The organism is Nostoc sp. DedSLP03, from assembly GCF_034530815.1.
In the GTDB taxonomy this organism is placed as follows: Bacteria; Cyanobacteriota; Cyanobacteriia; order Cyanobacteriales; family Nostocaceae; genus Nostoc.
On the sequence record NZ_JAVRCK010000043.1, the window covers coordinates 1 to 57,671 of the forward strand.

Below are 57,671 nucleotides of genomic sequence, written 5' to 3' on the forward strand. Positions count from 1 at the left end.
TGACTCTATTACATCCCTACCTCACTTTAAAAGATGTTGGTAATGACAAGCCCTTGAAAGGAGGGTTGGGGAGGGGTGATTCAAGGATTTTTGCAAGAGGTCTATTTATTTTTTGAAGGATGCAAATTAAAATATTTTTAGCTTAATTTTGAATGAAAGAATTTTGAATTCCCCGTACCCCTGCTGTTAAGCAAGCTACGCATAGGGGATGCACCAAAAGGGGTTGACAGCTATAATATATGTGCTGCCCTAGTATTTCAACTTAAATTCGTCAAACTTTAATACTTCCGAATCAGGCTTGCGAGTATCAAAACGATAACTACTTATCGTACCTGCCCCCGTATCAAAGATACTAAAAACCGTAATATCATTACTCGCAATATAAGGCATCGGCTTGCCATCTTCACCCAGCAAGGGGGCAATTGTTGGCACTATCGGTTCTAACCCATTGGGATCGCCAAGCTTAACATAATCCTCTTGATATCCAACTGGTACTTCTCGTTTTCTATCACCCCAAGCAGCACCGTAACTATTACCCACATTAGATGTTTCTAGAAAGTGCATTCCACTGGAACTAACAAAGCGGTTCCATAAATGGGAATGCCCATAGAATACCAATTGCACATTAGCCGCTTCTAATAAAGGAATAACATCGCGAATGATATAATCTGCGTCTTTGGGGTACTCATAACGCACTGCTTTAATATTGCCGCCATCCCGTTCAATTATCTGTACTGGTTCTGTATAAGCAGGAACTATATTATCACCCAAAGTATGGGGTGGGTGATGGAACATCACAACTTTGTATTTTGCTTGTTGAAACTCAGGGCTGTTAAGTTCCGACTCTAGCCAATTATATTGCTTGCTGCCTTTAGCAATTGGCTCATAAATTACCTGTCCATAACCCCAATTTTCAGGATTATTTAAATCCTTTTCAGCTTCTCGATATCTACCCTTAAACTTTCCATCTAATTTGGGAGTCCGCCACATATTCGTAATGTAAAGTACCACCAAACGCGTATCGCCAAAACTAACTGCATAATACCTTTTTCCACCCTCTTTACTTTTTGGTAAAGAGAAAATCTCTTCATAGGTATTAGTATTAAAAGAATTATCGATTAAAGATTTATCTGAGTAGATTCTTTGAGCAACGGCACGGGGAATTGTATCATCAAATTCATCATTTAAACTCCCTGCCCTAGCAAACCGCCCCATCACCTCATGATTGCCAATGCAAGTAAACATGGGTGCGTGTTGAATTATTTGTCCGCCAGTGTAGATTGTTTTAACACCATCATGCGTCATTTCATATTTAGCATGACCTTGCAAACCGGGAAACAACGCACCACCAGCATTATCATCAAACCATTCTGAGGCGCGATCGCTAACATTGACCAAATCACCAGCAAACCACACGCCATCAACTCGCCCCACTGTTTCTACCACCTTTTGCAGATTTGCCGCTGTCATCGGTTTTAATTGATGATCTGAGGTCAGTAGAATTTTTAGTGGTGTATCTGATTTGGGAGTAGCGGCAAGGCTGAAAACATCACTGCTAACACTCTCGTCGTCTTCTCGTATACTCGTAATCCGATAGTCTACTCGTACATCAGGAGTTAACCCATTTACCTCAGCCTCATGTCGCCAAATGTCGCGCTGGACGGGTTTTTGATAAACTTGTCCGTCTTGGGTTTGGTTTGCAACTCTTGATTGTTGGTCTTCACGCGTGCGACTGAGTTTGGTAGTACTTGCCCTAGCAGTTTGTTTGAAATTTTCCCCGTAGGTTACTGTGTGATTAACACCAGCAAATTCAGTAAACCAAACTACTTGCACTGAAGTTGCAGTTGGTAGTTGCAAAAATGGATCGGTGAGCAGTTGGGGTGCTGATGTCATAATTGTTTGCCCAAATGAACGCACACCTACCAGAGTAAAGCATATAACAAGCACAAGCATCGCTACTGAGGAAATTTTTCGGCGGCTTTTGCGTCTGAGCATGAGTAACACCAATTTTCTAAAATGAGGCAATACATTAAAACCCCGAAAACCATGCTCTAACTGACTTTTTCTGTTGTCTTGTTCCCAGTTTGGAGGCTGAGAATATATTTAAAGTGGGCTTCTGCCTCTTGTCAAGCTACTGGAGGCGGAGCCTCCAAGAATGAGTTCCCAGCCTCTAGGGTGGGAACCAGTCAGAATATATTTTTCCACTCTTAGGGAAAAGGGTAAAGGTTAAAGGGGAAGGATTTTGAGTTTTTTTACCCTTTTCTCCTTCATCTTTACCCTGACAAATGCCAAGAAGTTTAATATCAGTGTGAGTAATTAAAAGTGGAAATACAAACTTTTTCCCAACTACTAATTTTTGGCTCTTTTCTCGGATTAGTTGGTTGGACTATTAGCAATCAAATTGGCAGAACTCAACTTAAAGTTAAAAGCCATGAAGATTGGTTGCTAGATGGTACAGGGCTAATAATTCAAGGAATTTTGATTCCTTTACTACAAGCTACTTTAGTTTATTGGCTTTATCAACATTTATTACCAACTCAGCAAGGAGATTTAAAATTATCATTAATTACGAGTTTCCCGATCGGTTTTGTTGTAGTTGATTATTTATATTATTGGAATCATCGTTTATTACATACCAAACTATTGTGGAAAGTTCATCAAGTTCATCATACTGTTACTCAGATGGATGTATTAGGAACATCTCGTAACACACTTTGGACAAGTTTGTTAATTATTTATTTATGGATACACACTTTATTTTTGTATCTTTTAGCCGATCCTACAGGTTATGTACTTGGAGTCAGTCTAACTTCTGCCTTAGATTTATGGCGACATAGCCGCTTAATAATTCCTGAAAATAGCTGGTTTTATCAATTTTTATCTTCTTGGTTAATCTTGCCACAGGATCATGCTTGGCATCATTGCTGTGAAATCCACAATTATAACTATGGGGCTAATCTAAAAATTTGGGATAAGTTACATGGGACATATTATGAAAGCAAAAAAATGCCATCTACAATCGGAATTCCTAGCTCATTAAACTTGTTCCAAAAACTTTTATTCCCATTTTTATGACTGTTATAAGTAAAATTCTGTTGTTTTTTCCCGCCTTTGTATTATTGCTAACTGGGGCAGCAATAGTCTATCTCGCCTATTCACCCAACATCTTCAGCATTCTGGGGGTGTTCCTGTCTATTTATGGGCTACCAGTGCTAGTCTACCGCTTGCATGAATGGGTTTATCCTGTGCGGGAAGGTATTAGTTATCTACAAAATAAAGAATATAATTCCTGGTGGGGTAGTCATCAAATCCAAGTAATTTTTATTGCAATTCCAGTGTTGGAAGCAGTGCTGCGGTTGATTCCAGGGGTATTTTCCTGTTGGTTGCGATTATGGGGTGCTAAAGTGGGACGAGATGTATACTGGACACCAAGTTTAGAAATTGCCGATCGCAGCTTATTAGAAATTGGCGATCGCGTCGTTATCGGGCATCGTGTCGGTATCTATTCTCACATCATTAAACCCCGTAAGCAAAATTTAATGTTGTATGTCAAAAAAGTCAAGATTGGCAGCAATGTTTTTGTGGGGGCCGGATCTAATCTTGCTGCTGGTGTAGTCATTGCTGATGGTTCTTATTTACCAGCAGCCAGTAACCTTTATCCTAATCAAAAGGTGCAATAATGCGTCCGATTATTCAGCTTTTTGGGCAAATTCTCGCACCAACGGCGAGACGATTTCATCAAGCTTTAGATAACCCAGAGTTAATGCAGACATCTGTACAAAAGGAAATTTGCGATCGCCTAATCAAAAGTGAGTATGGTAAAACTTTGGAAATTCATTCTGTAGACGATTGGCAGCGTGTACCAATTGTAGATTATGATACACTCGAACCTTACTTAAATCAAAAACAACAGCAAATTTCCCTGACACCAGAACCCATTTTGTTCTACGAAAAAACCTCTGGTAGTAGTGGAGCAGTAAAATGGATTCCTTATACTCAATCTTTGCGGCGATCGTTTAATCAAATGTTCTGTGTATGGGCACACGATCTGATTGTACATGGGCCGAAATTTTCCACAGGTAAACTTTATGCTTGTATCTCGCCGCAATTAAATGTAGCTGATAGCCAAACTTTACAAGATGATTTAGATTACTTAGATGGCTGGTTGCGTTGGTTTTTGCGTCCTTGGTTGGTGATGCCAAAAAAACTTAATCGGCTACATGATGCGAACTTATTTAAACATCAACTGGCTTTAGCATTATTAGAGGCTGAAAAACTAGAAATTATCTCTATTTGGAGTCCTAGTTTTCTACAAGTACATTTAAAATATATTCAAGAAAATCAAGATTTATTACGAGGAGAATTACACAACCGAATTTCACATCATCGGTTGCAACTCCTTAGCGAAAGTAATATTCCCTGGATGCAACTCTGGCCAAATTTGAAGCTGATTTCTTGTTGGGATAGCGCCAATGCAGCAGATCAAGCGCAAGGATTAAGATTAAAATTTCCAGGCGTATTAGTTCAAGGAAAAGGACTGCTAGCAACCGAAGCCCCAATAACGATTCCCTTGATTGTCGCTGGGGGATGTGTGCCGATTCTCGATGAAGTATTTTTCGAGTTCGAGGACGATACTGGTTCGCTATATGGTTTACATGAACTCAACATTGGCAAGGAATACACGATTATTTTATCTCAAAAAGGGGGTTTGTATCGTTATCGAATTGGCGATCGCATCCGGGTAACTCATTACTATCGCCACACTCCCTGTTTAAAGTTTCTCGGACGACATCAAGCCGTTAGCGATTTGGTGGGCGAAAAGTTGCAAGAAACCTTTGTAAATAATGCTCTAACTCTCTTGAACTTGCAAGAAACTAATTTTAAAAGTTTGATGCCAATTACCGATCCTCCGCACTATATTTTATTATTAGATTCGGCAACACAAACCCCAGAAATTATCGCTCAAAAACTGGAGCTGGCTCTATCAGAATCATATCATTACCAGAGAGCGAGAGCCATCGGTCAACTCGCACCACCACAAGTTTTAATCTCTAGTCAAATTCCTGAAATATTAGTTTCCCATCGTATCCGCACTGGAAGTATTTGGGGAGGTATTAAACATCCAATTCTAGCAACATCACCCATTAGCACTGAACTTTTACAAGAATTGCAGGTGAAAATTGTCAAAAAATAGCTCAATACACTTCGGTGAAACGTCAACACGAAAAACTGATTATTGTAGAGACGGCGATTCATCGCGTCTCTCACCTTAATTTTTAATTTTTAATTCCGCCTTGCAGTACTAGCCTTTTAAAATTTGATTAAATATTTAACGTGATTCTAATTTAGCAACTCGCTCCTCTAATTTATTAACTTGTTGCTTCAATTCAATCACCAAAGTTGCAAGCCGATCGAACATCGGATCTTGCTGTGATAAGTTCCTTCTAGAACCAGTTGACTGTCGTGGGGTAAGTGTTGTTCTTGAAGATGGAGACTGGCGAGTTCTACCTAGCTGAGACTCTAGCTGATTTAACCGCGACTCAACACGATTCAAATCCGCTTCCAGATTGTAGATGCGGGACTCTACTTGCTGCGATGAGGCAGTTTGAGAAAAAAAACTGCCCCAGATAATTGTTGCTAAAATCCCGGCGATTACTAGCACCTTGATTTTTTTCATACCAATAGCTGACTTGCGATCGCAGCCTATCTAAACAAACTTTGTTGAGATAATTTACAGACTAAAAGTCTGTGGATATTCATCTCTTATCTGGTTGTAAGTTAGAAAATAAACTCTGCCAATCGATGGAGTTGACAGTATTTTCTCCCTGCTTAACCTCAAATGTGACGTTAGACGCTTTTCCTATTTTTAACGCTTGTACGCAAAGTTCTGCTACATCCTCACGACTGATTTTGCCTCTAATATTATCACCTTGCTCAAATATTAATTCCTTACCTCCTGGGTCTTCAGTTAAGGCACAAGGTCTAATAATTGTATAAGGAATTCCGCTTTCTCTTAAACTATCTTCTCCCTTCAACTTCCAAGTTAAAATTCCTCCCAATTGGTCATTTAATTTCACTGCTGGCGGTTCTTCATCTAAATTAATGCCAGGGCGACCGGGACGAGTGACACCTGCTGAACTGACGAGGATAAATTGTGGTAAAGTTGCCCCCCCATAAGCTTTAATTGATTCCATCTGGAAAGTAAAACTACCTGGGGAAAATTTCGGATTTAAAGCGCTATCATGTTCAAATTTGCTCAACATCAGTTGAAATGAGCAAATTCTACTTTGCTCAATTGGCGGCGCATCTTTGACAGTTTTTGCCCGAAAGACCGGAATCAAATCTGCAAAGGGAATATCAACATCTATCCAGGTATTAGCTACGGTGTCAAAAGAATAGCTGTAGCCAACACCATCCCATGTTGTATCTGTCCGCAGAAAGATTTTATAACGTTGACCATCACCTTTAACACGCAATTTCACGCCTTCATAACTAGATAAATTGAAAGGTGGATTAAAATTTTTCGTTCTGACAGAAGCAAATCCGCCAGAGTTAGCGGTGGAAACATTACCCGCAAATAAAGCTGTATTTTCTAATAATTGGATATTACTGGCACTCACGCCACCCATAACGACATCATCCAACGCTCCCCAGTTATCCTTTAATTCTGCTGATGGCTTGATGAAATCAAATATTAGTTGTTCGTTTGCTTGAGGTAAATATTTTGCTGTCGCTTCAACTAAGTTTTTGACTCCTTGATATTCTACATTTTCGGGAGTGTCGCCAACAATTTCTGGTTGGTAAAATTTAACACCTTGATAATATTTAGCTCTATCTGCTGTGTCTCCCTCAACTGGTTGTACGCGTACTGCTGTGCAACAAATTACAGTTTGGATATCAGAAAGAACTAAAGGAGTTAAAGTTTCTGGTTGCGTAATATCTGCAACTACTAAATCGATATCATGACCAAGAATTGACCGCGCTTTGTCGATATCTCGAACTAGAGCGCGAACTTTATAACCTTGTTGGAGCGATCGCTGCACGACTCGTTTACCGACACCACCTGTTGCACCTGCTACTAATATTACACCCACATTTCTTCCTCCATTGGGTTTATATTGATTATCCTTAGGACGACCTTGGATTAATTGCTGTACCCAGTTAAGGAAAGGAATCACCTCAAAGTAAGTCAGGGTTTCGATAAACCTGCCTAAGTCCCATTGAGAACGATTTTTGTCAGTCATATTTGCGTCCTCATAACTTTATTCACTCTAACAATTTTGGGGGGAGTGACGAGTAATGTAATTCCCTTACTTGAAAAGCGCTGTAATTTATTTCGAGCGCAAAAGTATCAAAAACAGGGTGTAGGCTGTAGGGGAAAGACGAAATGGTAAGCTGAAATTGTAGTTATCTCCGCCAACAGGCATCAATTACTATCGTTACCAGAGCAGTAAAGCAGACAGAATATAGCTTTTGGGCAATAATGCAAAAACTCCTTTTTAATGACAAAGATAGATTTAGAGCGCAGGCCCTATTCCTTGGTAAAGGTATTAACTTACAGACGCTAGATAATTACGTTTCCTTGGCGAGTATGCCATTAATAATTAGAGTCGGTGAAGAAGGCTACGCAGTATTGCTAGCCTATGGTGCAGTTGTCCTGTTTAACCTTGATCCTGGAGAAAAGGTAGCTTTTTTGACCAAACTATCTTCTCAAATTAGCGGCCCTTTTGCCGACCCGGAAACAGAAGAGGTGGAAGTTCATCTCAGCATTAATGAGAGTGAACGAGCCAAGGAAGGAAAAATTTTACTGCATGAATTAAGTATAGAACGCTTGCAGATAGTGGCTGATATTCTCGCCAAGAGTGTTGTGTTGTCTCACTATGAAACCAGCCTAGCGACTGTATTCGATCAAATTGAACCGTTTGCAGCTAGTCTCCAGCGTGAAAACAGAAGTAGACAACAAAGCCGGGAATTACTGCGTCAACTAGGAACTACCCTATTAGTTCAACATAAGATTGTAGGTCAAGTAGAAATTATCGATAAGCCGGAGTTGCTCTGGGAATCTCCCCAGCTAGAAAACTTATATCTGCGCTTGGAGGATGAATATGAAATTCGCGAGCGTCACCATGCTCTGGAACGTAAACTAGAGCTAATTGCCCAAACCGCTCAAACGGTGCTGGAGTTCATGCAGCATAGCAGTAGTCAGCGAGTAGAGTGGTATGTGGTGATTCTGATTGTGGTAGAGATTCTGCTGTCACTTTATGACATCCTTTTCAAAAGCTAATCTGAAATTTGGGGTTGTGAGATGGCGAGGGAGCGATCGCAACTACTCAAAATTCAGTGCGAGAAATCGCTCCTCAGAGCATTATTACTAATACCATTTTGAAAAATGATTGCGATAGATGGATTCACACCAAGTCAGACGCACCAAGGCAATTTCCAATCCAAAATCTAAAATCCAAAATCTAAAATGGTATAACTTGCTGGCAAACTGGAATACGGATTTGAAACTCCGCTCCTTCGCCCGGTTCTGAAGTGCAAGAGAGTGAACCACCATGTTTTTCGGTAACGATTTGGTAGCTAATCGACAAGCCCATACCTGTTCCTTTACCCACAGGTTTTGTGGTGAAGAAAGGATCGAACAGGCGACGGCGAATAGGCTCTGGTATACTCATCCCATTGTCTGCAATCCGAATTTCGACTTGATCGGCATTAATTTGCTCAGTGTGAATAGTAATGGTTGGAGTTGTAATTTGTCTTTGATTGTCCGTTAATGACTCTTCCAAAGCATCGATCGCATTACTCAACACATTCATAAATACTTGATTTAGCTGCCCTGCATAGCATTCCACTTGGGGCAAATTACCGTAATGTTTAATAAGCTCAATACCGGGACGATCTGACTTGGCTTTGAGGCGATGTTGGAGAATCATTATGGTACTGTCAATGCCCTCATGAATATTAACAGCTTTAATTTCGGCTTCGTCCATGCGTGAGAAAGTTCGCAGAGAAGCGACAATTTGCCGAATCCGGTCTGCCCCAACCCACATAGAAGACAGTAGCTTCGGCAGGTCTTCTAGCACGAATTCTAGATCGATCGCCTCTGCTTCTGACTGAATCTCTGGATGGGGAGATGGGTAATGCTGCTGATAAAGTTCCAGCAGTCTTAGCACCTCTTGGGTGTAACTGTTGGCATGGGTCAGATTGCCAAAGATAAAATTGACTGGATTGTTGATTTCGTGAGCAACCCCAGCTACCAGTTGCCCCAAGCTCGACATTTTCTCAGTTTGCACAAGATGAGCCTGGGTTTGTTGTAGTTTATACAGAGATTTTTCGATTTGTTCGGCTTTTTCTCGCTCTCGCGTTTCGGATGCTTGCAAAGCTTCATTTTTAGTTTCGAGTTCTTGTGATTTAGCCTCCAGTTGTTCTGAGTAAGCTTGCAGGTTAGTGTAAAGACGGGCGTTGTCGATCGCAATCGAAATTTGTGCGATCAACAGACTCAGCACATTCACCCGTTCTGGAGTAAAAGCACCAGAAATAAGATTATTTTCCAGGTAAATAATCCCAGTAAACTTGCCAGAGTGAATTAGCGGCAAACACAAAATTGACTTGGATTGGTAAGTGGTGATATAAGCATCAGTCACAAAACGGGAATCTTTAACAGCATTGTCTAAAACCAGATTATTTCTAGTTCTTTCCACATAGTTGCATAAGGCAACCGGGAGTAAGGGTGAATTAGTTTTATCCTCTGTGTTAACAACAACGCTAACCTCCTTACCTATAACTATTCCCGTCGCTTCTAACATCCATTGATTCTCGTGCTTGGCAATAAAATAACCTTGTTGAGCGCCAGCATTTTCGACGACAATCTTCATCAATTTTTCGAGCAGCTGAGTTAGCACCATTTCTTCTGACAGCACTTGTGCAGCTTTCATCACTGTCATGAAGTCAAGAATGTGAGCGCCTCCACTAGTCGTAGAGCTTGTTTGAATTGTGTGTAGGTAATTCGTTTCGATTTTTTCTGTGTTTGACCGCAAAATTAATTGCGGATAGCGTGTTTCTAAATCTTTGACTTTAGCAACAGCACCCCAATGGCTGTAGGCGTAGTAAGCATTTGTCATGTATATTTGGGCAATAGTTTCTTTACCCCATGACAGATAAAATTTGGCGGCGAGTTCGTGAGCGATCGCTTCTTCGTTGATATACTCGTTTTCTTTAGCAAGTGCGATCGCCTTGTCGTACATCTCGATCGCTTCGATTTTTTCGCCTAAAACTCGATGCCGTTCTGCCTCTACCAAATAGAATTTGTGTAAATGATTCATTGGGGCATAATCCGCCCATTTTTGGATTTTTTCTTGATTAGCTTGTACTCTGTCAAGAATGCCCTGTTGCTCTGACTGTGGAGTATCAGAATACACTGCTAACCATATCAAAGAATCGTAAAAATGGAATACCGGAACAAAGGGCATTCCTACCACTACATCTAAATACTTCTGGGCTATAGCGAGATTCTCAATCGCTTCTGAGTAATTTTCAAACCAATAACAAAGCAAAAATTTGTTCAAATATATGTAGCCAACTCCCCCGTTGTCGTTTGCTTGCTGGTGCAGTGGCAACTTGATCTGTTCATCGCAGGCTTCACCCTTGAGCAGGCAGGGATTTTCACTTTTTCCCAGTAGATTTAAGGTAGCCTGCCAATAAATTTCTATATAATTAAGCGCTGTTTTTTGCTTAATTTTATGAATAGCATCTCTGTTTCTTGCTATTTCTCTTTCAAGAACAGTTAGTTCTTTACCGCTAAAGTAAGCTAAACAGGAGTACTGGAATAGACTATAGCCTGCATATTCTAAATCTCCTGTCTCCATTCCGCTAGAGTAACCTGACAGCAAAGGCTCTAAGGCTTCTCTCAGATGCTCTTTCCAATGTCGGATAAATAGATTTACGATGAAAACTGTCTTGGCTTTGATTTCTTGAGCATTTAACTTTGACACTAGATTTAAAGCCAACTGACCAAATTTATAACCTGAATCAATATCTCCCACAATGGCACACAGAAGAAAACCATAATTGGCATAAGCAAAGGGAGAAACGGCAGCATTACCATATTCGACGGATAATTGTACTTGTTTGCACACCGTCAAGGGCAACAGTGCCGGAGCAACAATATATGCAGGAGCAAAGATACTTGACAAAAGTCTAATGGCTGCTAATTTATAGCGATCGCTCATTTGAGGCAGGTCAATTAAATCCTCAATTCGCCTTCCACTCAAAATTGCCGTAGTGTCCGCCAGACCTTGCCCAATATCTGACGCGTTCGGTTCTTGGGGAAACTCTACCCCTAACTGTTTTAAAACTTGTAGCGCTGTGTTAATCGCTTCTAGTAACCTGTTCTGCGCCATATAAGCTTGAAGAAGGACTTCATACACTTTAATTTTGTCCAGTAGCGTCACAGCACGGTTTTGGACGATCTCAAACAATCTCTGCATTTCTGCAAAATCACCGCTCAAAAAAGCTGCCTCTGCCGCTTCTAAGTGCAGTGTTAATGTCAGTTCATATTCACACTTCCAGCTTTCTTCTGCTAACAATCCCAAACCGACTTGCAAATATTTGATGGCGGAATCGTGCGCGGTGGCTGCTTTTGCTCTTTGACCTGCGATCAGATTTAGTTCTGCAAGTTGATATTTTTCTGTTTCAGATATCAGTAAATCAGTACCGTAATTGAGTTGATTAACTAAAGCAAATATATTTTCTTTGCGTTCTTCTGGCGTCGTATTTTGTAGTAGTAATTGACCAATTTTCAGATGCGTTGCTTGCTTGCGATCGTCGGGAATTAAAGAATACGCCGCTTGCTGTACGCGGTCATGTAAAAACTTGTAATCAACCTTGACATCAGTTAAATTAATTCCGTCAGAATCTTCGTGACTAAAGACTAAGGGAATTTTGTAATCCTGATTTAACGGCAGAATTAACCCAGATTGCAGGGCTGACCACAATTGCGCCGCAGTGGTTAAAGAAGATACTTCGTTGACGATCGCTAATACATCCAAGTTAAAAGTATTACCAATACAAGCAGCCAGTTTCAGAACTTGTTGCGTTTCTAATGACAGTTTGCGAATATTTCTCGCTGTCAGTTCAACAACATTCAGGTCAGTAATGCCGATTGCTTGAATATGTTGAATATTCCATTGCCATACTCCTGAATGGAAGTCGTATGTTAGTAAGTCTTCTTGATATAGGGTTTTCAGCAGTTGTGTTAAGAAGAAGGGGTTCCCCCCGGTTTTGTGGAATAGTAATTCTGCTAGTGGCTGACTGTGTTCTATGTGATTCAATGTATCGCCAATTAACGCTTCCACATCCGTTAACTGCAATGATGACAAGACGATGTTATTCACCACCGCACCAGAAGATTGAATTTTGGACAAACTCATCATCAATGGATGGGTGGGCGACACTTCGTTATCACGGTATGCCCCGATTAGCAATAAATATTTGCGTTCAGTATCGGTCATCAATAGCTCAATTAAGTTCAGTGATGCCGAATCTGCCCACTGCAAGTCATCCAGAAAGACAACTAAGGGATGGTCTTGGTTCGTAAATACCCCAATGAATTGCCCAAAAACGCGATTGAAACGATTTTGAGATTCTGTCGCTCCCAATTGTGTTACAGGTGGTTGAGTACCAATAATCAGTTCGATTTCGGGAATCACATCAATAATGACTTGCCCATTTTCTCCCAACGCAGTTAACAGTTTCTCTTTCCATCCTTGGATTTGGGCAGCGCTTTCGGTGAGTAATTGCTGACTCAAAGATTGAAACGCCTGAATCAATGACGTGTATGGAATATTGCGTTTGAATTGATCGAACTTGCCTGCAATGAAATAACCCCTTGCCCCGACAATCGGTTTATGAACTTCATTGACGACACTCGTCTTGCCAATGCCCGAATAACCAGAGACGAGCATCAGTTCGCTGCTACCTCTTGCCACACGCTCAAATGCAGTCATTAATGTTGCTACTTCTGCTTCGCGTCCGTAGAGTTGTTGTCCAATCAAAAAATGCCCAGATTTATCTTGTCTCCCTGGTACGAAGTTTTCAATCTTGCCAATCACTTGAAGTTGAAACAAGCATTCCTCTAAATCCGCTTTCAGTCCCCAAGCGCTTTGATACCGCTCCTCTGCTGTTTTCGCTAACAGTTTCAAAATAATTGCACTAATCGCCTCTGGTACATCTTCCAGAACACGACACACGGTTTCGCTACAGGGTGCGACTGGCATTTTGGCGATGTGACAATGGATCAACTCCATCGGGTCACTAGCATAAAACGGCAGCGTACCAGTTAGCATTTCATACAAGGTGACACCCAACGAATAAAAGTCGGTGCGATAGTCGCACACCCGGTTCATTCTGCCTGTTTGCTCAGGCGACATATAGGCAAGTGTACCTTCAAGCAAATTAGGATTGCTCAAAGTAGGATTTTCTCGATCAAGACGCGAGGAAATACTGAAGTCAATCAGTTTGACTTCCCCAGATTCGGGATTAATTAAAATATTGTGCGGCTTAATATCTTTATGTATAATTTTTTGGGCGTGTAGCTCTCCTAAAGTGTGCGCCAAATTAATTGCCACCTTGAGAAAAGTAATCAAGGTAGTTTTTTGAGTCGCAATTATTTCTTTGAGCAAGCAACCTGGAATATCTTCTAATACCAAAGCCAAACCATGCTGATAATTCTTTAACTCGTAGGCTTTAACAATGCCAGGAATTCGCAGTGACTCAATGATTTGATATTCGTGGCGCAGTCGAGCAATATCTTCCAGTGGTGGATGTTCGCACAGAAGAGTTTTGATCGCTACAGAGACATTATCGGTTTCTCGCCGTCCACGATAAATGACGGTTTTACTACCGGAGTGAAGGGTTTCAAGGAGTTGATAACCAGATAAAGTAGCTGTCATTGTTTTCTCTTGCAATATAAGCATTCTTAATATGCCCATGCAAGTTTAGCTTTGTAACATCTGAGATAAAAATAAGTATATTTTTACGAGATGTTACATAAATAATTTGGCATAAAAATGTATATAGCAATCCTATTTGATTCCTGATTACTCGTAAAGATCGGGGACTAGGGACTAGGAACTGGGTGAAAAGCCTTTTTTTGTCTAAGTTTTATCGTCTGTTGATGTCCTAACCACTTTGATTGTTGCTCTAATTACACAACTTTAGCTTTTTACAAGTTAATTGAATATAGGACTCATATTTGATTTTTGAAAAAACTCAGTACACTTTTATTCCTTCTTCCCAGTCCCCAGTCCCCGGTTTTCACGAGTAATTCTCCGAATCAAATCGGATTACTATATATGATTAGTATTTGATTTTTGAAAAAACTCAGCACAACTTAAAGAGACTTCTTTCCCATTCCCTATATAGTATTTTTCTAGAAGTTTAAAATATCTAATGATTCTTCTATTTCTAAATCTAATATTATTTCTCGTGTATCTTTGAGTGCTTCTAGCTTACCTTCTTGACGATAGATATCTGCCGCTTTTTGAAAATCTTCAATTGCTCTCTGTTTATCTGCAATTTCTAAACAAATATTCCCACGATTATAATAAGCATCAGCATAACTAGGATTAATCTGGATTGCCTGAGTATAATCTTCAATTGCGCTCTCAAAATCTCCTAAATCTGAACGAGCATTCCCACGGTTGTAATAAGCATCAGCATAATTAGGATTAATCTGGATTGCTTGAGTATAATCTTCAATTGCGCCCTGAAAATCTCCTAAATCTGAACGAGCATTCCCACGTTTTTTATAAGCTATAGCATCTTGAGGATTAATCTTGATTGCTTGAGGAAATCCTGGTTGAGAGCCTAATAAATAACGAGTAATCCCACGGTTTTTATAAGCATCAGCATAATGAGGATTAATTTTAATAGCTTGGGTATAATCTTCAATTGCTCCTTGATTATCTCCAACGTGAGAACGAGCTTCAGCCCGATTTTTATAGGTTACGGCAATATTAGGATTAATTCTAATAGCTTGAGTATAATCATTAATTGCTTCCTCTAATCGCCCCAGTTGATAGAGAGCTAAACCTCGTTGATTGTAAGATTTAGCATCATGAATATTTATCTGGATTGCTTGAGAATAATCTGCGATCGCAGCTTCATAATCTCCTATTTGATAGTGAGCTAAACCTCGTTTATAATATAAACTAATATTATTATTAAGTTCTAAGGCTTGAGTATAATTAATAATAGCATTTGTATATTCTCCTTTTCTGACATATTCATCACCCTTTTTTATATAAAGTAGATTTAAATCTTCATCATTATATTCAGGTTTAAAAGGAGATTTGAACACCTGATGAATAGTTGGCTTAAATGAAATTTCTTGTTTCGGAAGATATTTATAAATAGGTGGTTGTTGCCGAGAAGAATTATTTATAGAAGATTGTAGCTGTTCTAGATAACACCATAAACCACCACCATATAGTAATTGTTCTATTCCAAAAGAAATTTTACCAGTCTTCAACTTAATCATCCTAGTTGGGAGAAAGCCAGCCAAAAAAAGGTGATACTCAGATTGTGCTTCACTGACATCTTCTTGAATTAAAATGCACACTACAACTGCATTTTTTTCAACTTCTTCAGAACTAATTGACCATCTAACTCTGTCAATGCGACCATGACGAGATTTAACCTCGATACCAATAGATGGGTCAGAAGTCAAGGTAAAATCTATATTACCATCGCCGCCAAATCGCTTTTCATAATCGACTTCGGTAATAAAATCAGCTAAACGTTCTTTGACAACTTCCTCACCCAACTTACCTTTGAGATAGCTAAGAAAAACATCACGCACTGGTAAAACACGCTTATATTTCTCAGCCATTAACCAGCAAAATTCTCGTAGTGCCTTTAATCTCTCTCCAGAAATTATAGTTAATTCACTATATTGACCTTCTGCTTCACAATGAAGCAGACAACCAGATGCTAACCTTTTAATAAAATCAGATTGTAGCGATCGCAGTAGTGTAATCCAGTCCATTGATATTTCTGCGAATCTTTTGATGAGATTATTCTATTAAAATATCCATTCGGCGTAAAGCTTTTGATTAGCTTGGGTGATATTCCCTCAAAAACTGTTTATTATTTTGTAATACTTCTTAAGTTAACTTAATTTATTAAAATTAGCAGAGGGTGAGATGGGGTTAAAGCACGTGTATGAAGACATAGCACCCTCTCTCAAACATTGCTGCTTTTTATAGTCAAGTATAAGTGGTGAATTATTGATAGATTTGCCGAAGTTCTTCTAGATTATTCACAGTTTTGATACTGGTGAGAATAGCGCTTAATATCTCTATGTTCTGTATTTGGACAATCTCTGTTAACATTGTTAACCCTTCGCTACCAAATTTTAGTTATAAACGGATTTCAAGACTTTCAATGAGTCCTTCTCTTCTTCCTTCTTCAATAGCCCTTCTTTCTACGCTGCTAATATACGACATTTTATTTTATTCTTCACAAAAACGCGGACATATCTGATTATGCCAGAGTTTTGAGGAGTTGGAAGAGTGCGATCGTGCTGTAGTCTAATAGGCAAAAAATCTTTTGATTTGAGCCTTGATTGAGATGAGCAAGTAAAATTTCAGTGTCCCAGTTAGCGGTATTGATTTTTGATTTTACTGTGCATCATATTGGAAATAAAGTTTCATTCATTTTGGAGGCATATGAAGATGTCGACAGACTTATTTTATTCCTTGAGGGAGGGTATAAACAGAGGATCTAAAATTTCTTCTCAATTGAGGAAACATTTAACAAAAATTCAAATACAAGAAAAACTAGACTTGTCAGAAATTATCCAAGATATCGAAAATGCAGGCGCCAGCTTCAATAGGGCTTTAACAAAACTGGAAATGTATAAGTAAAGCATCCGTTACAGTGATATCTACGCTCATTCTTGTATGCAGTAGCGTTGCTTGATTCACAATATGGACACTTTGGTTTTCCATTCCAGCGAATTTGCTCAAGTAGGGCAAGACATTCTTCGTGATTCCGTGACATGGTTATTCTCAGAGTTCTGAGAATAACCATGTCAAAAATTACTCTTTAATTTTCTAGCAATATGTATCAATTGTTAAGGAAAAACCGAGGTAATATTGCGATCGCAATTTTTATTTTTTCGTATGAAATACCCTACTCTTTACTTGCAGATTATGATAGGGTTCTAAGAACAACTAGTAAGGGCTGCACCACATTGTTCTTCCCTCGTCAACCAACCCTTAACACCTTGATATTCCACCTGCGCCCAATCTCTCTGACAGCCTAACAATTTTACAGCCGTATTAGCAGGAATTCTTCTTAGTTTTTGGCTTTTTTGACTGCTACTAGCATAGAAATCTACGCCGTTAGTACCGTAGCCTCGCGTTGTTAAGCCTAACTTTAGCACAAATACCCATCCAGTTCCTTGAAAACCATTGCTAACATTAGTAATCTGCACCCAATTTCCAGCAGCACTAATAACATGAACTGTTTCGCTAATGGGTATTTGTCCTATAATTACGTTATTTGTACTTGCACCACTCCGCACATTTAACCCTTGCGAATCTGTATCGGTGACGTAGGCAAAAATATCGCACTTTTGAGAATTACTTGATTTCGCTAAACTTATTTCACTAGCTATACTAGTATTGAGTATCACACTAATACAACTGAATGCCAATCCGATCGCTAACTTTGATGCTGAATTTTTCACTTTTTTTGTCATCATTTCTTCAACTTTTTGGCATCAGTACCAAAGGCTAGAGTCTTATTGATATCTCCGAATCTACATAAACAAATTATGGTTAACTTTGTAACGTAGTTCTATTAAAGAGATTTTAGTACTGTAATAACACCTTTAATTTTACAAAATTTAGTCTTGCGATGATCTACGACGGGCTACGCCTACACGGATAAATGCAACACAACAACATCATTGAGTATTAAGATGTCAATATATAGTGTAGTTAACGCCAACAAGAAGTTCAAATTTCGACAAATATTCATTAAGTTATATGAATAAAAAAATACATTCTATATCAAATAGTATAGTTCAAGAAATTAATAATCTCGACAATGTGAGTATTTTAGAATTAGACAAAGAAGAAATTATTAGTTTATTTAAGTTTCATGGAATCTTACTTTTTAGAGGATTTGATGTTGATGTTGATATTTTCAAAGAATTTACCAATCTCTTTAGTATCGATTTTATAAATTATGCCGGTGGTGCATTCAGTAGAAGAGTAATTAATGGGGATGAGACTCTTTTAAGCGTCAATGATTTTAAATCTGAGATTAAGCTGCACGGCGAAATGTATTATCAGCAAAATATTCCACTTATGCTGTGGTTTTTCTGTGCTAATCCACCATTAGAAGATGGTGAAACTACGGTGTGTGATGGTAGAGAATTTTTTCATGAAATTAGTAGTTCAACTAAAGAGTTATTCAACAAAAAGAAGTTAAAATTTAACGTTTGGATATCTCAATATGACTGGCAGAAAAAATACCAAACAGATGATTTGAATCAGCTAGAAGAAATGTGTCGGAAAAATAATACACATTTGACAGTAAATGAGGATAAATCGATTCTACTTGAATACATTTCTCCAGCTATTATCCCTAGCAGATGTGGAAAATATCAGGTATTTATTAATAGTCTATTGCCTACAAAGCAGTTAAACCCAAAGATTCTTAATTTTGAAGATAATTCTGAAATTCCTGAAGAGGTAGTATATGAACTTAATGAAATTGCTGAAAAAATAACTACGGAAATTTCGTGGCAAAAAGGCGATATTTTAATGATTGATAATACAAGAATACTTCATGGAAGAAGGTCTTTTGCTGACGATCAAAGAGATATTTATATCAGGCTGTGTTCTCCAGCTTTTTCATTTTGATATTTGATTACACCAGGTTTCATTTGTTTAAATGATATCTGTCATAAGATATAGCTTTGCTGTGCTATTACTGCATTATCTATCACACAATACGTTTTAGTTAATGCTTATTGGTGTAGATGATTTGTCTTTCAAGACGCGATAAATCGCGTCTCTACATAAGGGTTTTGTTGCTCTATCTAAACTGTATTGATTTATAACAGGTTACTTCATATCATAGCCAAACAAATTTGGGTCTACTTCTCCTAACTGCAACTCTGCTAAACCATACTCCGCCCATCGTCTCTCTACCATCGCCGCTACATCTGGGTCAGATTCCAAAGGCGAACCCCATTCATGATTTATTTCCGGCGGAATCTTGGTAGTTGCATCAATTCCCATCCGTCCACCTAAGCCAATCTTCTCACTGGCAAAATCTAACGTATCAAAAGGTGTATTCGGCAAAATAAAGACATCCCGTACTGGGTCAACTTTGGAACTAATTGCCCAGACAACTTGACGGGGATCGCGAATATTTATGTCTTTATCTACCACAATTACAAATTTGGTGTATGTAAATTGAGGTAAAGCACTCCAAAACGCTAAAGCCGCCCGTCGCGCTTGTCCCGGATATGCTTTATCAATGGAAATAATCGCCGCTTTGTAACTCAAAGCTTCCATTGGTAGAAAGAAATCGACAATTTCTGATACTTGTTGCCGCAGTATGGGCGTATAAATGCGATTTAGTGCGATCGCCATCATCGCTTCTTCTTTGGGTGGACGACCGCTAAATGTTGTTAAGTAAATCGGATTTTTCCGGTGCGTCATACACTCGAAGCGAATTAACGGCGAATCTTCCACGCCGCCGTAATAACCCATGTGGTCGCCAAAAGGCCCATCTGGTAAAACTTCGCCTGGTGTAATCGTTCCTTCCAAGACAAATTCGGAATCTGCGGGAACTTCCAAATCTACAGTTTTACATTTTGCCAACTGCACGCCGGAACCGCCATAAAGTCCTGCAAACAGCCATTCTGATAAATCTACAGGTATAGGTGTAGCTGCTGCCATGATAATTAGAGGATCTACACCAAGTGCGATCGCAACTTCTAATTTTTTCCCACGTTCGGCCGCTTTTCGCAAATGCCTCGCCCCACCCCGCACCGATAACCAGTGAACCGTCATCGTATTTTGAGATTGTAGTTGTAAGCGATACACACCTACATTTGGAGTACCAGTCTCACAATCCTTGGTAATTACTAATCCCAGCGTGATAATCTTGCCAGCATCACCAATATAAGGACGTATCAAAGGCAACTTATTTAAATCTAAATCATTACCTTGAATCACAACTTGCTGACAAGCGGGGAAAAAGTCTCGTCCTGGTTTTGCCTTCACCACATCAAACAGCACTTTTCCAAAATCTATCGCCTGGGAAATCTTTTTCGGTGGTTTTGGCTGTTGCAGCATACTCAATTTTTTACCCAGAGTTTCCAACTCCTCTGGATGCTGCATATTCATCGCCCAGCAAATCCTTTCCACAGTTCCCATCAAATTCACCGCCACCGGAAAGGAAGCGCCTTTGACGTTTTCAAACAACAACCCTGGGCCACCTTTTTGCAGCATTCGGTTGGAAATCTCGGCAATTTCCAAGTCTGGGTCAACTAAAGCTGAAATTCGCCGTAATTGTCCTTTTTCTTCCAAAATTTTGATGAATCCCCGCAAGTCTCTTGCCATTGTTCTATAAAGCTGATTATTTAAGAAGTGTGAAGCGCTTTCTTATATTATGGGGTATTGGGAGAGAGGACTTGGGGAGAAGAAGAATTGGGGACAACACATCTCAGGAAAGCTAATGAGTAAAGTAGTAAACCTACTGTTCTAAAAGTTGTGTAAAATTACTCCCCCAGAGTAATGTTACTAACCCTTCATATAAATGAAGGGTTTTGAAACCTAAACTTTCAGTTACCCTGAAATTGATATATATAAAAGAGCAATTTTCAAATGACCATTTACTTTTATAAGGTTTGGCAGCCTTATGGCTGTTTTTCTAATTTTTCTCTCCACGGAATCCACATTGATGGTGCTTACTGGCCGACGGTTGAGCATTATTATCAAGCACAAAAGTTTGTAGGCAGCACAGATGCGGCAATTATACCTCTTATCCATGCTGCCGCGACCCCAGAAGAAGCTGCGACTTTGGGAAGATGTAGCACTCGCCAACTCCGTCGAGACTGGGATTTGGTTAAAACTCAAATTATGCGAGAAGCTGTACTCAAAAAGTTTCTCACTCATGCTGATATCAGAGAAGTTCTCTTGAAGACAGGTAATGAGATGTTGGTTGAAAACTCCCCAACCGATTCTTTTTGGGGCTGTGGTGCTAATAAAAGCGGTCAAAACCATCTCGGTAAAACTCTGATGAGTGTGCGTGAAGAAATTCGGAATTTACTATCTTTAACGGTAATTTACGAATAATTTAATCAAAATAGTTACATCCAACATCAAGTCAAGCAATTAAACGGGGAATAGTCAAATTCCCCAGCTAAAAACATTTTAAAAAATTACTAATAATTTAGTTATAGCTCTGAAGAAATTTTAATTAATTGAATTAATGGCCAAAAATATTAAAAAAATCTTTTTAATTTCAAGAAATTATTCCAGTTCTAAATTAAGTAAAATTACTGGAATAGTTTAATGATTAAGAATATAAAATTAATAAATGTCAATGATTAAAATTTTCTTAACTTTAGACTTGAGATGATAGCTGAAAAGTATTTAATGATACAGCAATTTTATATATCCACAAAAGACCTCTTAGCAAAAGTGCTTTTTGCACTCTCATGGGAAAAGGGACTCATGTTAAAGGGGAAGGGAAAATACAAAACCTTTACCCTTTTCTCGACAAATGCCAAGAAGTCTAAGGGCTACAGGGAACAAGCAAAATATCTGTTACTTTTCAAACATCTTCAAATCCATTTCCAAAAATATTTGTAATACATGTATGCCCTTAGCAATGCATTCTTAGCAAGAATTTTTTGAAAGAGGATGAAAATCAAAGCGTTGTAAGTTGAAAATTAAGATCGGAGACAATTATAAAAAATTATACTTAATAAATTAAATACAGGTAATGACACGTAGACATCAACCAAACGAGTTGCAGCAAAACTTCGAGCGAGAAAGCTTACTGCACCGAATGACAAAACAGATTAGGCGATCGCTCGACCTTCAAGAGATATTAACAACAACTGTTAGCGAAGTGCGTTTATTTTTGGGTGCAGATCGGGTGAAAATGTATCGCTTTGATGCTGATGGTAGTGGTGAAGTGATTGCAGAATCTATTCATAAACAACGTCTGCCATCTTTATTGGGTCAACGCTTCCCAGCTGATGATATTCCAGAAGCCGCCAGAGAGATGTTTTTGTTAGCGGGGCAACGTTCGATTGTCGATGTGGCAAATGAGAAGATCGGGCTATCGCCTCTACAATCAAAAGAAACTGGCAAACGTCTAGAAACTAATATCTACTATCGGCAAGTAGACCAGTGTCATATTCAATACCTAAAAGCAATGGGCGTGCAGTCTTCGTTGGTAGTACCAATTTTAGATTGCGACCCACAAGAACTATCGACAAAGCCTAAATTGTGGGGATTGTTGGTAGCTCACCACAGTGAACCGCAAAAGATTTTGAAGCGGGAACTAAAAGTATTGCAGCAAGTTGCTGACCAGGTAGCGATCGCGATCGCTCAAAGTAATCTACTCACTGAAGCCCACGCCAAGCAAAAGCGAGAAGCTACTATTAATCGAGTCACCACATTATTGCATAAACTGCCGACAATCCAATTACAAGGAGCACTAGAAGAAGTTATTACTGCTTTCTGTGGAGTCGGTGGCAGGCTTTACATTGCAGAGAACCGAGAACTATACACCTGGGGCGACCAACCGACACTCCCCTACGAGTTAGATAACACTATTATCGAACAGCATCCCATCTGGCAAAACTGGATGGCTGAGTTTCAACAAGGTAATATTTGGGCAACTACTGACCTCTATAAAGAACCACGTTTGCGAGTTTTGGCTTTAGCATTCCGTTCTACTCAAATTCGCGGACTCATGGTGATTCCGCTACATTACCGCGAAAAATTCATTGGTGTCTTAAGTATTTTTCGCTCAGAATTGGAAACGGAAATCTTGTGGGCGGGACGATGCGAACATAATCGGCGACAACTTTTACCCCAGCTTTCCTTTGAGGTTTGGCGAGAGCAAAAAAAAGGGCAATCACCTGAGTGGAAGCTGGAAGACATCTTTTTGGCACAAGCTTTATACGATCATTTCTCAATGGCTATTCAGCAGCAGCAAATGTATAAACAGGTACAATCCCTGAATGCAAACTTAGAACTGCGGGTGCAAGAGCAAACTGCTGAACTCGAAAAATCATTAATGTTTACCAAAGTCATCAAGCAAGTTACAGAGCATATTCGCCGCACATTGGACTTGCAAGCAACTCTGCAATCCATAGTTCGGGAAGTCCGTCCTCTGCTCAATTCAGACCGAATGCTGATTTTCTACCTGAAGACTCAATCAGTGATTGTGGAAGAGATTAATGGTAATTGGCAGTCAGTTTTAGGAGTGAATCCACCATCAGAATGCTTTCCTGATGATTATACCCGTCTATACTGTCAGGGTAGAGTACGGGCAATTAACAACCTTTCAACAGCTTCTTTAAGTGATTGTCATCGAGAGTTTTTGGAGAGTCTGCAAGTGCAAGCAAACTTAATAGTTCCAATTAATATGGGTACGGAACTATGGGGCTTATTAATTGCCCATGAGTGTGAAGCTCCCAGAAATTGGCAGGATACAGAAATTGATTTATTGCAGCAGGTGGCAGATCAGGCTGCGATCGCAATTCAACAAGCACAACTCTACCAACAAACCTCACTAGCCGAAACTGAAGCTAGAAATCAAGCTGCTCAGTTAGAGCAGACCCTACATGAACTCCAAGAAACACAGACAAGATTGATTCAAACCGAAAAAATGTCTAGTTTAGGACAGTTGGTGGCGGGTGTCGCCCACGAAATCAACAACCCCGTTAACTTTATTTACGGTAATCTGTGCCACGCCAGTGATTACACTGAACAGCTGCTAGAAATTTTACGTCTCTACCAGCTATATTATCCTCATCCCCATAGTGAAATTCAAGCCGCGATCGAAGCGATCGATTTTGACTTTTTGGTAGAAGACCTACCAAAAATCATGACCTCAATGCAAGTAGGAACCGAGCGCATTCGCTCAATAGTGTTGTCGTTACGCAATTTTTCTCGCTTGGATGAGTCTGAAAACAAGCGCGTTGACCTGCATGAAGGCATTGACAACACCTTATTAATTTTGCAACATCGACTGAAAGGAAATGCTGAATTTCCACGCATTGAGATAATTAAAGATTATGGCAACATCCCACGGGTGGAATGCTATGCCGGTCAAATGAATCAAGTATTCATGAATATTTTCAGTAATGCCATAGATGCTCTGGAAGTAGGGCGTCGGGAGTGGCGCGATTGGGGTGACAAGGAGAATAATTCATGCCCAATTCCAACTATCCAGATTTCCACTAAAGTCTCAGCAGACAACTCTCGTCTGTTAATTCGGATTACTGACAACGGGCCCGGAATGAATGAAGACGTAAAAAAGCGAATTTTTGACCCGTTTTACACTACCAAGCCCGTGGGCAAAGGTACAGGATTGGGACTAGCAATCAGCTATCAGATTATTGTCGAAAAACATGGGGGAATAATGGAGTGCATTTCAGAACCTGGCAAAGGTACAGAATTCTGGATTGAGATTCCCATCAAGCCTCCAGCCAAAATAGTTAACTAGCAATAGGAAGTGGGGGATAAGGACGTAGGGAAGAATCACTATTGTTTATTAACCAATGCTCAATTGTTAGTTTCAAAACTTAAAAATTGACTGAATAATTTTTAAATTCATCCACAAGATAGATGATAATTTTTTTAACATAAACCTCATCTACGTTGAAACCTAGAGTTTTTTAAAACATATATTTTTGTAGGTTGGGTGGAGTGAAACGCAACCCAACATTACCACCAAATTTTATGTTGGGTTACGCGATCGCTGCACCCAACCTACAAAACTACGGTTCTCAAGGTAGACGAGGTTTATAAGCTAAATAAATAGCTATCAGCGATCCAGGATGTGCAATATATTTAATTCGATTAAAATCATTTAAAAGTAAAGTTTAGTTGCAAAATAAATTCTTCCCAGCTACAAGTGATAATCTAATAGTTGAAGCTAAGAAAAAAGCTTCCCGTGGCAGATATAACAGCTGCGTTTGAAATGTTAGTAAGAGGTATAAGACGCTGTTTAACTTACATCTGTCTCGTCAAAATACAGCAACACCCAACGCGAAAACTGCTGTTTCCTCAAATCTAGAAGATTAGGGGGCACTGTAACTGATTTTCATTACTTGTTTACAAAGGCAATGGAAGTTAGTACATCCCTAACTACGATCGATAAAGAGAGGAGATAGTTTAGGGAGTAGAGGCTTGGGTGTTGTTGTATTTAAAGATAAGTCTGAAATAGGGACTCTTCTGGGTGTAAGATTATACGAAGTTGAATAGTGAGAAACAGTTAAAATAGCGCCTTATGTCAATAATTGCGCTCAGAGCGTGGTATCTACAGGATTATGAGCCGATTCCAGAATTGGAAAAACGTCCGCCAGACATTCGCTTAAGCAAAAAAAGCCTGCTGAAATCAGCATTGCGAGCAGACTTTTTGGAAGACAGTGACGAAGTGAAAAAATCAACTTGGTTTGGGCGCTATTTAGAAGGGGAAAATATTGAATTTTATATTGAAGGTAGCGGTGGCTATTGCGTCTCTAACATTGACTTAATTAGTCATGAAATTTATTTCACTAAACAGGCGGTGTTGGCTCAGTTAGAACCAACAATTTTTTTATCCTATCAAACTGAGTATGGCGCAGCGACGAATATTCTCAAAGAAGAACTGCGAAAAAGTTTAGACAATTTAAATTTGCGATCGCGTCTTCCCCTAACATTAATAGAATCCTCTCGTCCTAGCGGTGCTACTTTCCGAATTAACCGCACAATCATGCGGAAAATCCGTAAGAGTTTGTTATTTATCGCTGACACCACGCCCATTGCTAGTATTGATGGTAAGGAAACGCCCCAATTAATTCCCAGTCCGAATGTCTGTATTGAGATTGGCTATGCCATCCAAAGTAAGCGATCTGAACAGATTTTACTAGCGCAAATGCAACGCCCAGATTTGGAAGGTGAATTTCCCTTCGACTTACCGACACAGCAAATTTTACAATTTCAAGACACTACAGAACTGGACAAAATCTTGACAGAGACAATTAAAAACCAGCTAGCACGATTCAAATTATTTTTTTGAGTAAGATAATACAAAATAATATTACTTACTAAAAATTGAATTATAGCGCTCCTAAAACATTTGTGAGAGTCGGCTCATTGACGCTCTGAACTGCAAACTCTATTTTTAGACTTGCTATTCAGAGCTTTTTTGTCTAACCATATCTAAAAATTTCTTACCGAAATGGCTAATATATATCTTTTCGCTATTCATGTCTGAATATCTTGGTTTGCCCTGTAAGGTATTTACATCACACAATCCTCTTTCTACTAAATTATATAAACTATCTTTTACCATTTCTTCCGTAGGATTTTCTATTTGTCTTTGTTGTAAGCCTATTAGAATTTCAGAGTTAGTTAATCGATTTCCTCTTTTACGATAATCATACATAAATTCCAAAACATTGGCGTCTATACCATCTAAAAGCCTTAATGCGTCTATGTATCTAGGATGAATTTGATGTCCCAATATTGCTGATTCCAATAAATTCATCCATTTCTGTCTAATTACTTCGTTCTTATCTCCTATAAGTACACCTTCTAATATAGGTTGTAATGTTTGCGGTTCAATCTCTTCTATTTTATCTATCAATTCTTCAGGTTTGATATCTTTTAAAGTTGGTTTTTTTATAAGCCTTTTTACTGCATCAATCAAGTTCTCACCTTTCTTTTTTGTAAAATTGCCTATCGTTATTATTTCTTTTTCAAAGAGGGCTTTAACTAAAATTGTTATCGCCGCTTTATCTGCACCACTTAAAATTTCAGTAATGATTGATGTTATCTCCATGCTTTCCTTTTATCTTTGACGTTGAAAGAATAATATTACTGTTGCATACTTACTCTAAGTAAATCTTCCGGCTTTTTACGTAATTTTTACTTTTAAATATAAATATTTAAGTAAATCTCCTTAGCAAGCATGATGTTACATTAACAAATTAATACTATTAGTAGTACAAATGTACAACAAAAAATAAATGATTGAACTAGATTTCAACAATTGAAGCTCAAATTTTTCTTAAAATAAAAGCTTCCTGATAAGTAGGAAGCTTTTTATATTTAGAATTTTTTGGAATTATTTCTTTTTATCCTTATCTAGTTTTTCTTGGATAGCTTGGCGACAAAATTCTGGTGGATCATCCTTAGTGGACAATTCTTCTTTCATTGTCTTAGTGACACGCAAATTAACTTGCTCAGTCAATGGTTCATCACCTTTTCTTTTTCCTGGTTCTAAATTTTCAGGAGTTCCTCTAGGGTTAGGCATTGTTGATAAATGTAAATATAGGTTGAATCGATTGCTAGCAATCGATTAGAGTTTTAAATCGGTGAGCATATTGTCTGGAAAACTTGTAGCTCACCGATACCACTTTTACAAGAGGTAACTCTATTTTATGTTTACGCGTTCCGAGTTAGAAATCAAAACCATCAAAGAACTCAGTGAGCTATGCTTACGCTACGGCATCAAACCAACTGGGAATAAAGGGTACAAGACCTCATGGATTACATCCTTGATGGTATTCCCTCGAATGGCGTTATCCCAGTTTGAGGCAGGTAAAGGGTTAAAACCTCCTACCTTTGTTTTCATGCAAGCAGTGAGCAACGCTATAGATGAGATGAATGCTCCTACAGATGAGCAAGCTGCACTCATCAAAATCACGATGGAAGGGAGAATCATGAATTACCCAGATAGGTATACTCAAGAAAAACTGCTAGCTTTGCATAAAGCAAAAATGTATCTAGAGTTAGCACTTGGATTATTGAGTAAATAAATTAATTCTTTAATCAGTACGGCAAGACCCTTTAAAGGGTCTTTTTTTGTGAATATCTTAATAAGTATTATTTAATACAAATTAATTATACTTAAATGCTGAAAGTAGGGTATTTGAGCATTAGAAGAGGATTTTTGAGAAAACAAAGGCTGAAAGTATTGTTATTGCTTTAATTAGAATAAACGAACAGGTTTACTTTGTAACTTGGAACTAATTGAGCTTACCCGATCGACCACAGAAATCATGTATTTGTAATCTGGTACTTGTCCATTGGGTACATACCCCACTTCTTGAGCTAAATCTGAAGACGATTCACTCATCACTTTGCGGATAAACTCTTGACGGTTACGTTCTACATTCGGCCCAATCAAAACCACACCTAATGGTACATAGTGAGGGTCTTTAAATAGTATGCGGAATTCAGTTGGCGCCAACTGCGAACTGTAGAGACCTAATTCCGCCTCTGAGACGGCACAGGCGATCGCTTTTCCTTGAGCGACCAATTCCAGTGCTGCTTTGGGTGTGGGCGCAAACAATATCTCAGCTAGTGTTGTACCATAAAGATTGTAAAGAGGAAAATAATATCCTGTTGCTGAACCTAACTGTCCTAAAGCTATTGTTTTGCCTTGCAATTGTTTCAAGTCAGCGATCGGATTATCTTTACGAACAACGAAGATTGAACGTAAATTACTAATACCTATTAAAGGAAATAGGGGAACATATTGGTGACGTGCGATCGCAATAGCCGCTAAACCCGGTGGAGCAAATACCAATGACCAAGCACGAGCATCAAGGCGCTCAACCGCTCTATTTTCATTAAAAACAGGCTCTAACTGAATATATGAGTTTGTTTTTTCACCTAAGTAATTATTAAATTTAGCATATTGATTAATTATCTGTTCGCCTCCACCATAGTTGATTACACCAATAGTTAACGTGCCCTCAACCCCATCTCCATTTTGTGGTTTGCAGGCAGCAAATGTAAAACCTAGTAGATGAAACAGAAATAAACGACGGGGAAATCGCACAAACATCACTAATTATGGTTAAGGAAATGATTTGGCTTTCAGGACTAATTTAGATAAATTTTACTGCTGCCTAAAAAGGTTATATTGCAGTAAAAAATTAATATTTATTTAGATATTGTTGAGATGCTTTCTAACAGGTATAAATAAATATTAGACAAACTCACAGGCCACCTTCGTTGCTTAGGTTATGTTAAACAACATTACGTTAAAAAACTTAAAAATAGGTGCTAAATTTAACTTGCTTTTAATATTAGTTTTCATCATTAGTATTTTAGGAAGTGGCGTTGCCTTATCCAGTGTACTTCAAAGGAAAGCGCAAAATGAAGTAAGTTCTCAAGCGGAGATTCTCATCCAAATGGTGAATGCAGTTAGAAATTATACACAAAATCGGATTGCTCCCCTATTAGAACCTAGATTAGATACTAACCCAACATTCACGCCTGAAGTAGTACCAACTTTTTCCTCTAAAGAGGTTTTTGAAAATTTTCGTAAAAAGCCTAAATTTAAAAACTTTTTTCATAAGGATGCAACACTTAATCCAACCAATTTAGCGGATAAAGCTGATAGTTTTGAAACTCAACTTGTGGAGCGTTTTCGCAACGAACCTAATACTTTAGAAATTACAGGCTTTCGTAAATTGTCAGAAGGCGAAGTATTTTACATTGCACAACCACTAAAAATTACACAAGCGAAATGTTTGCGATGCCATTCTACACCAGATCAGGCTCCTAAAAGTCAGTTGTTAAATTATGGCTCGGAAAATGGTTTTGGCTGGCAACTCAATCAGATTGTTTCTGCTCAAATTATCTCTGTTCCTTCTCAAGATATTTTTGCCAATGCCACACGGACTTGGATATTGATAATGGTACTTTTAATTGCGATCTTCGCGCTCGTAGTTTTCTTAATTAACTTCTTAATTACAAAATATGTAATTCAGCGCATCAGAAGAATAGAGAAAATAGCTCAAAAAGTTAGTATTGGTGATATGAGCGCTGATTTTGAAGAAAGCTCTAATGATGAGATTGGCGGGTTAGCAGAAGCATTTAATCGGATGAAAGCTAGCTTGAAAATAGCTTTGGAAATGCTAAATAATTAAGGCTAATAATCCGTAATTCACAGAGATAAAAACCCAATTTCGAGAAAATCAAGAAAGTAAGCGTTGCTCAAATTGCAAAGCTTTTTGAGGTTCAGGGATTTGTGATGCTAAAATTTTCACAAATTCTGCACGAGAGATTTGTCCAGCAGATTTCATAGCTTTTTGCACTAGAAACTTAGCTATCGGGCCAATTAAATCAGCCAACTCACGTTCGCACTCTGCCAGAAATTTTTCACTAATGACTTGAGATTCTTGGTTTGCTAAATTATTTGAGTTATTACCAGATTGGTCGGCTTTTACAGTAAGTTCTTGTAATAGAGTAGGTTTCTCTGGTAGAAATGTTGTTTTCTTCTTAAAATCAATTTGTTGATTTTCTCGAAGATGAAGGGCTAATTGACTAATTAATTCTTCAAAATTGGACGCTGATGCTGCAACTTGTCGTAGTAATCTTGAGGCGATGGGGCCAACAAATTCTAAAAGAATTGTTTCTAAGCGGTTGTAACTTTCCCCAGACAGAATAGAAGCAGTCGGATACCCAATTGAGTTTTGTTGAGTAAGCGAAGTTTGAGGTGGTTGTGTAAAATCTGGTAGTTGAAGCGATCGCGCTTCTACCTGGTAATCTTGACGATAATATTCTTGCTCTTTGGGTGTCAAAGATGGTAGTTGAAGCGATCGCGCTTCTTTTGTAATATCGAGATCCTTAAGCACGTGTAAAACTTCAGCCGCAGACTGATAGCGCTGTTTAAAATGATGTAGCACCATTTTAGATAGCACAGATGCCAATTCAGAACTGACGTTAGCTTGATGCTGCCAAGAAATTTCTCCTGTATCTGGATCTTCTTCAAAGTTTATCGGATGTAAACCTGTCAGCGATTGTATACCAATAATGCCCAAGGAATAAATATCACTGTTGAGGCGGGGCTTACCTTGTCCCTGTTCTGTAGACATATATCCGGGAGTACCAATAATAATAGTAGCTCCCGTGTGCCCTGCAATTGTGAGCAGTTGAGTTTGGACTTGTTTAACAGCGCCAAAGTCAATCAGCACTAACTTACCGTCTTGTTGCCGCCTAATTATATTGTCCGGTTTGATATCTCGATGAATAACGTTGTGGCTGTGAATAAATTGTAGAATACCCAAAACCTGTTGGAGTAGTTGAATGACTCGATCTTCTGGCCAACGTTGATTGGGGAATAGTTCCGCTTTCAGGGTATGTCCTTCAATGAATTCTTGCACCAAGAAGAACTCTTGGTTTTCTTCAAAATAGGCTAAAAGCCGAGGAATCTGGTCATGGTAGCCCAGTTTTTCTAGTGTTTCTGCCTCACTAGTAAATAGCCGTCTGGCAGTTTTGAGAAATTCAGGACTACGAGTTACGGGCTTAAGGTGTTTGACAACGCATTTTGGGAAACCAGGCCGATGGGTATCTTGGGCTATGTAGGTTTGACCGAATCCACCTCCACCTAATATCTGGAGGATTTGGTAACGTCCGTCTAATAATTGTCCTAACATTGTGTTACAAGCCTTAATTCCTCAAATTAATCTTGACACAAGTACCAGCTTTGGTAAGGTTTGTTCAGACAGAAAGTAGGTAGTGCCAAAATTTCAAGCAAGGTTTTTTGTTTTTTAAGGATTGCATTACAAGTTTATGACTAACTAAACTCCAGATCGGCTTGCAGGCATATTATTGTTGAAGCTTTAATAATTCCTTAGAAATCGCTAGTGCCATGTAAACTTACACTTTTTAAGGAACTGCTTAAACGATTAGGCGTCTAGAGTGAAGAGTCATTGGGCATTAGGGATGGGCCATTGGGAAAGAGGAGGCAGAAGTTCTAAAATGTTTGAATTTTGAATACTTCGACTACGCTCAGTACAAGTTTTGAATTTTGAATTTTGAATTGATTTCTCCCAACCTCCCGTATGCTTACCCTTTTCATTCGGGGGTTACGTGGTTAACAATGGGTTGAATGTTTTTTAAATGATTCAACTTTATGGCTAGAACCGCAAATGAATATGCCGTATACCTCCTACTGGAAAGCGGCCACCGAGAAGAAGTACGTTTTCCTACTATTCAAGAGTTTCAGAAATGGTATAGCGGTGAACTTGTGCCAAAATCTGCTTCTAATGACTTTATTAGCGTACCGATCAAAAATATTCAAGGGGAATATATGGTAGTACGCCCTTCTCGGATTGTGGCAATCCGGGTAGAACCTATTTTTAGTTCTAGTGTTGAAAGATTCAACTAAATGATGAGAAAAACCCTTGCTTTGCTTTCCTTGAGTCTAGGAATTGCCCTCGTAAACCCTCTCTGGTCGGCTGTCGCTCAGGTTCCTAACTTACTGCCTTTGCCACTACCGACGACTCCCGATCTTCCACCTATACCAATACCGATCGCTCCTGAGATCGCGCCGCCGCTAAAACCAATCACTATTGGAAGCGATTGTACACTCCGGCCGACTTGCTTGGGTTGGGATGAGCAAATTTGGGGTCAAAGAGGTAAGATAGGCGATCGCAAAGCGTTATTAGCTTCCATTGATAACAGTTTGCTTTATCTAACAAAGGGTGATGCGATCGCAGCATATCAAAACTATCCGATCAAGGAAATCACTCTCGATCGCGTCCGCCGGAGTTTGCTGCGTTTCCGCCAACTGGTTGTCAGTTCTAAGTCAGCAGCCCAACTACAAGCTGCTGTCAGTCGTGAATTTGTCTTCTACCAGTCCGTGGGCAACGATGGCAAGGGTACTGTTAAGTTCACTGCTTATTACGAACCTGTTTACACCGCTAGCCGTGTCAGAACTGCAATCTATAAGTATCCTCTTTATCGGCTACCACCTGATTTCAGCCAATGGCCGAAACCCCACCCAAAACGAATTGATTTGGAAGGGAAAGATGGTTTAAAAGGGAATAAGAGCAAATTACACGGTTTAGAATTGCTTTGGTTTCGCGATCGCCTAGATGCATACATGGTACATATCCAAGGTTCTGCCCAAATTAAATTAACTAATGGCAAGACAACATCAATTGGCTATGCCGGCGGCACTGATTACCCTTGGACTAGTATCGGCAAAGAATTAGCCAAAGATGGCAAACTTCCCCTGGAAGGATTAACAATGCCACGTTTGATTGCTTATTTCCGACAAAAGCCCCAGGAATTGAACAATTATCTACCGCGCTGGGAACGATTTATTTTCTTCCAAGAAACAAGCGGTAGAGGTGCTACTGGTAGTATTCATGTGCCAGTGACAGCAGAACGTTCCATTGCTACAGATAAGTCTCTCATGCCACCGGGAGCGTTAGCTCTGATTTACAACTCATTTCCCTATCCTGCCAGTGGTGGCAAACTCCAGAGGCGTACTGTCAGCCGCTTTGTGCTTGACCAGGATACAGGAAGCGCCATCAAAGGGCCGGGCCGGGTGGATTATTTCATGGGGTCCGGTAAACTAGCGGGCGATCGCGCTGGTATCACAGGCGGTAATGGTTCATTATATTATTTGCTGCTCAAAGAATAAAATTAGAAGTTAGAAGTTAGAAGTTAGGAGTTAGGAGTTATTAATTTAAAACTCATCACTCCTAACTTTTCACTTTCCTTAATACGGCGGATAAGCAAAATCATCTTCATCAGCATAAACGTAAGAGTTGGAAACTCCTGCCATTGCCAATTTAGGGGTTTCTGATTTTACAGGTTCCTTGCCAAAATCTTTGTATTCTTCAAAAGTCTTACAAATCATTGCAGACTCCAGAGCATCGGAAGCAATTAAATATTGCGTTAAAGTCCCTACAGTGGGATGTTTATAGTCCACAGTTGAAGCTACCAAAACTGTATTTGGTTCAATTCCTCTTTCTTCACACTCAATGATGGGACAAAAAATCCCGTGAGCGTGGAACAAAGGCCCTTTTGGTGTCAAAGGTTGCTTGCGGTAGATAGCATAAGCTTTTTCTAGTTCAGCAACGAATCCACCTACTACTCTGCCTTGTTGATATTCGCAGTAGGTTTTGCTGAAACTCGCTCCGGCTGCACCATTGAGAGTTAGTTGTAGTGGTGATTCATGTAAAAACTTTTTATTCTCACCCACTAGAAAAATTAGATAGCGAGTAAAGGTTTTAAATTTAAGTTTGTCGGCTAAAAAAGCATCATAATTATCTTTGAGCGTACCCAGTTTTAGACCACTTTCCCGGTCTTTAACAGACAATGGCCCCCGGCGCACTATGACCAAGCGTGGAGTAGCGCTAATAAAGACTGTTTCTACTCCAGAGCTAAATTCATGCTCAACTTGCTGCCAATTATCATCTGGTACAAAGCCGACAGCATTGGCATTATCCAGCTTAATCGCCAAACCGTGAGATTGTATACCATCTGTGCCATACCGAGGATTAATCATCTGACACCAGGGAAGGACTTGCGAAGGCGGTGCATTGAATTTCTCGTCTTCAAAGTCAAAATTAGCAGATGCTTTCATCGTTTTAGGCTATCAAAGTGTTTTATTGAACAAGGCGATCGGCAGGGCGCACAGGAAAAAAAAAGCCAGTTATATGCTGTGGTTCCCAAAGTTTAAGAACATTAAACTGACCTAGTATTTTTTCTAGAGTAAGACAGAATCAATCTATGTTGCAATCCCTGTTTAGTTTTTTATAGCAAGGGACTGGGGATGGTGGGGCCCCCTCTGGGGATAAGGGGTAATGGGGACTGGGGATTGGATGAAAAGCCTTTTTGTGTCTAAGTTTTATCGTCTGTTGATGTCCTAACCACCAAGGCTTGTGCTATAACAACAAATTCTTTCTTTGGCATCTCTCTATCTAAATGCGATCTACTTTTGTTCCTCTCGTGGGGATTCAAATCAGCAGATTACTGTAAACTTAAAGCCGCGAGAGTCTTCAAATCAGGCACTTCCAAATCAGGTTGAGTGACTGCTGGTAAACTCGCACTAACCCCTTGTTCTGCTCGACGATTTACCCAGACTGTTGATAATCCTAGAGATTTGGCTGTGACGATATCATGATATACACTAGCAGCAACGTGTAATATCTGCTCTAGCGGCAAATCAATTCTCTCAATAGCCAGTCTGAAGTTGTTGAAGGCAGGTTTGTAGCTTTTTGCCTGTTCTGCTGTGATTACCTCGTTAAATTCTACCTCCAAGTGCTTTGCTGAGAAAGCAAAGAGATCGTCATCTACATTTGAGATAATTACCAGCTTAAACTTTTGCTTTAAAGTTCTAAGTGCCTCAACTGTATCGGGAAAAGGCAGCCAATGCTGAATCGAATCGGCAAGTGAATTTAGTTCGTCAGCAGTTGGCTCAAAGCCAAATCGTTCACCAAATTTCTGGACTACTCTTTGCAAAACTTCTCGATATTTGATATATTCTCCAATTTCGAGTTCTGCTTCAAATTCAGCAAAAATATCAAGAATCTGCTCGTCATCCAAATTAGTGTTATGTGCCAGCATAAGTGGTCTTAGCACCCCTAAGATGCCATTTTCCCAATCAATTAGGGTTCCGTAACAATCGAAAGTTAAAGCCTTATACTGATTTAATTCAATCACTTTTTTATACTCCAGAGCTTGATTAATAGCCTTCAGTTCTCACAAACTAAAAAGACGGGTGAAGTCATCCGTGTTGGCGCAGCCCGCACAACTCTTAGAGACGCTTTGCGTAGCTTGCTTCTTTGGAGGGATACGACAAAACTCAGTGACTACCACAGGCATCGCCACATCCACTGTTCTTGAAGTCTCCGAACATTTTTATTTTTTTTATATCAGGGTAACGCGGAACTTATAGGTTGCTCAAAGATTGACAAAGTAAACCGCCAAGGTCGTTTGACAGTTATACCTGCGTTAGAAAGTATTGTTCAGCAAAGTTGTATTGGCATTATCCAAACAAATTTATATTACATTGATAAAACAAGATTAGTAAGTTGTAGGTATGGGATAATAGTTATTCCAAAAAGGAAATTATTCCTAAGTATAATTTGTATGGATGTGAAATTTCAGGATACACAAGCAAATACCACTAAACAATTAAACTCAAGTAAACAGCCATCTAATAGCAAGCCATCCGAAACTTTTTCGGTAGCGGAGGCAGTGGTAAAAATCCTGGAAGATATGGGGGTGCAGTATGCCTTTGGTGTTTCGGGAGGTGCGATCGCGCCAGTGTGGGCTGCATTACATCAAAGTTCTATCCAGGTGTTGCACTTTCGCCATGAAGCTGGAGCCGCTTTTGCAGCCATTGAGGCGTATTTTGCTAGCGATCGCCCTGTCGTAGTGTTTACTACAACTGGTCCAGGGATTACGAATGCATTAACTGGCTTGTTTGCTGCACGTTGGGAAGGTGCTAAAGTTATTTTTCTGTCGCCTTCCACATCGGCATCGCAGCGTGGAAGGTGGGCATTCCAAGAAACCAGCACTTACACCATGCCTAGTGAGGGACTGTTCACATCAGAACCACTGTTTCATTATGCGACGACTCTCGAATGCAGCGATGAACTGTCAAAAGTTCATCGACGGTTGGCACTTGGTATAGCCCGACCAGATGGTTTTATAGCACACTTAAATATCTCCACTAATATCCAAACTAGTTCAGTTAAGAAATCATTGCCACAAGTGGCTTTCTCTTTTGCTCCCGCAGCCGTAAATGAGGAAACTATTGCAGAATGTACGCGGTTGCTTTCAGAAGGACCATTTGCCATTTGGATCGGCTTTGGTGCGCGGGGTGCAGCAGCAGAAATTCGTCAGCTTGCAGAAGCAACGGGAGCGGCGGTAATGTGTTCGCCTCGGGGCAAAGGCATTTTTCCCGAAAACCATCCTCAATTTGTTGGTGTTACAGGTTTTGCCGGAGATACGTCAGTTTTAACGTATATGCAAGAACAACGACCTTTACGAGTGTTGGTGCTAGGAACGCGCCTCAGTGAGTGGACTTCGTTCTGGAATTTTGCGATGATTCCAAAACGAGGGTTTGTGCATGTCGATATCGACCCAGAGGTTCCAGGAACTGCATATCCATCTGCCGAAACCTTTGCCATCCAGTCCGATGTGGGAATGTTTGTAAAGGCACTGCTAAAGAACTTTTCACAACACCCAAATCAGTTAACAGAAATGTTGCTGCCTTGTTCCAAGCCTGTAATACTTAATCCACGTGCAGAGGGCCCAGTGCGACCGGAAGTACTCATGGATGCAATTCAACAGCAAATAGTTGAAGGGAGCAATGCGGTTGTCATGGCTGAAGGAGGAAACTCGCTCGCTTGGGCAATTAACCGACTGCGATTTACCAAACCAGGTCGTTTTCGAGTTAGTACCAGGTTTGCATCTATGGGTCATTTCGTCACAGGCGTCGTGGGTGCTTCACTGGCACGCAATGGTAAGACCGTCGCCATAGTTGGAGATGGTGCCATGCTAATGAACAATGAGATAAGCACGGCTGTAAGATACCAAGTTGCTGCTGTTTGGATTGTACTAAATGATGGGCGCTATAGTATGTGCGACCAGGGGATGACTTTGCTAGGGTTCAAAGATGTAGATGTAAAGATTCCGGAGGCGGATTTTGTCAAGATAGCTTGTGGAATGGGGGCTGAGGGCATCCGCGTTGAAACGGAACCTGAAATCCAAGCAGCTTTGGAGAAAGCGATCGCCTCGACCTGTCCGTATGTTGTTGACGTAGTAATTGACCCAACCCGACTTGCACCAATTAAGAGTCATATTCACAATCTGATTGCACAAGGTGCTACGAATTACTAAGAGGAGATTTTCATAGTGCATCATTCAGTAGGTATTCGCGCGATCGCAGTTAGTTTTCCCAGCATCAGACGTACAAAAGATTATTACAGAGAGAAATACCCAGATATAGTTGCTCAAGTCGAGGAAAAAAGCTTGGGAAGGCTGTTTTCGCTTGCTGGTTCTACCCCCAGCAACGAGTTTGATTTGGAGATGTTGCCATATCTGTCAGATCCTTTTCGTGGTACTGTCGAACAGCGGGTACTTGCTCCAGGTGAATCATCGCTGATGCTAGAAGAGCGTGCAGCTCGTGATGCTCTCAAAGTGGCGAAGCTTAATCCTGAAGAAGTCGATCTTATGCTCGTAGCCTCGATTTGGCCCGAACAAATCGGATTTGGTAATGCCGCCTTCCTTGCCCAAAAACTGGGACTGCAAGGTGCTGCATGGAATCTTGATGGAGCTTGTGGTGTTACCCCAGTTGCATTGCAAACTGCCTGTGCTCTGGTACAAGCAGGTGAGTACCGCAATATACTAGTAGTAATTTCCTGCACTTACTCTCGCTTTGTCGATGAGGAAGATACTGTTTCCTGGTTTCTCGGTGATGGTGCTGGAGCCTTCGTTGTCGGTTCAGTCAAACCTAACCAAGGAATACTCAGTACAAAAACTGTGAATACAAGTTGTTTCTGTGACTTATTAACCTTAAATGTTAGAGAAAACAAGCAAGGCAATCCACGAATTCGGATGCAGTTGAACAAGGACGCAAAAAATGCGCTCAGTGAAGAATCGACTCAGCTTTTACGTACCTGTTGCGAAGGTGCTATCTCGACAGCCGATTTAACTCTCGATCAAATTGACTTTTTTCTTTTCAATACAGCCACAGCTTGGTTTTCAAGCTTCTGTGTACGTGTACTTGGTATTGACCCAGAGCGCACCCTTAATCTCTACCCTCTGTACGCTAATATTGGGCCAGTACTTACTATAGCCAATCTTTATCACGCTGCACAGATGGGTAAAATTCGTGAAAATGATTTGGTTCTCGTTTATGGCTTTGGTGCAGCAGGAGTCGCCTCTGCAAGTGTAATGCGTTGGGGTAATGTGGCGCTAGGTCTTGTCCCAAATCTCAACGAATCTGAATCAGCACTGAAAAGTTCTTTAAATCGTAGCTTCGTTTCTTGTTAAAGTTATTTATCAAGATTTAAAGCATATCCAGTAGTCGATCGTGCAAAAACAAATTTTGGCGGCGGGTTTTTACCTGTTATCCTTGATATTTCCGCTCAAAGTCTTGGCAAAGGATTATGACGAGATTTATGTTTTTGGAGATAGCTTTTCCGATACGGGTAATGTATTTAATGCAACTAACGGAATCGTTCCCCCAAATCCACCTTACTTTAATGAACGTTTTTCCAATGGTTCGGTTTGGGTGGAATATCTCGCCTCCGATTTAGGGTTAACTTTCAATCCGAAGACCAACTTTGCCTTCGGTGGCGCAACTACAGGATTGAAGAATATAGGAATCAGCACTCTACCAGGATTACAACAACAAATCAACAGCTTTACAAAAGCAAATCCGTCTGCCGATCCAAACTCCCTCTATATCTTGTGGGCGGGTGTTAATGATTATTTAGATTACTTTTTCCAAAGCACTCCCAACCCTACTCAGAGTGTTACAAATTTATCAACGGCTGTAAAATCGCTTGCTGCTGTTGGAGCTAAAGATATCATGGTGTTGAATCTGCCAGATTTAGGAAAGTTTCCAGTTACAAGTGGCAATAGTCAAATTTCTAGCTTACTTAGCACTTTTACCAGTAAACATAATTCCAACTTGACTACAAACCTCAAACTTTTGAGTCAGGAACTAAACCCTAATGTCAACATTATTCCTCTTGATGTTAATTCTCTTTTTAATCGGATTATTGCAAAGCCGGAGGAATTCAATCTTACAAATGGAACTGACTCGTGCATCGGAGATTCACCAGTGGTATCTATTGAAATTACCACACAGCCAGTTATGTGTATCCCAGACAAGTTTTTGTTCTGGGATGAAGTCCATCCAACGACTGCGGCTCATCAGCTAATCGGAAAATTAGCGTTTTCGCCCCTTGAGCCAATACCTGTCCCTGAACCTTCTGCTGTGTTAGGAGTTTTAGTTTTTAGTGTAGGTGCAGTATCGCTACAGAAACGCAAATAGCTATCAGTTGGTGCAAAACAAAGCAATCAAAAGGGAAGGAACACACCTATGACAGGTCAATTATATGGGAAAGTCGCACTGGTTACAGGGGCCTCATCAGGTATTGGTCGAGCAACAGCGATCGCATTTGCCAGTGCTGGAGCAAAAGTTGTGGTTGCTAGTCGTCGGCTCGTCGAAAGTGAGGAGACTGTGCGCCTGATAAAAGAAATTGGAGGTGAAGCTATTTTTGTTAAGACCGACGTTTCAAATGCTGCTGAAGTCGAGGCACTGGTCGATAAAACTGTAAAAACTTATGGTCGTCTAGACTGCGCTTGCAATAATGCTGGGATTGGAGGCAATCCTGGCTTAATCACTGATGATATGTCAGAAGAAGACTGGGATCGTCTGGTTAATGTAAATCTTAAAGGAACGTGGCTCTGCCTCAAGTACGAAATCAGGGCGATGCTCAAACAGAACAGCGGGGCGATCGTAAATGTGGCTTCTGCTGCTGGTGTTGTAGGTATTGCGGGCATTGCAAACTATAGTGCTACCAAAGGTGGTGTCATCGCTTTAACCCGCGCGTTGGCTATGGACTATGCTAAGGAAGGCATCCGGATCAATGTCGTGAGTCCCGGTGTCATCGAGACTGATATGCTGAGTGCTTTGTCTAGAGATGCACTTGCTCAACTTAAGGCAATGCATCCTATAGGACGCATTGGAAAGCCGGAGGAAGTGGCAGAAACAGTAGTGTGGTTATGTTCGGCAGCAACTTCCTTCATCACGGGGCACAACATGATAATTGATGGAGGATATACTGCACAGTAAAGCAAGGCAGATGCAGGCAAGGTTCATAAGTTGCGATCGATATTACTTGCTTTTTGAATATCGCTTTTGCCAAAAACAAGCGCAAAATGTAAGAGCAGGGCTTACAACTGTAATACTAGTCTTTATATTCAACTGCTCCTAAAGCTTTTAGAGTGGCAATAGTTGCAAAAGTTACACCTGTAATGCCCGTGATATTAGTGCCCTCGTAAGGTCTAGAGCTAAAAAGAGTTTTCAGACATTCACCTTTTAAAATATCCCAAAGCTTAATCGTCCCATCTTCACTGCTACTAGCTAAAGTATTGCCTTTAGAACTAAAAGCAACTGACCAGGTTAACTTAGTGTGTGCTGATAAAGTTTTCTCGCAGTTGCTTGTGCTGACATCCCACAGTTTCACCGTTTGGTCTCCGCTACCACTTGCTAATGTGCAACCATCCATACTAAAGGCAGCCGAATATACGGAATTGGTATGCCCGTACAAAGTTTTAAGACACATTCCGGTGCTGACATTCCATAGTTTCACTGTTTGGTCACTGCTGCTACTTGCCAATGTCGTAGCATCAGGACTGAAGGCAACTGACCAGATCCAGTCAGTATGACCTTGCAGAATCTGAAGGCATTGGCTAGTGCTGACATCCCAAAGCCTTATTGTTTGGTCATGGCAACCACTAGCTAGCGTATGATTGTCTGGACTAAAAACGACAGACCATACTCGCTGGGTGTGCCCTTGTAAAGTTTTTAAGCATTGACCAGTGCTGACATCCCACAGCTTCACTGTTTGGTCATCACTGCCAGTTGCCAGCATTTTACCATCGTGACTAAAAGCAACAGATAAGATCCGATTACTATGTCCTTGCAACGTTTTGAGACACTGACCGATGCTAATATCCCATAGTTTCACTGTTTGATCTTCGCTGCCACTAGCAAGGATGCTACCATCTGGACTAAGGGAAACTGATGTAACCCGATTACTATGCCCCTGCAACGTTTTAAGACATTTACCTGTGCTGGTATCCCATAACCTGATCGTTTGATCGCCACTACCACTAACAAGCATCGTGCCTTGAGGATTAAAGGTAACTGACCATATTCCATTACAGTAACCCTGTAAAATCTTAAGGCATTGACCTGTACTGACATCCCACAGCCTTACCGTTTGGTCATCACTGCCACTTACCAGCATCGTAGCATCAGGACTAAAGGCAACTGACCAGATCCGAGTGCCATGCCCCTTGAAAGTCTTGAGGCATTGGCTTGTACTGACATCCCATAGCTTTATCGTTTGGTCATCACTGCCACTTGCCAACATCATACTATCTGAATTGAAGGCAACCGAATTTACTAAGTCAGTATGACCTTGCAAGGTATGAAGGCATTGGCTTGTAGCAACATCCCACAGCTTTACTGTATGGTCATGACAACCACTAGCCAATATTTGACCGTCTGGGCTGAAGGCAACTGACTGTACTCTATGGGTGTGTCCCAGTAAAGTGGCTAGGCATTGACCAGTGATGACATCCCATAACCTTACCGTGTGGTCGTCACTTCCAGTAGCAAGCATTGTATCATCAGCACTAAAGGTAACTGCCCACACCCGACTACCATGTTCTACTAGAGTCTTAAGGCATTGCCCGGTACTGATATCCCACAACCTCACCGTTGTGTCCTCACTGCTACTCGCTAGTATATTACCATCTGAGCTGAAGGAAACAGACCATATTCCACCGCTATGACCTTCTAAGGTTGCAAGGCATTGCCCACTGCTAGTATCCCACAGCTTCACTGTTTGATCGTCACTGCCACTAGCGAGAACACAACCATCGGGACTAAAGGTAACTGGCCAAATCCAACCCTTGTGCCCCTTGCAGGTAAGCAGTTGTTTTCCATCCACAACCTGATACAGGCGAATCTCATTATTAGTATCTCCTGTCGCTAAAAATTTTCCATCAGGGCTGAATGCCACTGAGTGAATCCCCCCTATGGTTTCAGCAAAAACACATTTACTTAGATTGGCATGAGCAAAATTTACATTGTGTAAATTTACGTTACGTAGGTCTGCTTGCCAAACAGTCAGATAAGAAAAATCATAGCCACTTAGATCCGTCTCTAAATAACAAAGCAGATTGAGAATATTGCCAGCCTTATACCCTGGTTCTAGCGGAGATTCTTCTCGCAGTGTTGCAAGAATTTGAGTTAACTGACTTTCAATATTTTTTTTGCTTCTTAAGTCGTAAAGCAACCCATCTATGACTGGTTTAAGGATAAGGCGAACCTGAATATCTTTAACATAGTCTTTACCAGTCGCCTTTATCAAAGCATGACGCCTAAACAAATCAATATTCTGAGTAACAATTTCTTCACAGACTTGTTCTATCAATCTACTAGTCATATACTCCATGACTACAGGCTGAAGTGTAAATAGTGCTTTACTTTTTTCAATCAGCGTAGGCGTTGGCATTGGCGTACCCTTACGGGGAAGCAAGCTACGCGCAGGGTCTTGTAGAGAAGTCTTCTCAATTAGCGATCGCCTTAGCAGAGATTCCACAGCCTCCATTAATTTTGCTTGCGGTACTTGTAATGTAATATCATTTCGCAATTCTGGAAGTGCCATTGGCTCACGATTAATCGCTAGCCAATACATTATTTCCTTTTCTAAATCTGACAAGCGCTCAAACTGCTGCTCTAAAATATCGCGAATGTCTCCAAAAACAGCCGTGTCTTGTTGTAAAAATCCAGTCACATTACCATCAAAAACATCTTGAATGGTTGTGGCAACTATCTTTAAGGCTAATGGATTGCCTGCGTAACGTTCAATCATTACTTTCCATTCATCTTCTGCTGCCGATAGTCCCTTGAGTTTTAAAATTTCTTGCCCTTCCGTCACCTTCAATCCATTCAGTGGCAATGAGCGAACAGGTAGTGCTTGTCCTTCCAACAATGCTATTTCTCTGGGTTTTTCACGACTAGTCAGCACTAAGCAGCTTTGGTGACTTGCTTCTCCTACTCGTCTTAAAAGCTCACCATATTCCTCATATCCTTCTCGATAAAGTCCAGCGCGGCTACCACTGCGGAGAATTGATTCTGCATTATCGAGGATCGCTAAACAGCGATAATTTTGTAAATAATAGAGTAGTCGCGATACTCGATCGCTAAAACTTTCTGGTAAGTTACTTTCTGTTTCCTGTTCGTCAGATAAAAATTGAATTAAGTTACCTAGAATAATTTTAACAGGTGGTGCTTCTCGTAGCGATCGCCAAATCACATACTCAAAGTTGTCCTGAATTTTTTGAGCAAACTTTACAGACAGTGCTGTTTTTCCAATACCTCCTATTCCCAAGAGTGCAACCAATTGGCACTGCTCATTGAGAATCCATTGCTCTAATGTAATAAGTTCTTCTACACGCCCATAAAAAGCGGAGTTAAAGATAGCCTCCCCCCAATCTAAACGAGTATTTGAGCTTGAATAGTCACTTTTATCTATTTTTAAGTTAAAAACTGAAAAAAGCTTCTCAATAGTCTGTTTGTCAACTCCTCCTTCCCGATTCAATACTTTCGAGATGGTAGCCGAATATAAACCAGAACGTACACTCATTTCTTCAAGAGTATACCGATTTCCAAAATTTTCTTTTGCTTCTGACTGATGCTTTGCTTCTTTAATTTTCTGTAAACCCTTGGTAGTAAGTGCAACGCCACGCTTACGTCTCCAATTTTGTAAAGTCATGTATTAACTCACTGTTCGTTTAATCACTTTTTATTAAAAGGAATTATCTACTAGGTTGTTATAGATATAGGGTAATAGCCATAACAAACGAATAATTTCATGTTGCAGAAGATTTCAAATAGGCATATTACCAAAATGTTTAGTAACAAAAAATACCTTTGCCATCCACTCATCTCGGTAATTAAACGCTGCTTGTTCAACAGACTATCTGGACTGTAGGACGTTGCTAACATCATCTTTTTAGCCGAAAGCTTCTTACATTTGGTGATGGCAGATTTGTTACGTATGGTATTAGTAATTTAATACCTCACATTCTCAGTAATATTTTTGGGAGTAAAGCTTAAGTTCAATCTCAAAATCTCGATTTTCACTGGTAAATACAGCTCAAAATTGGCAATCTTGATAAGGAAAGTTTCTATATATCTAGCTTATCAATCAATGAATAAAACTGCTGCACTTAAATTTCCCCGTTTGACCACCTCCAGTCAAAAAAGAGCGCTTAAGCGAATCACTATCAATTTGACATCAGATGAAGCTCAAAACCTTGAAAAGTATTGTGAACAGACAGGCAAACTAGCAATAGACGTGATTCGAGAACTCATTCAAGCTTTGCCTTGAGCTGCCCAACGTTGACGCTAAGTCTGAAAAGCGGTATTCCAGAAGAGTTATAGCTAAAGTATAAGTGCAGATTTAGACAAAGGTTTCCAATTTTACTCTGATGTGAGTAATTGCAAGAGCAGTAATCATAGATTAGATCCTCGCGGCTGTATATTTGCTACCTCAATGCTATTGTTTGTGGCGAAAATTTTAAACAATATGGGTTAGAGATTATTTTCTGACGAAGATGACGACACAATATAGTCAGCGAACCAAAAAAAATATTCTCTCACTCCTCATTGTGCAACTCAATAATAGCGCTCGTGTTATCTTCTTTTTGGCACGCTGCGCTCGCAATAATGAGCGTAGCGTGCCAGAAATTAAATTTTTACGTTCTTCTCAATCATCACAAAAAATTACTACCTCTTACTTTAAGACCTCCAATTAAACCAAATTTTAATAGTTATATCTTGAAAATCAACGGGTGAAATAGTTCGCAAATCTACTTTTATTTTGTCAGTGGCAAGGCTCGAATAAGTTCTCTGATTACATCCGTTGCTGGTCTGCCTGTCTGTTCGCAATATTTTTCAAGGTTTTTGGCTTCATTTAATGCCAGGTTTATAGTGATTCGTTTGACCGCCCATTTTTTGTTCATACTGAGATAGATAAATCGCGTAATCATAACTTCAAATCTTGATTTTACCTTCCAACTGGAAAGTAACCTAAATTTTGGATATACTGAGATACCCTTTTAATCGGACACGTTGTAAATAAATATTGCAGGTATGCTTTATTGATTTACTAACTTGTCTATAAATGATAAAGGAAGAATCAATCTTTGGTACTCTATCATTTAATTTTTTATATCTTTTAGCTTAGGCTGTAGTCTAATGCATACCCCGTTCGCTGTGCGTAGCAAGCTATGCGCAGCAGTAACGACAAAACAAGGGTGACACATAAAGTTGCCAGTGGCTACAACTTGAGCGAACGAATGGTCTAGAGCAAAGAAATCCAAACGCACTTGGCAAATAAAGATAAATTATCAAATTATCTTTATCTTTTTAATGTTTATTTATCATTGAAAGTGTAAATTCAAAGTGATATTGTGACTCGATTTATAGAAAATATTTATGGCATCTAATTAATTCTAGATGTTCCAAATTTTACAAATAAGTTAAACAAGATAAACCTACTTAATTAACCTCAATAACTCAATTGATATTGGCATAATATCTATTTAGATTGTTCTAAATCGAGTCATCATTCAAGCTTAATTGCAATAAATTTAGAATTAACAATATTGCAGAAATCCTTAACCTAAATTTGTACCAAGCTTAACTCAACCTTTGCTTACGCTGTATGCCTTAGTAAGAAGATTGTGTAGTAACTATGGTAAAGTACTGTATTTACATCGGGTTTTAGAGGTATTAATACCATTAACCCAGAGCTAGAAGTCAAATTGGAGGTTCTTACAAGTTGCTGTTGACTGCATTAAGGATCGGAGATTCATGAAACTGCAACTGATCCAATTACACATACTCTGAGCCAAATTAACTGGAGGGTAGACTCATGAGACACACAGGCGCTACTTGCATAACGCAAAACAGGTGTCTACGCCTACAGCATGACATTTGCATATTTTCTGTGGAGTTTTCTTATTAAACTTGAGGAGTACAAATGCTTGAGGCTATCGCTGTTGCTTGGTTGTTACTGTTTGTTGGCGATTTTCTATCTACATTCTTTTATCACGTACCCGAGCACGTTTTTGGTAGCCTTCATTTAAAAACGCACCACTCCTGGAAGAAAGACTTCCGCCACTACGCTATTTTGACTTTTAATCCCCAGGTTCTTTTAGATGGTATCTTGGGAGCTTTGCCTTATGTACTTATAGCAGTAGTCCTGTGGTCTTTTTCTCCTATTGGCGTGATTTCTGGATTACTGCTTGGTCAATTACATGTATGGTGGAGACATATAAGTGTACTAGGTTGGCAAACTTCAAAGCCTGTAAATATTTTATGCCAAATTCTATTTATTACTACTCCTGAAAGACACTGGTTACATCATCACAAAACTAATTTGGGTTTCGGTGATATTTTTACTTTCTTTGAACAACCTGCGCAAATGTGGTTACGCTGGCTACGGCTACTCAGACTTCGTTTTCGCTACTCTCGGATCTAACTAAAACTAGCACCTACCTAAATACTTTTTAAAATCACCAAAAGAAGCTGCGATCGCAGCTTCTTTTGGTACACTAAAGGCGATTATTCTACTCTGATAAATACGCTAACTTTTATACTCAAAAAAGCTGATTCCCAATTTATCAGGAGTAGTAACAAGAGACATGAATTTACTACCATAGATTTTAATCTATGGTTTTATCTAATTGATAAATTTTTATTTATAGTTTTTTGAGAACCTATCAAACATTAAGCGAGTTATAAGAACAGAAAAATGCCTCTGGTAAAGAATTTAAAGGTATTTGTTACCGTTCGACTTTGCTGTTATATCGCTAAGGTTTTTGGGAAAACTAGCCTTAATTACTAAACTGTTATATCCCTAGATTTTTATGAAAATTCCTCTCTTCTTGGGAGATGGTAGCTCTAGCTTGCTTATGCAAAGGAGTATGGATAGCGACGTTGAAGGTGGCAGGAGGTTGCAATACACTGTATTTTTCTCGATGAGAAACTACGCCAACGAACCAACACTGATTGTGAGAAATTTGCAACCTGCTCTAGATGAGGTGTTTCATGCCCGCACTTAGCCTTAGAAAGATGCTCAACAAAAAAGAGTTGCCATCTCTTATTCATAACTTAGTCTATCAGTTCAACATCGCAGTTGATGTTGAACTAGTAGACGGCACGAAACTAATTAGTATTGGAGAGCAAACTGTAGAAAACCGTTATCCAATCGAGGTTTCAGGAGAAATCATCGGTTGGGTTGTTGGAGAAGAACAGGCAACTATACTTGCAAATTTGCTTTCATTTCTGGCAAAAGAGGAAGCTGAGAAGAAAGTACTCGCCAAAGAATTGTTAGAGCGATATCAGGAAATTGATTTGTTTGACGATATCTCGACTCAACTGACAACAAGTTTAGATACGCGACAGATTGGCCAACTTGTGCTTCAAGAATTGAGTCAATTAATTGAATCATCTGCGGGAATGATTCTGCTCCTGAATCGAGATGCAACTGCGTTTGAAATCATTGCCGAATTTGGAGTGTTTTTTGACCATAGTCAGCCAGAACCCGGTAAGGGAATTATCGGCAACATTGTGCAATCCAACCGGGCCGAACTCGTCAATGATGTGCAAGCCGATCCGCGATTAGAGGGACAAAAACACGTTAGTGCAATGATTTGTGTACCGTTACGAGCCAAAGAGCGGGTATTGGGAGCGATCGCCATTGGAACCGTCAAAACTGACTCATACAAGGCTGAACACCTGAAACTGGTGAGTATCTTTGCCTCTCAAACAGCGATCGCTATTGACAAAGCTGTGCTTTACGAGCAAAGCACTCAAGTAGCTCTCCAGGCAAAAGCCCAAACACAGAAGCTTCAGCAAGCTCTCCATGAGTTGCAATTAGCCCAAACTCAGTTAATCCAAAGCGAAAAAATGTCCAGTCTCGGACAACTGATTGCTGGAGTTGCCCACGAAATCAACAACCCAGTTAATTTTATTTGCGGCAATTTAAAGTATGTTGCCGAATACACTAAAGACTTGTTACACCTGTTGGAAAAGTATCAGGAATTTCTACCTGTTGCTCCTCCAGAACTGGAATCAGAGTTAGACAATATAGACCTGGAATTTATCATCCAGGATTTTCCCAAACTGCTAGATTCGATGAAACTGGGCACAGGTCGCATCGTCGAAATTGTCCAATCCCTGAAAAACTTCTCCCGCCATGATGAAGCTGAAATGAAAGCCGTGAACATCCACGATGGCATCGATGGAACCTTAATGATTCTCCACCATCGCCTGAAAGCAGATGTTCATCGTCCGGCAATTGAAATTGTTAAAGACTATGCAACACTTCCTCTGATTGAATGCTATCCCGGACAGTTGAATCAGGTATTTATGAACATCTTGGCAAATGCCATTGATGCTTTGGAAGAAAGTATGGAAAATTGGAAACTCAAAAATAATCCTCAATCTCCAACTCCCAATCTCCAAATCACTATTCGTACCATAGCCATTGACCACCAGTGGGTTGTAATTCGCATTGCCGACAACGGCCCAGGCATGAAGGAGGAGGTAATTCGCCGCATTTACGATCCCTTCTTCACCACAAAAGATGTTGGGAAGGGAACAGGGTTAGGCATGGCAATCAGCTACCAAATTATTGTAGACAAACATGGGGGAATGCTTAAGTGTCGTTCTCAACCGAGTGAAGGCACAGAATTCTGGATTCAGATTCCAATAAATTGTGCATTGGCAGACGCTATTGAAGAACAAAATAGCACCTCTGCCTTGCCAACTCCCACAACGGAATCATCCCCTACTCCCGATACCGACGGCTTCATTCCATCAACAGCTCCAATGCTCAAACCGACGGATCTGCTGATCCGCCATACTCAACTGATCCAGCGACTTTCACAGCACAGTCCAGATGTGGAAAGTGCATCACCCGATCAACTTTATCAGATGTTTCAACGCCACCCAATTTCGTTAAGGCTTTACGCCACTTTGTTGTCTTGGTTCTGTTGTTCTAACCCTACCCAAATACGCCACTAAAGAAACCTCAATCATGTTTAACCAACTTGATGAATACAATAGTCAGCTATTTGAACAATGTCCTGTTGCGCTAGCACTATGCCGAAAAGATGGGACGTTAATTAGCATCAATTTTGCCTATGCTGCCATTTTGGGGCGTACTGTTCCAGAAACTCTGAATCTCACCTACTGGCAGATTACCCCAGAAAAATATGCTGCTACAGAGCAATCTTGCCTAGAAGATTTGGAACGAACTGGTCGCTATGGGCCTTATGAGAAGGAGTACATCCACAAAGACGGGCATCTGGTTCCGGTGAGGATTTCTGGACAGATGATTGAGAAAGATGGAGAGCAACTGATCTGGTGTAGTGTAGAGAATATTAGCGACCTTCGACGCATTCAGCAGGAACGCCAAGATACCGAACAAATACTGAAACAGAGTGAAGCCCGATACCGTTCTTTAGTAACAGCTAATACACAAATTGTCTGGGTAAGCACACCAGAGGGAATTTGCTTTGAACTGGCAAGCTGGATAGCCTATACAGGCCAAAGTCTAGCTGAAGCGGAAAATGGGGGCTGGATTGATGCCGTTCATCCCGACGATCGCGCTTATACCGGAGAAGTCTGGAGTGCTGCCGTAGCAAACCTGAGTATGTATCAAATTGAATACCGAATTCGTGGCAAGGATGGCAACTATCGCTACTTTTGGGTCTGGGGTGCGCCCGTTATAGAAGAAGATGGCAGCGTCCGGGAGTGGATTGGCACCTGCACCGATATTCACGATCGCAAGCTGGCAGAAGCCGAAAATCAGTATCTGGAAAAACGTTATCGCTCTCTGGTGACAGCTACTTCCCAAATGGTTTGGATTACCACTCCTGAAGGAATGCAAAAGGCAGATATGTCGAACTGGAGAGCCTATACAGGTCAAAGTGTAGCCGAAGCCGATGGTTGGGGCTGGATTGATGCCGTTCATCCAGATGACCGCCTCCACACTGCCGAAGTTTGGAGTGCCGCTGTGAACAATCGCAGCCTATATGAAGTTGAATATCGGGTTCGTGCCAAAGATGGCACTTATCGCTACTTTTGGGTCTGTGGTGTTCCTCTCTTAGAGGAAGACGGTAGTATCCGGGAGTGGGTAGGTACTTGTACTGATATTCACGCTCGCAAGCTAGCAGAACAAACTCTGCAACAGAGCGAAGAACGGTTTCGCTCTTTGGTGACTGCCAGTTCGCAAATTGTCTGGGTGACTACCCCTGAAGGAGAGGCGGTGAGCAGTGAAATGTCTACTTGGTTAGCGTACACAGGTCAGAGTGCAGATGAAATCCAGGGTTTGGGCTGGCTCGATCCGATTTACCCCGATGACCGTAGCTGCACCGCCCTAGCCTGGAGTGCTGCTGTGGCAAATCAGAGTCTCTTTCAAACCGAATATCGGCTGCGTGGTAAGGATGGCACACACCGCTACTTCTTTGTCTGTGGCACCCCCATCCTAGAAGCTGATGGTAGCGTCCGAGAATGGATTGGCACCTGCACCGATATCCACGATCGCAAACAGGCAGAAGCCGAAAATCAGCGTCTTCAAGAACGATATCGCTCTTTAGTAACTGCTACTTCACAGATTGTCTGGGGAGCTACCCCAGAAGGACTGGGAATCAGCAAGGAAATGCTCACCTGGATTGAGTATACGGGGCAGAGCGAAGCTGAAGTTGAAGGTTGGGGCTGGTTCGATCCGATTCACGCAGATGACCGTGCCAGCACCACAGAAGCTTGGAATGCTGCTGTGGCAAACCGAGGTATCTATCAAACCGAATATCGGCTGCGTGGCAAGGATGGCACATACCGCTACTTCTCTGTCTGTGGTGCCCCCGTACTAGAAGCTGATGGCAGCATTCGGGAATGGATTGGCGCTTGCAGCGATATTCACGATCGCAAGCTGGCAGAAGCTGAAAATCAACGTTTATTGGATATGTTGAATCATTCCAGCGATGCCATCATTGTCCGCGACATGAGCGACAAAATCTCTCACTGGAATCATGGTGCCGAAAGGCTCTACGGTTGGACGCGTGAGGAAGTGAAAGACCAATGCATTCAGGCTTTTATCAAAAAAACCTTTCCAAAACCAAAGGAAGAAATTATCGCGGAGTTATTAGAGCAAGGGAATTGGGAAGGAGAAGTAGAACATCTCACCCATAATAGCAAACTGATTACCGTCCAGAGCCGATGGACTTTGCAACGGGACATCTCTGGTCAACCTTGCGCGGTGCTGGAAATTAATACCGACATCACTGCCCGCAAACAAGCAGAAATCGCTCTCAGGCAACTGAATCAAGAACTGGAAGCTAGAGTTATAGAACGGACGGCAGCTCTGCAAAATACCCTAGCAGAAGCACAGGGGTTAAATGCCATTTTAGATAATTTAGCAGATGGTTTGTTGGTGACAGATATCAGCGGACAAATCACGCACTTCAATCCTGCTTTTTTAGCTATGTATGAATTGACAGCTAACGCCGTCAACGGTGATTACCGAGAATTACCCATATCTGGTTTAGCAGAACTGGTTGCACGAACTCAATCCCATCCCGGTGAGGTGTTCTCTGCCGAAGTTGCATTGACCAAAGAACGCATTGGTCAGGCAGTGGCAACCGCCATTTTCAAAAAGACGGCAAATTCAGAACCCGATGCCTGCTTCGGTTCAGCACTGCTAATTCGGGATGTGACGGCAGAAAAGGAAATCGACCAGATGAAGACCGATTTCATCTCAACAGTTTCCCATGAGCTGCGGACGCCACTGACTTCTGTCCTTGGTTTTGCGTCTATCATTCAAGAAAAGCTGGAAACCGATGTGTTCCCAATGATTTCTACCGAAGACCGCAAGCTTCAGAAAACGATTAAGCGGGTGGCTGACAATCTCAACATTATTGTGTCGGAAGCAGAACGACTCACGTCTTTGATTAACGATGTCCTGGACATTGCCAAGATGGAAGCAGGTAAGGTGGAATGGCAGATGCAGCCGATCGATCCCAGCGAATTACTGGATTGGGCAACCAATTCTACTGCCGGGTTGTTTGAAACCAACGGCTTGCAGTTGGTCAGCGAAATTGAACCTGGGCTGCCTCAGATAGTAGGCGATCGCAATCGTCTACTGCAAGTTTTAATCAATCTGATTTCTAACGCCGTTAAATTTACCGAATCTGGTTGTGTCACCTGCCGCGTTAAGCAAGGAGACGACGGTGTTTGCATTAGCGTCATCGACACAGGCATTGGGATTGCACCTGAAGACCAGCCAAAAGTGTTCGAGAAATTCCGCCAAGTTGGTGACACCCTCACCGACAAACCCAAAGGGACTGGGTTAGGACTGCCCATTTGTAAACAAATTGTCGATCATCACGGCGGTAGAATCTGGGTTGACAGTGAACCAGGTAAAGGCAGTATATTCTCGTTCATCATTCCCACCTACGCTTGCGATCGACAAACCACTGCTAATCTGAATTTGGATATGCTTGTCAAACAACTCAAAGAACACGTCATCACTAAAACCGCTGTGTTCAACCAAAACCGTAAAACCATTTTGGTTGTAGATGATGACGCTAACATTCGAGAACTGCTGCGTCAACAATTGGAAAACGAAGGTTACAATGTTCGAGAAGCAAAAGACGGCGTGGATGCAATTCATCAAATCAAAACAGCCCGTCCCGATCTGATTCTTTTAGACGTGATGATGCCCCAAATCAACGGCTTCGATGTGGCAGCCGTTCTCAAAAACGATCCTCAAACCGCAGACATTCCAATTATCATTCTGTCAATTATTGAAAACAAAGAACGGGGCTACCACATTGGCATCGATCGCTATCTCACCAAGCCCATTGATACAGGAAAACTCCTCAACGAAATTGGCTCACTGCTTTATCAAGGCACTTCTAGTAAAAAGGTATTGGTTGTAGATAAAAATGCATCAGCCTTAAAAACTTTATCCGATGTATTACAAGCTCAGGGATACAGCGTCATTGAAGCCTCCAATCCGCAAGAATGCATCAATAAAGCCCTGTCAGCCAAACCTGATATGATCATCATCGATTCTATCTTCTCTCAAGAAGCCGATTTGGTGAAAACCCTACGCTTTGAGAAGGAGTTAGAAAATGTATTTTTTATTATGCTGTCAGAACAGTAATCGCTAGGGAGTACGGTTTGGAGACTGAGGACTGGAAGGAATTATTCTAATCCTCAATCTTTAATTTCCAATGCCCAATACTTCGGCTCCGCTCAGTACAAGTGCCTAATACCCAATACCCAATACCCAATCTTTATGACCCAGAAAATTCTAATTGTTGACGATGAACCCAATATCTTGATTTTGATGGAACAAGCCCTAGAAGCATTAGAAGACGAGGGTGTTGAACTTTTAACTGCTAGAAATGGCGAAGAAGCTCTCGAAACTATTAAAACTGAAAAACCAAATCTAGTTTTTCTTGATGTGATGATGCCGAAAATGAATGGTCTGCAAGTCTGCCATATTGTAAAACACGACCTGCAAATGGCTGATATCTACATTATAATTTTGACAGCAAAAGGACAGGAATTTGATAAACAAAAAGGAATTGAGGTTGGTGCAGACTTATATCTAACTAAACCATTCCGCCCCAAAGAAGTACTTGAAAAATCAATGCAGGTGTTGGGATTTTGAGGAAATTTATGAATGATTTTCATCTGCGATCGCAGTACTTGGTAGTGCTAATTCATCCGCAATGGGCACACCTTGCTTTTGTAATTAGGCTATTATGACTTTTAATCACTAGGTTTTTTTAGGTGGAACTCAATACTTTTTAAAATTATTCAAAGTAGCTGCGATCGCATCTACTTTTGGTATATTAATCCTATCTAACTTATGAAAAATAATTTTTTATAACGTAAACACCGAGTGGTTTGCCGTAGGCGATCGCTTCAGACACTGAGAGAATCAAGAGAGATTTTCAAGAATTATTTAAGATTGCTATACGTTATTTATATGATGAAATTGGCTTTACGCTAATTCATGGCGATCTTAACCCTGGTAATGTCCTGTCTCCCCTAAATGGAAATGGCAAAACCTATCTCATCGATCGCCAACCGTTTGATTGGTCTTTAACTATCTGGCTAGGAGTAAGCGATCTTGCGTATATGATGGTGCATTGGTGGGAGACTGATTTATGTAGGCAATGGGAAATTCCGATTTTGCGTGAATATCATGCAAATCTCATCAGCAATGGTGTTTTTGGCTATGATTGGGAGCAACTGGTCAACGATTATAAACTTACCGCAGTTCAAAGTCTTTATGTTGCTACAGAGTGGTGCGTTTTAGCAGAAGACCGCCAACGGATGAAATGGCTATGGTTTTGGCAATTGCAAAAATCCATAACAGCTTTCTTGGACTTGGAATGCTCTGAATTATGGACAGGGAAAGTGGACTAGTTAGCATTTTCGCTTTCCCAACCTCAAGTCTCTATACAGTTTTTCAAAACTCGATCTTGCCGAAGAGAAGCTTTCATCCTTACCCTTGCCTCTTGCTTGTTCAATCAAAAGGTAATTCTGGGAAAGCATAATTTGTGAGAGCGGGAGGCTTTTGCCAGAAGGAACTAGAATTAGGAAACACCTAGCTGGGTTCTTCTGACTTTTGAAATTAGGAGTGCATGTGTGCCAAAATCCCCTAAATATTTGCTGATTGGATCGACCGAGAATTACAGCGGTAAATCTGCAACTGTTCTGGGTTTGTCTCATCAGCTACAGCAAAAAGGTCTGGATATTAGCTACGGTAAACCACTCGGTACGTCTTTCAATTCGTCTAGTGGAACCGTAATTGAGGAAGATGTCCAGTTCATCGCTCTTAGCCTCAATTTGCCGGAAAACCGCGTTGCACCTACAATGCTGGCTTTGGATGAACCAAATGTGCAAAAGCGCTTGCGGGGGGAAGACAAAACCGATTATCAAGAGTCCCTAATACAGCAATATTTACATAAATCTCAAGGAGATTTGGTGTTATTGGAGGGGCCTGGTAATTTGTCCGAAGGCAATTTGTTTGACTTGTCTTTGCTGCAAATGGCTGAAGTATTGGATGCTGGTGTGCTGTTAGTAAGCCGCTATAAATCCTTGCTTTCGGTTGAGGCGCTATTGGCTGCAAAACAGCTTCTGGGCGATCGCTTGATTGGAGTTGCGATCAATGATATCCCTGTCACCCAACTAGAAGCGGTTGAAACCCTCATACTACCATTTTTGGAACAGCAGGGTATTCCAGTGCTAGCAATGCTGCCGAATAGCGATTTGCTTCGCAGTGTCAGTGTTGGCGAACTAGTCAAGCAGTTAAAGGCTGACGTTCTCTGTCGCAACGATCGCATGGATTTGTTGGTGGAAAGTTTAGCAATTGGAGCGATGAATGTCAATTCAGCTGTAAAATATTTCCGCAAACGCCGGAATATGGCAGTGGTGACAGGAGGCGATCGCGTGGAAATTCAGCAAGCGGCTTTAGAAACTTCTACCCAATGTTTAATTCTCACCGGGCAACTACCACCCCCACCGTTCATTCTCAGTCGCGCTGAAGAACTAGAAATACCCATTTTGTCTGTTGACTTAGATACCCTCACTACTGTAGGAATTGTTGATCGCACTTTTGGTCAAGTCCGCGTCCACGAGCCGATTAAAGTTCAGTATATTCGCCAGTTGATGTCCCAGCATTTTGACATTGACCGCTTGTTATCCAAACTAGGTTTAACTCCCGCAGCGGCATTGTCTTAGATTCATCAACTCAAACTATTAAGAGCATCAATGCTCAGTTATCAGTTAGGAGGCTGTATCGCTGGTGAGGGTACAGCTGGTTCGCCGTCACCTCCCAGGCGACGGCGTGCTGTTTCCTTGCGCCCGATAGCCGGGATATGATTAGTTGCAGCAGCTAATCCAAAGACAGGCATATTTCCGTAAACCGCCTCATATCTTCCCGGTTCAATTAAATAGGTTTCGTGCCAAATGCCAACACTGCCATCAGCACCAATAGCTTGATTAAACCTTTGCCAAGCTTTTAGATGTGCATCGGTTGGATTTCTGGCAAAACGCTCCAAATCCTCGAACGATCGCCAATACTGAATCAGTCCCACTCCTCGCCAGTAAACAAAAGTTTCTCCCCCTAAAAACCCTTTTTCGGGATTCTGGTAAAGGCTTCGTAACATCGGCGACATTGCTGTTGCAGTCGGAATCCATTTGGAAAAAGCGAATAATTTATTAATTCGCATCCCAATCAGAAACACAACAAAGGGTTCATCAATTTGGGCTGTAAATCGTCCCGGTATGACTTGAGGCATATACCACTCCTTGTTCTTAAGTTAATATGCAATTAATTGCATATCAATCATTTTATGCAATTAGTTGCATAAGTCAAGTAGTGAATTCAAAATTATGGCATTAGCGCACGCAATATTAGCGGCTCTGGTTGACGCACCCTGTAGTGGTTATGATTTAGCAAAAAAATTCGATGGCTCTGTAGGCTTTTTCTGGTCAGCAAGCCACCAGCAAATTTATCGGGAGTTGGCGAAGCTAGAAGAGCAACGATGGATTAGTTCTGAGTCGATTCTTCAAGCAGGACGGCCAGATAAAAGGCTCTACAGTGTTACAGACTTGGGAGAACAGCACCTCAAAGAGTGGATTGCTCAATCTTGTGAACCCACACCGATTAAAGATGATTTACTAGTAAAAATTTTTGCTGGTCATATTGTTCCTCACCAAACCATCTTGGCAGAACTAAA

General features: G+C 40.6%; 41 protein-coding genes (1 of these 41 running past the window's edge). 24 read left to right on the forward strand and 17 right to left on the reverse strand.

The window, feature by feature from the left end:
- Positions 1 to 249 precede the first annotated feature (249 nt).
- Positions 250 to 1,893, reverse strand: a complete 1,644-nt coding sequence (locus RM368_RS20685; protein WP_322695769.1) for a metallophosphoesterase family protein — start codon at positions 1,891 to 1,893, stop codon at positions 250 to 252.
- A gap of 429 nt (positions 1,894 to 2,322) precedes the next feature.
- Between RM368_RS20685 and RM368_RS20690 the strand changes: the two genes are divergently transcribed.
- Genes RM368_RS20690 through RM368_RS20700 form a run of 3 tightly spaced genes read left to right on the forward strand, consistent with a single transcriptional unit; the run spans position 2,323 to position 5,194 of the window.
- The gene (locus RM368_RS20690; RefSeq protein ID WP_322695770.1) at positions 2,323 to 3,075 is read left to right on the forward strand and encodes a sterol desaturase family protein; all 753 of its coding nucleotides are present in this window, start codon (positions 2,323 to 2,325) and stop codon (positions 3,073 to 3,075) included.
- Positions 3,072 to 3,680, forward strand: a complete 609-nt coding sequence (locus RM368_RS20695; RefSeq protein ID WP_322695771.1) for an acyl transferase — start codon at positions 3,072 to 3,074, stop codon at positions 3,678 to 3,680. Before RM368_RS20690 ends, RM368_RS20695 begins: the two co-directional genes overlap by 4 nt.
- Positions 3,680 to 5,194 carry a GH3 family domain-containing protein gene (locus RM368_RS20700; RefSeq protein ID WP_322695772.1) on the forward strand — a complete coding sequence of 505 codons (1,515 nt, stop codon included), beginning with the start codon at positions 3,680 to 3,682 and terminating at the stop codon, positions 5,192 to 5,194. The genes RM368_RS20695 and RM368_RS20700 overlap by 1 nt, the downstream gene beginning before the upstream one ends.
- 135 nt (positions 5,195 to 5,329) lie before the next feature.
- Here the strand turns inward: RM368_RS20700 and RM368_RS20705 are convergent, their stop codons facing one another.
- A complete protein-coding gene (locus tag RM368_RS20705; RefSeq protein WP_322695773.1) occupies positions 5,330 to 5,677 on the reverse strand; it encodes a hypothetical protein in 348 nt (115 codons plus the stop codon).
- A gap of 79 nt (positions 5,678 to 5,756) precedes the next feature.
- Positions 5,757 to 7,244: a CIA30 family protein gene (locus RM368_RS20710; RefSeq protein WP_322695774.1), complete on the reverse strand. Its 1,488-nt coding sequence runs from the start codon at positions 7,242 to 7,244 to the stop codon at positions 5,757 to 5,759.
- A 239-nt stretch (positions 7,245 to 7,483) separates the two neighbouring features.
- Between RM368_RS20710 and RM368_RS20715 the strand changes: the two genes are divergently transcribed.
- Positions 7,484 to 8,284 carry an RMD1 family protein gene (locus RM368_RS20715; protein ID WP_322695775.1) on the forward strand — a complete coding sequence of 267 codons (801 nt, stop codon included), beginning with the start codon at positions 7,484 to 7,486 and terminating at the stop codon, positions 8,282 to 8,284.
- 181 nt (positions 8,285 to 8,465) lie between these two features.
- On the opposite strand, the gene RM368_RS20720 is transcribed toward RM368_RS20715, so the two are convergent.
- The 4 genes from RM368_RS20720 to RM368_RS20730 form a co-directional block, all read right to left on the reverse strand.
- Positions 8,466 to 13,949, reverse strand: a complete 5,484-nt coding sequence (locus RM368_RS20720; protein ID WP_322695776.1) for an AAA family ATPase — start codon at positions 13,947 to 13,949, stop codon at positions 8,466 to 8,468.
- 479 nt (positions 13,950 to 14,428) lie between these two features.
- A complete protein-coding gene (locus RM368_RS20725; RefSeq protein ID WP_322695777.1) occupies positions 14,429 to 16,045 on the reverse strand; it encodes a tetratricopeptide repeat protein in 1,617 nt (538 codons plus the stop codon).
- 842 nt (positions 16,046 to 16,887) lie between these two features.
- The gene (locus RM368_RS38810; RefSeq protein ID WP_416212247.1) at positions 16,888 to 17,091 is read right to left on the reverse strand and encodes a transposase; all 204 of its coding nucleotides are present in this window, start codon (positions 17,089 to 17,091) and stop codon (positions 16,888 to 16,890) included.
- A 133-nt stretch (positions 17,092 to 17,224) separates the two neighbouring features.
- Positions 17,225 to 17,764: an SH3 domain-containing protein gene (locus tag RM368_RS20730; protein ID WP_322695812.1), complete on the reverse strand. Its 540-nt coding sequence runs from the start codon at positions 17,762 to 17,764 to the stop codon at positions 17,225 to 17,227.
- Positions 17,765 to 18,053: 289 nt separating this feature from the next.
- Between RM368_RS20730 and RM368_RS20735 the strand changes: the two genes are divergently transcribed.
- Positions 18,054 to 18,935, forward strand: a complete 882-nt coding sequence (locus RM368_RS20735; RefSeq protein WP_322695778.1) for a TauD/TfdA family dioxygenase — start codon at positions 18,054 to 18,056, stop codon at positions 18,933 to 18,935.
- A gap of 204 nt (positions 18,936 to 19,139) precedes the next feature.
- On the opposite strand, the gene RM368_RS20740 is transcribed toward RM368_RS20735, so the two are convergent.
- A complete protein-coding gene (locus RM368_RS20740) occupies positions 19,140 to 20,648 on the reverse strand; it encodes a UbiD family decarboxylase (RefSeq protein ID WP_322695779.1) in 1,509 nt (502 codons plus the stop codon).
- Positions 20,649 to 20,912: 264 nt separating this feature from the next.
- Here RM368_RS20740 and RM368_RS20745 point away from each other — a divergent pair, with 264 nt between their 5' ends.
- The 3 genes from RM368_RS20745 to RM368_RS20755 all read left to right on the forward strand — a co-directional run bounded on the left by RM368_RS20745 (position 20,913) and on the right by RM368_RS20755 (position 26,334).
- On the forward strand, positions 20,913 to 21,383 hold the full coding sequence (locus RM368_RS20745; RefSeq protein ID WP_322695780.1) for an N-glycosidase: 471 nt from the start codon (positions 20,913 to 20,915) through the stop codon (positions 21,381 to 21,383).
- Between the two features lie 652 nt (positions 21,384 to 22,035).
- Complete coding sequence (locus RM368_RS20750; RefSeq protein WP_322695781.1) at positions 22,036 to 24,777, forward strand: GAF domain-containing protein; 2,742 nt, start codon at positions 22,036 to 22,038, stop codon at positions 24,775 to 24,777.
- A gap of 786 nt (positions 24,778 to 25,563) precedes the next feature.
- On the forward strand, positions 25,564 to 26,334 hold the full coding sequence (locus tag RM368_RS20755; protein ID WP_322695782.1) for a hypothetical protein: 771 nt from the start codon (positions 25,564 to 25,566) through the stop codon (positions 26,332 to 26,334).
- Between the two features lie 114 nt (positions 26,335 to 26,448).
- Here RM368_RS20755 and RM368_RS20760 read toward each other — a convergent pair whose 3' ends face one another.
- Together RM368_RS20760 and RM368_RS20765 are read right to left on the reverse strand one after the other, a co-directional pair.
- Positions 26,449 to 27,099 carry an Abi-alpha family protein gene (locus RM368_RS20760; protein ID WP_322695783.1) on the reverse strand — a complete coding sequence of 217 codons (651 nt, stop codon included), beginning with the start codon at positions 27,097 to 27,099 and terminating at the stop codon, positions 26,449 to 26,451.
- Positions 27,100 to 27,384: 285 nt separating this feature from the next.
- Complete coding sequence (locus tag RM368_RS20765; RefSeq protein ID WP_292769464.1) at positions 27,385 to 27,573, reverse strand: hypothetical protein; 189 nt, start codon at positions 27,571 to 27,573, stop codon at positions 27,385 to 27,387.
- Between the two features lie 127 nt (positions 27,574 to 27,700).
- Between RM368_RS20765 and RM368_RS20770 the strand changes: the two genes are divergently transcribed.
- Positions 27,701 to 28,078 (forward strand): hypothetical protein, encoded by a 378-nt coding sequence (locus tag RM368_RS20770; RefSeq protein WP_322674372.1) that lies wholly within the window; start codon positions 27,701 to 27,703, stop codon positions 28,076 to 28,078.
- A 173-nt stretch (positions 28,079 to 28,251) separates the two neighbouring features.
- Here the strand turns inward: RM368_RS20770 and RM368_RS20775 are convergent, their stop codons facing one another.
- Complete coding sequence (locus RM368_RS20775; protein WP_322695784.1) at positions 28,252 to 29,112, reverse strand: phosphate/phosphite/phosphonate ABC transporter substrate-binding protein; 861 nt, start codon at positions 29,110 to 29,112, stop codon at positions 28,252 to 28,254.
- Positions 29,113 to 29,293: 181 nt separating this feature from the next.
- Between RM368_RS20775 and RM368_RS20780 the strand changes: the two genes are divergently transcribed.
- Entirely contained in the window at positions 29,294 to 30,202 is a 909-nt protein-coding gene (locus RM368_RS20780) for a Tll0287-like domain-containing protein (protein ID WP_322695785.1), read from the forward strand.
- Positions 30,203 to 30,250: 48 nt separating this feature from the next.
- Here RM368_RS20780 and RM368_RS20785 read toward each other — a convergent pair whose 3' ends face one another.
- Positions 30,251 to 31,711 carry a serine/threonine-protein kinase gene (locus RM368_RS20785; RefSeq protein ID WP_322695786.1) on the reverse strand — a complete coding sequence of 487 codons (1,461 nt, stop codon included), beginning with the start codon at positions 31,709 to 31,711 and terminating at the stop codon, positions 30,251 to 30,253.
- 479 nt (positions 31,712 to 32,190) lie between these two features.
- On the opposite strand from RM368_RS20785, the gene RM368_RS20790 reads away from it, so the two are divergent.
- Positions 32,191 to 32,445 carry a hypothetical protein gene (locus RM368_RS20790; RefSeq protein ID WP_190728057.1) on the forward strand — a complete coding sequence of 85 codons (255 nt, stop codon included), beginning with the start codon at positions 32,191 to 32,193 and terminating at the stop codon, positions 32,443 to 32,445.
- 3 nt (positions 32,446 to 32,448) lie between these two features.
- The gene (locus RM368_RS20795; RefSeq protein ID WP_322695813.1) at positions 32,449 to 33,708 is read left to right on the forward strand and encodes a murein transglycosylase A; all 1,260 of its coding nucleotides are present in this window, start codon (positions 32,449 to 32,451) and stop codon (positions 33,706 to 33,708) included.
- 78 nt (positions 33,709 to 33,786) lie between these two features.
- Here the strand turns inward: RM368_RS20795 and RM368_RS20800 are convergent, their stop codons facing one another.
- Both RM368_RS20800 and RM368_RS20805 read right to left on the reverse strand, forming a co-directional pair.
- Complete coding sequence (locus RM368_RS20800; protein WP_322695787.1) at positions 33,787 to 34,656, reverse strand: DUF5895 domain-containing protein; 870 nt, start codon at positions 34,654 to 34,656, stop codon at positions 33,787 to 33,789.
- A gap of 386 nt (positions 34,657 to 35,042) precedes the next feature.
- Positions 35,043 to 35,735, reverse strand: coding sequence for a haloacid dehalogenase type II (locus tag RM368_RS20805; RefSeq protein WP_322695788.1), 693 nt, complete (start codon positions 35,733 to 35,735; stop codon positions 35,043 to 35,045).
- 429 nt (positions 35,736 to 36,164) lie between these two features.
- Here RM368_RS20805 and RM368_RS20810 point away from each other — a divergent pair, with 429 nt between their 5' ends.
- From RM368_RS20810 to RM368_RS20825, 4 genes are read left to right on the forward strand one after another with little or no spacing between them, the layout of a single operon-like run.
- Positions 36,165 to 37,922 carry a ScyA-related TPP-binding enzyme gene (locus RM368_RS20810; RefSeq protein WP_322695789.1) on the forward strand — a complete coding sequence of 586 codons (1,758 nt, stop codon included), beginning with the start codon at positions 36,165 to 36,167 and terminating at the stop codon, positions 37,920 to 37,922.
- Between the two features lie 12 nt (positions 37,923 to 37,934).
- Entirely contained in the window at positions 37,935 to 39,077 is a 1,143-nt protein-coding gene (locus RM368_RS20815; RefSeq protein ID WP_322695814.1) for a 3-oxoacyl-ACP synthase III family protein, read from the forward strand.
- Positions 39,078 to 39,117: 40 nt separating this feature from the next.
- Entirely contained in the window at positions 39,118 to 40,086 is a 969-nt protein-coding gene (locus tag RM368_RS20820) for an SGNH/GDSL hydrolase family protein (protein WP_322695790.1), read from the forward strand.
- A gap of 48 nt (positions 40,087 to 40,134) precedes the next feature.
- Positions 40,135 to 40,890: an SDR family oxidoreductase gene (locus tag RM368_RS20825; protein WP_322695791.1), complete on the forward strand. Its 756-nt coding sequence runs from the start codon at positions 40,135 to 40,137 to the stop codon at positions 40,888 to 40,890.
- Between the two features lie 115 nt (positions 40,891 to 41,005).
- Here the strand turns inward: RM368_RS20825 and RM368_RS20830 are convergent, their stop codons facing one another.
- Complete coding sequence (locus tag RM368_RS20830) at positions 41,006 to 44,608, reverse strand: NB-ARC domain-containing protein (RefSeq protein ID WP_322695792.1); 3,603 nt, start codon at positions 44,606 to 44,608, stop codon at positions 41,006 to 41,008.
- Positions 44,609 to 45,713: 1,105 nt separating this feature from the next.
- Positions 45,714 to 45,860: a CopG family transcriptional regulator gene (locus RM368_RS20835; RefSeq protein ID WP_322695793.1), complete on the reverse strand. Its 147-nt coding sequence runs from the start codon at positions 45,858 to 45,860 to the stop codon at positions 45,714 to 45,716.
- A 1,022-nt stretch (positions 45,861 to 46,882) separates the two neighbouring features.
- On the opposite strand from RM368_RS20835, the gene RM368_RS20840 reads away from it, so the two are divergent.
- The 7 genes from RM368_RS20840 (at position 46,883) to RM368_RS20870 (ending at position 56,670) form a co-directional block, all read left to right on the forward strand.
- Positions 46,883 to 47,383, forward strand: a complete 501-nt coding sequence (locus tag RM368_RS20840; protein WP_322674359.1) for a fatty acid hydroxylase — start codon at positions 46,883 to 46,885, stop codon at positions 47,381 to 47,383.
- A 445-nt stretch (positions 47,384 to 47,828) separates the two neighbouring features.
- On the forward strand, positions 47,829 to 47,966 hold the full coding sequence (locus RM368_RS20845) for a hypothetical protein (protein ID WP_322674358.1): 138 nt from the start codon (positions 47,829 to 47,831) through the stop codon (positions 47,964 to 47,966).
- Entirely contained in the window at positions 47,953 to 49,932 is a 1,980-nt protein-coding gene (locus RM368_RS20850; protein ID WP_322695794.1) for an ATP-binding protein, read from the forward strand. Before RM368_RS20845 ends, RM368_RS20850 begins: the two co-directional genes overlap by 14 nt.
- 13 nt (positions 49,933 to 49,945) lie before the next feature.
- A complete protein-coding gene (locus tag RM368_RS20855; RefSeq protein ID WP_322695795.1) occupies positions 49,946 to 54,076 on the forward strand; it encodes a PAS domain S-box protein in 4,131 nt (1,376 codons plus the stop codon).
- 135 nt (positions 54,077 to 54,211) lie between these two features.
- Complete coding sequence (locus RM368_RS20860; RefSeq protein WP_322695796.1) at positions 54,212 to 54,589, forward strand: response regulator; 378 nt, start codon at positions 54,212 to 54,214, stop codon at positions 54,587 to 54,589.
- A 473-nt stretch (positions 54,590 to 55,062) separates the two neighbouring features.
- Entirely contained in the window at positions 55,063 to 55,353 is a 291-nt protein-coding gene (locus RM368_RS20865; RefSeq protein ID WP_322695797.1) for a hypothetical protein, read from the forward strand.
- 222 nt (positions 55,354 to 55,575) lie between these two features.
- Entirely contained in the window at positions 55,576 to 56,670 is a 1,095-nt protein-coding gene (locus tag RM368_RS20870) for a phosphotransacetylase family protein (protein WP_322695798.1), read from the forward strand.
- Between the two features lie 41 nt (positions 56,671 to 56,711).
- Here RM368_RS20870 and RM368_RS20875 read toward each other — a convergent pair whose 3' ends face one another.
- Positions 56,712 to 57,230 (reverse strand): DUF4188 domain-containing protein, encoded by a 519-nt coding sequence (locus RM368_RS20875; protein WP_322695799.1) that lies wholly within the window; start codon positions 57,228 to 57,230, stop codon positions 56,712 to 56,714.
- 94 nt (positions 57,231 to 57,324) lie between these two features.
- On the opposite strand from RM368_RS20875, the gene RM368_RS20880 reads away from it, so the two are divergent.
- Positions 57,325 to 57,671 carry the 5' portion of a PadR family transcriptional regulator gene (locus tag RM368_RS20880; protein WP_322695800.1) on the forward strand. It continues 199 nt past the right edge of the window, so only the first 347 of its 546 coding nucleotides appear in the window; its start codon is at positions 57,325 to 57,327; its stop codon lies beyond the right edge, outside the window.

Bases quoted from the DNA above. Each gene is read 5' to 3' on its own strand.
- RM368_RS20685 (WP_322695769.1), bottom strand. From the start codon at position 1,893: ATGACATCAGCACCCCAACTGCTCACCGATCCATTTTTGCAACTACCA.
- RM368_RS20695 (WP_322695771.1), top strand. From the start codon at position 3,072: ATGACTGTTATAAGTAAAATTCTGTTGTTTTTTCCCGCCTTTGTATTA.
- RM368_RS20700 (WP_322695772.1), top strand. From the start codon at position 3,680: ATGCGTCCGATTATTCAGCTTTTTGGGCAAATTCTCGCACCAACGGCG.
- RM368_RS20705 (WP_322695773.1), bottom strand. From the start codon at position 5,677: ATGAAAAAAATCAAGGTGCTAGTAATCGCCGGGATTTTAGCAACAATT.
- RM368_RS20710 (WP_322695774.1), bottom strand. From the start codon at position 7,244: ATGACTGACAAAAATCGTTCTCAATGGGACTTAGGCAGGTTTATCGAA.
- RM368_RS20715 (WP_322695775.1), top strand. From the start codon at position 7,484: ATGCAAAAACTCCTTTTTAATGACAAAGATAGATTTAGAGCGCAGGCC.
- RM368_RS20720 (WP_322695776.1), bottom strand. From the start codon at position 13,949: ATGACAGCTACTTTATCTGGTTATCAACTCCTTGAAACCCTTCACTCC.
- RM368_RS20725 (WP_322695777.1), bottom strand. From the start codon at position 16,045: ATGGACTGGATTACACTACTGCGATCGCTACAATCTGATTTTATTAAA.
- RM368_RS38810 (WP_416212247.1), bottom strand. From the start codon at position 17,091: ATGGTTATTCTCAGAACTCTGAGAATAACCATGTCACGGAATCACGAA.
- RM368_RS20730 (WP_322695812.1), bottom strand. From the start codon at position 17,764: ATGACAAAAAAAGTGAAAAATTCAGCATCAAAGTTAGCGATCGGATTG.
- RM368_RS20735 (WP_322695778.1), top strand. From the start codon at position 18,054: ATGAATAAAAAAATACATTCTATATCAAATAGTATAGTTCAAGAAATT.
- RM368_RS20740 (WP_322695779.1), bottom strand. From the start codon at position 20,648: ATGGCAAGAGACTTGCGGGGATTCATCAAAATTTTGGAAGAAAAAGGA.
- RM368_RS20745 (WP_322695780.1), top strand. From the start codon at position 20,913: ATGACCATTTACTTTTATAAGGTTTGGCAGCCTTATGGCTGTTTTTCT.
- RM368_RS20750 (WP_322695781.1), top strand. From the start codon at position 22,036: ATGACACGTAGACATCAACCAAACGAGTTGCAGCAAAACTTCGAGCGA.
- RM368_RS20755 (WP_322695782.1), top strand. From the start codon at position 25,564: ATGTCAATAATTGCGCTCAGAGCGTGGTATCTACAGGATTATGAGCCG.
- RM368_RS20760 (WP_322695783.1), bottom strand. From the start codon at position 27,099: ATGGAGATAACATCAATCATTACTGAAATTTTAAGTGGTGCAGATAAA.
- RM368_RS20765 (WP_292769464.1), bottom strand. From the start codon at position 27,573: ATGCCTAACCCTAGAGGAACTCCTGAAAATTTAGAACCAGGAAAAAGA.
- RM368_RS20770 (WP_322674372.1), top strand. From the start codon at position 27,701: ATGTTTACGCGTTCCGAGTTAGAAATCAAAACCATCAAAGAACTCAGT.
- RM368_RS20775 (WP_322695784.1), bottom strand. From the start codon at position 29,112: ATGTTTGTGCGATTTCCCCGTCGTTTATTTCTGTTTCATCTACTAGGT.
- RM368_RS20780 (WP_322695785.1), top strand. From the start codon at position 29,294: ATGTTAAACAACATTACGTTAAAAAACTTAAAAATAGGTGCTAAATTT.
- RM368_RS20785 (WP_322695786.1), bottom strand. From the start codon at position 31,711: ATGTTAGGACAATTATTAGACGGACGTTACCAAATCCTCCAGATATTA.
- RM368_RS20790 (WP_190728057.1), top strand. From the start codon at position 32,191: ATGGCTAGAACCGCAAATGAATATGCCGTATACCTCCTACTGGAAAGC.
- RM368_RS20795 (WP_322695813.1), top strand. From the start codon at position 32,449: ATGAGAAAAACCCTTGCTTTGCTTTCCTTGAGTCTAGGAATTGCCCTC.
- RM368_RS20800 (WP_322695787.1), bottom strand. From the start codon at position 34,656: ATGAAAGCATCTGCTAATTTTGACTTTGAAGACGAGAAATTCAATGCA.
- RM368_RS20810 (WP_322695789.1), top strand. From the start codon at position 36,165: ATGGATGTGAAATTTCAGGATACACAAGCAAATACCACTAAACAATTA.
- RM368_RS20825 (WP_322695791.1), top strand. From the start codon at position 40,135: ATGACAGGTCAATTATATGGGAAAGTCGCACTGGTTACAGGGGCCTCA.
- RM368_RS20830 (WP_322695792.1), bottom strand. From the start codon at position 44,608: ATGACTTTACAAAATTGGAGACGTAAGCGTGGCGTTGCACTTACTACC.
- RM368_RS20835 (WP_322695793.1), bottom strand. From the start codon at position 45,860: ATGAACAAAAAATGGGCGGTCAAACGAATCACTATAAACCTGGCATTA.
- RM368_RS20840 (WP_322674359.1), top strand. From the start codon at position 46,883: ATGCTTGAGGCTATCGCTGTTGCTTGGTTGTTACTGTTTGTTGGCGAT.
- RM368_RS20845 (WP_322674358.1), top strand. From the start codon at position 47,829: ATGGATAGCGACGTTGAAGGTGGCAGGAGGTTGCAATACACTGTATTT.
- RM368_RS20850 (WP_322695794.1), top strand. From the start codon at position 47,953: ATGCCCGCACTTAGCCTTAGAAAGATGCTCAACAAAAAAGAGTTGCCA.
- RM368_RS20855 (WP_322695795.1), top strand. From the start codon at position 49,946: ATGTTTAACCAACTTGATGAATACAATAGTCAGCTATTTGAACAATGT.
- RM368_RS20860 (WP_322695796.1), top strand. From the start codon at position 54,212: ATGACCCAGAAAATTCTAATTGTTGACGATGAACCCAATATCTTGATT.
- RM368_RS20865 (WP_322695797.1), top strand. From the start codon at position 55,063: ATGATGGTGCATTGGTGGGAGACTGATTTATGTAGGCAATGGGAAATT.
- RM368_RS20875 (WP_322695799.1), bottom strand. From the start codon at position 57,230: ATGCCTCAAGTCATACCGGGACGATTTACAGCCCAAATTGATGAACCC.